Source organism: Gemmatimonadaceae bacterium, from assembly GCA_036496605.1.
Classification (GTDB): Bacteria; Gemmatimonadota; Gemmatimonadetes; order Gemmatimonadales; family Gemmatimonadaceae; genus AG2.
The window spans coordinates 115,344-173,014 of the sequence record DASXKV010000038.1 but is presented as its reverse complement, the minus strand read 5'-3'; the positions used below and the strand labels follow the sequence as shown (position 1 = coordinate 173,014).

The following is a 57,671-nucleotide window of genomic DNA, read 5'->3' as shown; positions in this document are numbered from 1 at the left end:
GCCACCGTCTTCGCGTCGCCGTGCTGCATCACGACTTCCTCGAAGTAATCGCCTAACGCTTTGCTTGCGGTGAGGACGTCGGCATCGTATGCGTTGAGCGCGTAGGTCTGGCGATAACGCGTTCGGCGCGCGGCAGGCAGCTCTGGCAACTCACCGCGCACCTGCTCGATGCGTGCGAGCTCGATCACGAGTGGCGGAAGATCGGGATCGGGGAAATACCGATAATCGTGACTCTCCTCCTTCGACCGCGCCGGACGCACGACTCCGGAACCAGCGTCCCACAACATTGTTTGCTGAACGACTCGTTGCCCGGCCTGGAGGACGACGATCTGACGCGCGAACTCCGCCTCGAGCGCGTGCTCGACCGCGGAGAAGGAGTTCATGTTCTTGACTTCGGTCTTCGTGCCGAGGACGGTCGTGCCCGTCGGTCTCGCGCTGATATTCGCATCGACGCGAAGGCTTCCCTCCTCCATGTTCACGTCGCTCACCTCGAGAAACTCGAGGAGCTGTTTGAGGGAGCGGAGGTAGGCGCCGGCGGCTGCCGCCGAACGAATGTCTGGCTCGGTCACGATCTCGATCAGCGGTACGCCGGCGCGGTTGAGGTCGATGGCGCTGGCGCCCGGATACCGATCGTGGATCGACTTGCCGGCGTCTTCCTCGATGTGCACGCGCGTGATGCCGACGTCCGTCGAGGAGCCATCGGCGTTCTCGATCGTCAGGTGTCCTCCCGTCGCGATCGGGCGATCATACTGGGAGATCTGATAGCCCTTGGGAAGATCGGGGTAGAAGTAGTTCTTCCGCGCGAAGATCGAGATTGGATGAATCTCGCAGTCCAGTGCGAGCGCGGCGCGAAGGGCGAGATCGACGACGTGCTCGTTGAGTACCGGCAGAGCGCCCGGTAAGCCGAGACAGACAGGACACACGTTCGTATTCGGGGGCGAGCCGAACTCGGGCGAGCAGAGGCAGAATGCTTTCGTGCACGTCAGGAGCTGAACGTGCACCTCGAGACCGACGACCATCTCGTAGCCGGCGCGGGAAGCCGGCGCATCGAGCGTTTCCGGACCGGCGACGGATTCGCGAGTGCTCATCGATGCGCCGCGCTGCCTAACGCTCCCTCGAGCGCGCGAGCGACGCCAAACATCTTTCGCTCGGCGAAATGCGGCGCGAGGATCTGGCCGCCAACGGGTAAGCCGCCGACGCGGCCGATTGGGAGCGACATGGCAGGAATGCCAGCGAGGTTTGCCGTAACCGTGAAGATGTCGCTCAGGTACATGTCGTACGGATCCGTCCTCGACCCCGCGGGAAAGGCCGGCGTCGGCGTCGTCGGCGTAAAAAGGACATCGACGCCCGACTCGAACACGGCTGCAAAATCACGTGCGATGAGCGAACGCACGTGCATCGCCTTCGCATAGTATGCGTCGTAGTAGCCCGCGGACAGAACGTACGTGCCAAGCAGAATTCGACGCGTGACCTCGGGGCCGAAGCCGTTGGAGCGCGTCGCTTCGTACATCCCTCGCAAGCCGTCATCGGTGACGCGCAATCCATACCGAACCCCGTCGAATCGGGCCAGGTTCGACGAGGCTTCGGCGGGCGCGACGATGTAGTAAACTGGAATCGCGAGATTCGTACTCGGCAACGACACGTCGCGGACCTTGGCGCCAAGCGCGCGACAGTGCTCGAGTGCGCGCTCGCAGTGCTCGGCGATTTGATGATCGAGCTGCGGCGGGAAGTATTCGCGCGGCCGCCCGATCACCACGCCATCGAGCGAACCCGCGGGCATTCGATAATTCACAACTTCTCGATCGATGGTGGTCGCGTCGCGAGCGTCGCGGCCGGCAATGACCTCGAGCGCGAGCGCGGCATCGTCGACGCTGATGCCCAAGACGCCCACCTGATCGAGCGACGACGCAAACGCAACGAGACCGTACCGGCTCACGCGACCGTACGTCGGCTTCACGCCAACTATGCCGCAGAACGCGGCCGGCTGTCGCACCGATCCACCAGTCTCCGAGCCGAGCCCAATCGGCGTAATGCCTGCCGCGACCGCAGCCGCCGAACCGCCTGACGAGCCACCCGGCACGAGAGCGTGATTGAACGGATGCTTCGTTCGGCCGAACGAGCTGTACTCGGTGGACGAGCCCATCGCAAACTCGTCGAGGTTCGTTTTGGCAATCACGATCGCCCCGGCCTCGCGCAGGCGCCGAACGACTGTCGCCTCGAAAGGGCTGCGATAGTGCTCCAGAATCCGCGAGCCGCACGTCGTTGGCGAACCGAGTGTGGCGATGTTGTCTTTGATGACGACGGGCACGCCGGCAAGCGCGCCCGCTTTCCCTGCCGCGACGCTCGTCGTGACGCCGTCCGCCTCGTTATGCGCGGCCGCTTCGTCGCTCCAGAGGAAGGCATTGAGGCCGTCCGCGCCTGCCCGGACCTCTCCCGCGCGCTCGAATGCTGCGTCGACGATCTCGTGCGGCGACCGGACACCGTTTGCCACGGCATCGCGGATGGCAGCCGCGGCAAGCGCGGCGCCGTCGCCGAGGCCGTCAATCACGGAGACGGTTCCGGATCTTCGTGCGTCGCGAGTCGCGGAACGAGGAAGAACCCGTCGCGCAGGGACGGCGCGAAATCGGTGGGCGGCCGCATTAACGGAATGGGCGGACCCGCATCGGCTCGCAAGAGCATTGCGTCCTGCTCGATTCCATCGAGGTCGCCATCGCCGGTATCGACCTGCGACAGCACCTGCATGTGCTCGAGAATGGAGCTCAGCTCGACGGCAGCCGCACGCGCTTGCTCGCGGCTGACGCCAAGGCGAGCGAGGGCTGCGATGTGTCGGACGTCGTCGAGCGAGATGGTCACGAGCCGATCTCCCGCTCGAGATTCGCTTGCGCAACGACGAGCGTCTTCCGACCCACGGACTCGTCGTCGAAATCCACCTTCGCTTTGAGCTCGCGTCCCGAGCCAGCAAGCTCCGCGATGGTGCCGGCGCCAAACTTTCGGTGGCGCACACGCGCGCCAACGGCGATGATCGGCGCATCCTGCGACGCGTTTTCGTCGTCCGGAAAGTACCCTTCGCGGGTAACGGGCGTGCCGGGGCGCCGCGCCGCTGCCGAAGGAGGGAATGGCGCATCGAACCCATCGTCGAAGGAGAAGCGGCCGCTATCCCGGCCGGAGCGTCGACCACCGCCCCAACCTAACGACGGCCCACGCATCGCCGAGCGGCCGGTGCTTCGCACCTTGACGGTGCTCCGCTTGTCGAGCATCGCGTCGGGAATGGATTCGACGAAGCTGGACGGCTTGGACGCGAGCAGCTCGCCGTTGCGACGACGTTCCTCCGCGTAGGTGAGGTAGAGCTTCCGCTCGGCGCGAGTGATGCCCACGTAGAACAACCGCCGTTCCTCCTCGAGTTGCGCAGGCTCGTCATACGCCCGCGCGAGAGGAAAGAGTCCGTCTTCCAGGCCACTGATGAAGACGACGGGAAACTCGAGTCCTTTCGCGTTATGCAGCGTCATGAGCGTCACTGCGTCCGCATCGCCATCCAGAGAATCGACGTCGGCGACGAGCGTCGCGCGCTGAAGAAAGTGATCGAGCGGCCGCAAACCGACTTCGCCCAACTCGTCGGCCACCAGCTCCGCAGCACCCGTGATGAGCTCCTTCACGTTGTCGAGACGATCTGACGATTCGGGGCCTTCGGCCTTCAGATAGTCGCCGTAGCGGATGGCGTCCACGAGATCGCGCAACAACTCATCGACCGCTGCCTCCTCGGCCTGCGCGCGAAAGCGCTCGATCAACTCGATGAACTGTGCCAGCGCACCACGCGCGGCCGGACGCATCCCAGCGAGCAGATCGGAGCGCGATGCCGTTGCAAAGAGCGAGATGCGTTCACGTCGTGCCACGTCGGCGAGCATCTCGAGCGTCGTTTCACCGAGTCCGCGCTTCGGAACGGACACCGCGCGACGAAAGGCCTCGTCGTCAGCGGGGTTCGCGATGAGCTTGAGGTAGCTCATGAGATCCTTGATCTCCCGCCGATCGTAAAAGCGCACGGAGCCCACGAGTCGATAGCGGACCGCGTGACGATTCATGGCGTCTTCCAGTGCGCGGCTTTGCGCATTGGTACGATACAAGACGGCGAAGTCGCGGAGGTCGAGATGCTTCATGCCACGAAGGCTCGTGAGCTCCTCGATGATCCAGTCGGCTTCGTCACGCTCGTCGAGCGCACGCACCGATGTGACGGGCTCGCCGCCGCTTCGGGTCGCACGCAATGTCTTGCCCATGCGACCGGTGTTGACGGAGATCACCGCGTTCGCGACATCGAGAATCGGCGGCGCCGAACGATAGTTCTCTTCGAGCCGAACGATCGAGGCGGATGGAAAATCCTTCTTGAAGTCGAGAATGTTGCGGATGTCGGCACCACGCCAGCCATAGATCGACTGGTCGTCGTCGCCGACAACGCACACGTTGGCAATGTCGCCGGCGAGGAGACGCACGAACTCGTACTGCGCGCGATTCGTGTCCTGGTACTCGTCGACGAGCACGTAGCGGAAGCGATTGCGGTACGCTGCCAGTTGCTTGGGATTCTCACGCAGCAGCCTAACGGGCAGGACGAGGAGATCGTCGAAGTCGACGGCATTGGCGACGCGCAGCGCCTCGCCCAGATCGCGGTAGATTGGCGCTACCGTGCGGGAGAACGGATTCATCGCGAGCGACTCGTACTCGGGTGGCGAGACCAGCGCGTTCTTCGCGTCCGAGATGGCGCCCTGCACTGCACGCGGCGCGTATTGCTTCGGCGACACGCCGTGACGCTCCATCAATCGCTTCACGACGGCCAGCGAATCATCCTGATCGTAGATCGTGTACGCCGGTGTACGCTCGACGAGATGCGCGCCCGCGCGAAGCATTCGCGCACCGATCGCGTGAAAGGTGCCGATCCACATTCCCCTCGTGGGCCGGCCGAGCAAGCGCTCGATGCGCTCGCGCATCTCGCCGGCGGCTTTGTTCGTGAACGTGACAGCGAGTATCGCGCTCGGATCGACGCCGTGCACTTCGACGAGCCGAGCGATGCGCATCGTAAGCACGCGCGTTTTGCCGGATCCGGCGCCGGCGAGCACGAGCAGTGGACCATCGCGATGCAGCACGGCCTCGCGCTGCGCGGGATTGAGGCCGTCGAGAAGACAATCGTCCTGCAGAGTCGTTGTCGTCGGTGCTTCCATCATCGAAGTATAACGTCGAACGTAGCACCGGCGTCGGCCGCGGCGAGAACCAATTTCCCGCGATGATTCTCTTCGACAATGCGCCTTGCGAGCGAGAGTCCGATTCCCCAACCGCTCTGCTTCGTCGAGAATCCCGGCTCGAATACCGCGGCGCGGAGGCTTGCGGGAATGCCCGGGCCATCGTCCGCGACGCGAATGCGCACGCTGCCGTCGGATTGGCGCGCCGTCGACATGCGAATGCGTCCGCCGCGGCCCGCGAGCGCGTCGATCGCGTTTTTCGTCAGCACTTCTAGCGCCCACTCGAGCAGAACCGGATCGCCGCTGATCGCTGCGTTCGCGCCATCGTGCGTGACATCGATGGTGATGGTATTGGCGAGCGTCGGCACGCGCGCCCGAAAGTACGAGGCAACACGATCGACGAGAACGGCGACATCGACGGCCTCACATTTCGGATCGCGGCCTATTCGCTCGAAGCGATGCGCGACACGATCCAGTCGCTCGAGATCAGCGCGCATGTGGCCCGCGGCAGCCGCCGTCGACGGCTCCTCGACGCGCTCCTCCAACAATTCGATCCAGCCGGCCAGACTGGAGAGCGGCGTTCCAAGTTGATGCGCCGACTCGCGCGCCATTCCTGCCCAGATCCGCTCGCGCGCCACGTTCCCGCGAACGCGAATCACATAGAAACCGAGGATGAGGAGAATTGCCGCCGTCGCGACCTGCAGCACGGGAATGATTCGAAGTCCCTCGACCAGTGGCGTGTTACCGAAGTGAATTTGCCCGACCATCGGATCGACGATGGGCGCGTTCTCGCCATCGAGCCGGCGGACGTAGGCGCGGACGCGCGCGTCGCGCGTGACGTCGGTCGCCTCGAATGGGAGATTCGCCGCTGCGGTGGGATTACCCGCCGTGTCCGTGACGATGACGGGAACGCCCTGCTCGACGATGCTGCGCGAGAGCCCAAGCAGTGCCTGCGTTCCGGCGCCCTCGGTCGTGTCTCCGAGCGCGTGGTAAATACGTGCGTAGATACGGCTCGATCGGGCAGCCTCGAGCCGCAAATCGCCGACGACATGATGCGTGTACCACAGAATCGACCCGAGCAGCAGGGCGATCAGCGCGGCGAAGATCAGCTCGGGGCTGCCGCGGCGCATAACGATCAACCGATCCGATCAGTCCCTAGATACGGCCTCAATGCCTCCGGGACAGCAACGGTGCCGTCGGCGTTCTGATGATGCTCGAGGATGCAGGCGATCGTTCGTGGCAGCGCAAGCCCGGACCCATTCAGCGTGTGCACGAAGCGCGGCTTGTCGCCTTTGGCGGCGCGGAAACGAATATTGGCTCGCCGCGCCTGGAAGTCGGCGAAGTTGCTGCACGACGACACTTCGAGCCAGGCACCGACACCGGGCGCCCACGCCTCGAGGTCGTAGGTCATCGCGGACGCGAAACCAGTGTCGCCTGCCGCGAGCAGTTTACGGCGATGCGGAATGCCTAACCGCTCGAGCGCCGTTTCCGCGTGACGAGTCAGGATCTCGAGTTGATTCGCGGAGTCCTCCGGCAGTGCGTAGCGAACGAGCTCGACCTTGTCGAATTCGTGCGTGCGGAGAATCCCGCGGGTGTCCTTCCCCGCCGATCCCGCCTCACGTCGAAAACACGGCGTGTAGGCGACAAAGCCTTTCGGCAAGACATCGGCGTCGAGGATCTCGTCGCGATACAGATTCGTGACGGGAACCTCTGCGGTGGGAATGAGGAAGAGGTCGTCGCCTTTCACGGCATACGCATCGTCCTCGAACTTCGGGAGCTGTCCCGTGCCGGTCATCGTCGCGCGGTTGACGAGCACCGGCGGCCAGACTTCCTCGTAGCCATGCTCGCGTCCGTGCAGATCGATGAAGAAGTTGATCAAGGAGCGGACAAGACGAGCACCTAACGCGCGATAGCACACGAAGCCCGAGCCGCTGATCTTCGCGGCTCGCTCGAGGTCGATGAGGCCGAGGGCCGCACCGATCTCCCAGTGCGGACGTACGCCGGCGGAGTCTCGTGGAGTTCCCCATTCGCCGACGACGCGGTTGCACTCCTCGCCGCCAGCGGGAACCTCGGGCAGCGTGACGTTAGGCAACTCGAGGAGCACAGCGCGTAGATTCGCCTCGACGCCATCGAGCTCGCCTTCCAGTCGAGCAATCTCTTCACCGAGGTCACGACCAAGTGTAATGAGATCGTCTGCAGATTCCTTCGCCTTCTTCCGGCGCGCGACCTCCTGGGAATTGCTGTTGCGAGCCGCCTTCCGCTCCTCGACCGCCTGGATCAGCGTGCGCCGGTCGCGATCGAGGCCCTCGCCACGATCGATGAGCTCGAGCATGCCATCATCTGCGCCGCGCCGTCGCATTGCGTCGCGCAGCAGGTCGACCTGCTCGCGCAGGGCCCGCGTATCGTGCACGTGCGCTCCGGGTCAGTCCTTCGGGGTGCCCGAAGGAATCAGAGAGAAGAAGCCGCAGTTCGGGTCGACAGTGAAGCGCGTCCGCAGCGTTCGTGCAACCGGATCCACCGAGAGGATCTGAACCTTGCCGTAAATCACGTTGCTATACACCGAGAAACTGCACGCACTCGGATCCGAGCTCTGAATCGCAAAGACGTCGCCGACGTTCGCGGTGAACAGCGAGTCGGACACGTAACCAGTCGACGGTGCTTTGTCGAACGAGTCGTAACTGTTGCTGACCTTCTGCATGCCGACGCTGTGGGCCCCGGAGAGATCGCCGGCCACATAACGCACGGTGTACATGGTGATCTTACCCTGCGCGTCCAGGTCAAACGCGACGTCGAAGCTGAACGACGAGTTGATCACGACGGCTTGCTCGCCGAACAGCCACAGCCCGGACGGCGCGTCGGCGGGAGTGTTGTTGATCGCGTACATCGTGACGGTGTCGGTGACGTTATCGGTCTGCGCCTTCGGACGCGTCAGGCTACTGCACGCCGTGATTCCGCCGAGCGAGATCGCGCACGCCGTCGCGAGAAGGGTGAGGATTCGCGGCGTCCGCAATCTCGATGTCATGATGCCGAATGGAGTCGGTGAAGTGGTGCCGGAATGGAGCAGCAATGGCGTAGGATATTCGGAGGTGAGTAAGAGTTCAAGCGATTATCAGCGCTTGACTTCGACATTTTCGATCTCTAGCTTCGCCACCACTTTCGTGAGGGAATACGGTGGCCAGCATCCGGGATCTCGTGGCTGCAATTCGACAACGTGAAGGGGTCGAAGCGGCTGTGGTACTTGGCCGCGACGGCCTCCTCATCGACGGGCAGGCGGTGCCCGGGATTGATCCGGAACGCGTCGCGGCGCTCATTCCACCGATTATCGGACCGGCAGACGAATTGGGCGCCACGCTTCGTCGTGCGGAACTGCTCACCGCCGTCTTGGAGTACCGCGGAGGCATGGCGATTGTTTCCGCGATGTCGTCGGAGGCAATCCTTCTCGTGCTTCTCACGCCTCAAGCAAACATCGGCCAGCTGCTCTTCGAGCTCCGGCGCAATCGAGATCACATCGCTGCCCTCGTTTGAGATGGTCCCGGACAGCAGGCCGTCCGAATCGACGTTCCACGTCCTGGTGGCCGACGACGAGCCACACATCGGGCGCATCATCAAGATGAAGCTCGAGCAGGGACCGTTTCGTGTGACGCTCGCATACGACGGACGTGAAGCGCTCGACCTGCTTCGTCGGGATCCCGACGTCGATCTCGTGCTGCTCGATTTGATGATGCCCCATCTGAGCGGCTTGGATGTCCTCGCCGCAATGAAGGCCGACAAGCGCCTGCATGACCTGCCATCGATCATTCTCACCGCCGCGGGTCAGGAGCAGCAGCACCATCGCGCGATCGAGCTCGGCGCGAGCGAGTTTCTCACGAAGCCGTTCAGCCCGAAGAAGCTCTACGCGCGAGCGGCGGAGCTCGTCGGTATCGGCGGCGAGGAGCCCGGCGCCGACGGCTCGTGAGCGCTTCGACCACTTGGGTGGTTGTCTTGGCTGGAGGCGTTGGTTCGCGCTTCTGGCCACTGAGCACGCCGAGCCGGCCGAAGCAACTCCTCCCGCTCGTCAGCGGCGAGCCGCTCCTCGTAGAGGCCGTCGCTCGTTTGCGTCCCATCGCGCCTGCGTCGAAAACGCTCATTCTCACCAATGCGTCGCTCGTTCCCGCAATCGGCGAGATGCTACCCGACGTGCCGCGAGAAAATCTCATCGCCGAGCCCCGGCCAAGTGGAACGGCAGCGGCGCTGACCTGGGCAGCGCTGCAAATTCGCGATCGCGCCGGCGGTGGCGAGAATGCGATCATGCTCTCGGTGCACGCCGATTGGGCGGTTGGCGATGCCGAGGGCTTTCGGGACACGCTGCGCCGCGCGGCAGCCGCGGCCGCACGTCATGAGAGTTTGGTCACCGTCGGCGTCGTCCCGTCTCGCCCCGATCCGGGGTTCGGTTATATCCAGCCTAACGGCGAGATCGAGCCAGGCGTACGTCGGGTCGAGCGATTCATCGAGAAGCCCGATCGCGAGCGCGCGGAGCAGATGTGCCGCGAAGGATACCTCTGGAACTCGGGAATCTTCGTGTGGCGCGTTGGCGACTTCCTGAACGAAGTGCGACGGCACACGCCCGAGATCGCGGCCGCGCTCGCGGCGCACGGCAACGATGCGGCTGCCTTCTTCCGAGCGGTCACGCCGATCTCGGTCGACGTGGGCGTGCTCGAGCGCAGTGCGCGAGTGATGGTGATGCCAGGCGATTTCGGGTGGGACGACGTCGGAACGTGGGGCGCGCTTCGGCGTGTGCGCACGCACGACCACGACGACAATGCGACGAGCGGAGACGTCATCGCCGTCGCGTCGCGCGGTAACGTGGTGCACGCCGAGGACGGTCAGGTCGTACTCTACGGCGTGTCCGACCTCGTCGTCGTCGTCCGCGACGGCCTCGTGCTCGTGACGACGGTGGATCGCTCGAGTGATCTGAAAACGCTCATCGACGCGCTGCCGGCACCGGTCCGCGAGCTCGCATGAGCGGCCTCTATCTCTACGACGATCGCCGCGCGCGCGAATTCGAGCCTTTCGCGCTCACGCGTCCGCTCGCTGACATGGTGGCCGGGACGGCCGTCCAGCGCGAGCGATGGCACACGGCGCTCCAGTTGCCCGTCGTCGGCGTCGTCACCGCGAGTCATCTCGCGGATTTCGACGAAGGCGCCTCGGCGGCGGCGGTGCGCGCTGGAATCCCCGCCGGTTCGGTTGTCGCCAATGCGCGCTTCGTCCCGAAGCTGAGTGCGCTTCACCTGCCCGAGGTGGGCCAGACGCCTAACGATGGCGGCACGGTCGATCTGTGGCTGTCTGGTGGCCGCGTCGCGGCGGCGCGAACCTCGCGTGAACTACCAGTCGAATACTTCTCCGAAGGACGTCTCACGCTCGACGAGGTGGGACGGTCCGGCGCCGAGACGACGACGCTCGACGGCTGGTGGATCGACAACGTGTGGGATTTCGTTCGACTCCTCCCGGAGCATCTGGCTGACGATCTCGCGTTCTACCAGAAGCCGTCGTTTGGCGGCGTCGTCGCCGGATCGGCCTTCGTTCCGCCACCGGCACACGCGATCGTGATCGGCAAGCATCCGGTGTTCGTCGCCGCGGACCGTTCAATAGCCGGAGAGGTGTTCATGAAGGGCGCGTCGATCGAGCCGCAGGTAGTGTTCGATGCGTCGGCTGGTCCGATCTATGTCGGCGCGGGCACTACTGTCCATGCTTTCACGCGGCTCGTCGGTCCGTGCTATATCGGCCGGCACTCGACCGTGCTTGGTGACCGCATCGCGAGCTCGTCGATCGGCGATCACTGCAAGGTGCGCGGCGAGATGAGCAACACGATCATGATCGGCTATGCGAACAAGGGGCACGATGGCTTTGTCGGTCACTCTTATATGGGCCGGTGGGTGAACCTTGGCGCAGGCACGATCACGAGCAATCTCAAGAACACATATGGGCCGGTGACGTTGTGGACGCCAGGCGGAATGCGCGACACCGGGATGCAGTTCCTCGGGACATTGTTCGGGGATCATGCGAAGACCGGCATCGGCACGTGCTTGACGACAGGCACCGTTCTCGGCGCGGCCGCGAACGTGTACGGTGCACAGACACCACCGAAAGCGGTGCCTCCATTTGCGTGGGGGAGTGCGCCACCGTATTCCGTCTATCGACTGGATAAATTCCTCGAGGTGGCCGAGCGCGTGATGGCGCGACGGCAGGTGAAGCTCACCGACCGCGGGCGACAGCAGCTCTCCGCCGCTCACGATGCTCGTTGGATGGTTGGAGACAGCGAGTGAAGGTCTGGATTCTCGGTACTGGCAGCAACGGGAATGCGGTTCTCGTCGAGGGCGACGGAACTCGCATCTTGATCGATGCGGGGTTCGGCGTTCGCGCCCTGGGCAAACGACTCGAGGCGACCGGCGTCGATCCGGCATCGATCGATGCATGTTTGCTCACACACGATCACAGCGATCACGTAGGCGGCGTTGCACGCTGTGTGCGACGCTGGGGCTGGGCGGTCTTCGCGACCGCAGGCACGGCGCAATCGCCCGCGCTCGCCGATGTATCGCTGACGCCGTTGCCGGTGAGCACGCCGATGCGCATCGACGGTCTGGAGATACTGGCCCTGCCTGTCCCGCATGACGCTCTCGAGACGGTTGGTTTTCTCGCGACGACCTTATCGACTGGTGCACGCGCGGCGATTTGTTACGACGTCGGTCATGCCAATGAGCATGTTCGAACGTTGTGCCGTGAAGTCGATATCCTCGTCCTCGAGTCCAACCATGACGAGGGAATGCTGTGGGCTGGGCCGTATCCACCGTGGCTTTGCCAGCGAATTGCGGGTCGGTCGGGACACCTCAGCAACCGTGACGCGGGCGCACTCGCGCGCGAGAGCGTCACCGCACGAACGGCTCATGTCGTGCTCGCGCATTTGAGTGAACAGAACAACACGCCAGAAATGGCGCACCACGCGGTGCGATCTGCGCTTCGCGGAACGTCATTCAAGGGAAAGCTGTCGACCGCGGCGCAGGACAGCGTTGCCGGTCCGTTCCTGCCGCGTGGAAGGAAATTCGACGATCCGCGGCAGTATTCGCTGTTCTAGGTGGTTGGTGATTGGTGATGGTTCGCTCGAAAAAACGATTGGCCAGCGAGCAGAGCTCGCCGGCCAATCCGAAACCACCACCAACCAATTACGAGCGACCAGCAACCAACGCTAGTACATCCCGCCCATGCCGCCACCGCCCGGGGCTGCCGGCGCCGGCTTGTCTTCCTTCTTCTCGACGACGATTGCTTCCGTCGTGAGCAGAAGTCCCGCGATCGACGCCGCGTTTTGCAGGGCCGTACGCGTGACCTTCGTTGGATCGATGACGCCCGCCTGCACCAGATTCTCGTAGGTGTCGGTGAGCGCGTTGTAACCGAACGCATCGTCCTTCGAGCTACGAACCTTCTCGACCACGAGCGAGCCTTCCGCACCAGCGTTCTGCACGATCATGCGGATCGGCTCCTCGAGGGCACGGCGAACGATCTCGACGCCGATCTGCTCGTCAGCCTCATCGAGCTTGAGGCTCTTGAGCGCGCGCTGTGAGCGAAGCAGAGCCACACCACCGCCGGGAACGATGCCCTCGTCGGCCGCCGCCTTCGTCGCGTGGAGCGCATCCTCGACACGAGCCTTTTTCTCTTTCATTTCAGCTTCTGTGGCAGCGCCGACATTGATGACGGCTACGCCACCGGCGAGCTTCGCGAGACGCTCCTGGAGCTTCTCCTTGTCGTAATCCGACGTGCTCTTGTCGATCGCGTTCTTGATCTCAGCGACGCGACCCTGGATCTTCGCGTCTTCGCCAGCACCATCGATGATGGTGGTGTTGTCCTTATCGACGACCAGGCGCTTCGCGCGACCGAGATCGCTCGTGACCGCGTTCTCGAGCTTGAAGCCGACTTCCTCGCTGATGACCTGACCGTTGGTCAAGACCGCAATGTCCTGCAGCATCGCCTTACGACGATCGCCGAAGCCCGGAGCCTTCACCGCGGCGACGCGGAGCGTGCCACGGAGCTTGTTGACGACGAGCGTCGCGAGCGCCTCGCCCTCGATGTCCTCGGCGATGATGAGCAACGGACGCCCCTGCTGCGCAACCTTCTCGAGCACGGGGAGGAGATCCTTCATCGACGAAATTTTCTTATCGTGGATGAGAATGAAGGCGTCCTCGAGGACTGCTTCCATCTTCTCCGGATCCGTGACGAAGTACGGAGAGACGTAGCCGCGGTCGAACTGCATGCCGTCGACCGTCTCGAGCGTCGTGTCCAGACCCTTCGCTTCCTCGACCGTGATGACGCCGTCCTTGCCGACTTTCTCCATCGCCTCGGCAATCAGATCGCCGATCTCCGGATCGTTATTCGCCGAGATCGAGCCAACTTGTGCGATTTCCTTCTTACCGCCCGTCGGGACGCTGATCTTCTTCAGCTCCTCGACGACCGTGGCGACGGCGCGATCGATGCCGCGCTTGAGCGCCATCGGGTTCGCCCCCGCGGTGACGTTCTTCAGGCCCTCGCGGAAAATCGCCTGAGCGAGAACAGTCGCAGTGGTGGTGCCGTCGCCGGCGTTGTCGCTCGTCTTGGTCGCGACTTCCTTCACCATCTGCGCGCCCATGTTCTCGAGCGGATCGCTGAGCTCGATCTCCTTCGCGACGGTGACGCCGTCCTGGGTGACGGTCGGGGCGCCGAACTTCTTATCGATGACGACGTTCCGACCCTTGGGGCCGAGGGTGACCTTCACCGCCTCGGCGAGCTGGTCGACGCCGCGCTTGAGTGCCGCGCGCGCATCGACGTTGAAATGGAGTTCCTTAGCAGCCATGGAGCAATGACTCCTTCTAGCGAAAGTTTGTCGAAAAGGGGCTGGAGTCTGGGCTAGGGGTTAGGGTTTACTAACCGATATCCCGTAACCAACCACCGGTGTCAGCTGATGACGGCGAGGACGTCCGACTCGCGCAGGATGAGCAGTTGCTCACCATCGATCGTGACTTCGGTGCCGCTGTACTTGCCGTAGAGGACCTTATCACCAACCTTCACGTCCATCGGCACGCGCTTGTCCTTCTCGAAGCGCCCAGGTCCAACGGCGATGATCTCGCCTTGCTGCGGCTTTTCTTTCGCGGTATCGGGTATGTACAACCCACCGCGCATCTGCTCCGCCTCTTCCAGCGCCTTGACGACGACGCGATCAGCCAGCGGTGCGACCTTCACACTCGTGGCACTCTTCGTGGCCATACGGTCTTCCCCTCCGTGTTGCGTGGCTATGTGACTTAGCACTCACCTCAGCAGAGTGCTAACGCGCGAGCAGTCTAATCTCTTTTGGAGTGCCCGTCAAGACCAATGGATGCCACACGAACTAAGCCTAAAGCCTTCTCTTAGCGAGCTTTGCGGGTCTTTTCGAGACACTTCGAACGGGCGCGGCCGTCAGGTGAGCGAAGGCCATCTGCAGGCCCGCGAGGGTCAGGTGGGGCTCCACGCGATCAAACTCGCTGCACAGCGTTCGGAAGACCTCGGCGAGACCGCCGGTCGCGATCACGATCGGTTCCTGCTTTCGAGGCCAACTCTTCTTGATGCGACGGACGATCCCATCGATCGCCTCCGCCTGCCCGAACATGACGCCAGCGCGAATGCAGTCTTCCGTCCGGCGGCCGATGACATTCGGGGGCACTACGAGCTCCGTCGCCGGAAGCTTGGACGTCCGCCGAACCAGCGTGTCGAGCGCCGTCTGCACGCCCGGTGCGATCACGCCGCCGATGAACACGCCTTCTGCCGTTATGCAATCGAATGTCGTCGCCGTTCCCATGTCGACGACGATCGCGTCGCGCTGGAAGAGCCGGCTTGCCGCCAGGGTATTGATCAGTCGATCGGCGCCCACCGTGAGCGGCTCGTCGACATCGACCCGAATCGGAAGAGCTGCGCGGGCGTCGACGACGATCACCGGACCGGTGGTGAGCGCCTTACATGACGCAGCCAAGGGATCCGTCACTCTGGGCACGACGGACCCAATAGCGGCGCCTTCGATGCCGTCTGCGCCGAACCCGTCGAGAGCGAGAAGGCCGCGCAGCAGGACGCCGAATTCATCCGCCGTGCGCTCGACGCCGGAAATGATTCGCCAGTGCCCCCGGAGCAAATCGGCCTCGAACAAGCCAATGGTCGTCTCGGTATTTCCAACGTCAAAAACGAGGATCATGCCGAGCCTCCTGACGAGTGGGCGTCCGAGTCGAGAACGAGCGAACCGGCATAGATTGCCGAGCGACCCACGTCCGCGTCGACGAGGAGTGCGCCGTCGGCGCCGACGCCGGCGACGACTCCTTCGAGCGGTGCGAGACATCGGCGGCCGACGGCCAGGTCACGCGCCTCGAACTGCCGTATCTCGTTTTTGTCGAGGTGTCCCGCTTTGGCGGCCGCGGCACGCAACGCGGGCACGATGGCGGCTAGCACGGCGAGCCGATCGCAGCCGGGACGCAACGCGGCAACGTCGAGGTCCTCGGGAGCGCGCACGTTGATACCGACGCCGATCGCCAACCAGTCGACTCGTGCTCCGCGCCAGCGTGCTTCGACGAGGACGCCAGCGAGCTTCTTTCCGTCAAGGTAGACGTCATTAGGCCACTTGAGCTGCGCCCGGCCCGTGGTGAAGGCCTCGAGCGATGGCGCGAGTGCCAGCGCGATGCGCAACGCCAGCACGCCTAACGCGTCATCGCTCGACGGACGTTCGAGCAGGGTGAGCCAGATGCCGGCGCCAGAATCCGATCGCCAGGATCGCCGCATTCGGCCCCGGCCAGCCGTTTGCTCTTCGGCCAGGACAAGGGTGCCAGCCGGCGCGCCCTGATCGCCCAACTCGTGCACGACATCGAGCGTCGACGTCACCCTATCGAACACGACGACGCGCGCGAGGCTGAGTATGGCAGCCAGTTCCACCGCCGAGCGGCCCTCATAACGCGCCGTCGACGTCATCGTGGTGGTCCGCACGGGCGACGCGCCGTCACACGCCTCGAGCGACGGCAATGAGAACGGCGGCGCCGAGTACAATCCGATACGCGGCGAATACGGCATAGCTGTGCCTTACGACCAAACGGAGCAGAACGCTGATCGCGAGCCAGCCGCTAACCGCCGAAGCGAGTACGCCGACGATCATTGGCGCAGACAGACCTTGCTCGCGGATGGCCTGGGGCATCTTGAGCACGGCAGCGGCGGCGATGATCGGCATGCTCATGAGAAAACTGAAAACTGCCGCATCTTCGCGCGTGAAGCGGAGCGCGCGGCCGGCGGTGATTGTGGACCCCGATCGCGAGACGCCGGGAATGATGGCGAACATTTGTGCGATGCCCGTGAGCAGTGCGTCGGTCCACCGCATCGTCCCAATGGTTCGATCGCGGGCCGCGTAACGGTCGATGAACCAGAGCAGGAAGCCCAGGATGATGAGCGCCACGGCCACGAGGCGTGGATCTCGAAACGTACTCTCTGCCTGCTTCTCGAAAGCCAAACCGGCGATCGCGCCGGGAATCGTGGCGACGATCAGAAACAGCACGCGCCGCTCTGTTTCCGTCTCGACACGCCGCTTCACGATGATGTCCTTTGCGGCAATCAACAACTGGATCCATTCGGCCCAGAAATACCAGAGCACCGCGACAAGGGTCCCGAAGTGCAGCGCCACGTCGAAGGCGAGGCCGGGGTCGCGCCAATGGAGGATCCACGGTGCGAGCGCCAGATGAGCGGAGCTGCTGATGGGCAGGAATTCCGAGAGACCCTGGATGATGCCAAGGATCAGTGCCTGAAAGACGGTCACGTAAGTGAGGGCGAGGGCTACGAGCGGGTGGTGAGTGCGAGATCGTAAAATGACTCGTACTGCTCGACGACGTCATCGATCGCGAATCGATCGCGGGCATCGTGCGCCGCCCGGGTGCTCATGGCCTGCCAGCGATCGCGATCGCGAAGGATATCGATGGCCGCGGCGGCCATCCCGTCCACGTCGCCAACGGCGCACAACGCGCCGGTCTCGCCGTCGCGGACGACTTCGGGAAGGCCGCCGGCGTTCGTTCCGATAACCGGTACGCCGGAGGCGAGCGCCTCGAGGGCGCTGAGGCCGAACGACTCGCTCTGCGTAGGCAGCAGGAAGAGGTCCGCAGCCGATAGCAGTGGGGCGACCGCTTCGATCTTGCCGAGGAAAAACACGCGATCATCGACGCGCAGCTCTCTCGCCTCGGCTTCAGCGTCGACGCGATCGGGGCCGTCGCCAACCATGACGAGCACGCTCGGAATCTCCCTGTGTACGCGAGCGAAGATGCGCACCACATCGCGAACGTGTTTCACGGGCCTGAAGTTCGAGATGTGCATGAGCACCCGGTCCGCGGAGTCGAACTGGTCGCGCAGCGCCGCCTTGTACTTCCTGCGATCATAGACGTCCGGATCGATGAAGTTCGGAATCACCTCGATCTGGCACCCGGTGCAGCCGAAGGCGCGCATCGTTTCGCGCTGCAGGAAGCGCGAGACCGCTGTCAGTCCGTCCGATTGTTCGATTGAGAACTTCGTAATCGCATGGAAGGACGGGTCCTGGCCAACGATCGTGATGTCCGTCCCGTGAAGTGTCGTGAGGACGCGAATGTCCGGCCGCGTCGAGGCGAGCATCTCGCGGGCGATCCACGCACTCGTGGCGTGGGGGATCGCGTAGTGGACGTGGAGCAGGTCGAGCTTATGCGCCAATACCACCTCGTGCATCCGCACCGCGAGCGCGAGGTCGTACGGCGGATACTCGAAGAGCGGGTAGCGGCCGACATCGACTTCGTGGAAATAGATGCGCGGAAGAAACGACGGCAGGCGAAACGGCTGCTGATAAGTGATGAAGTGGATCTCGTGGCCGCGTCGCGCGAGCGCCATCCCCAATTCCGTCGCGACGGCGCCCGAGCCGCCGTACGTCGGGTAGCAGGTGATGCCGATTCTCACGCCGGCCGTCGCACGGTTTCGTTCAACCAGCGCTCGGCGATCGGTTTCCACGACGCATCGCGCGGGTCGAGTAGTGTCACATCGTCCGCATCGAGCTGGTGGCGCAGCCAGGTGCGCTGGCGCTTCGCGTATTGCCGAGTCTCGATGAGTATTGTCGCACGAGCGGCGGCGAGATCCACAGTGCCGCGCACGTGCTCACGGATCGCCCGATAGCCGGAGGCGTTCCATGCCGGTGCACTCTCGGGAATTTCGGTCATCAGTCGTCTCACCTCGTCCACCCAACCTCCGGCAAGCATCCCGTCGAGTCGCGCCGCGATTTGGTCGGCAAGCATCGGCCCTGGGTCGACCACAAGATAGCGAGCGGCGCATCTCGCAGGGCGGCCGCGCTCACGATGAAGCGCGCTCATACGTTGACCGCTCAACAACGCAACCTCGATCGCGCGGAGCAGCTGCGATCGTCCCAGATGAGCGCGATCGGGGTCGAGAACGCCGGTCCAGCGCCGCAATTCGGGGAGCGAGATGGGAGCGAGCACTTGCTCGAGTCGGCGGCGGCGCTGCGGATCGAGCATGGGCTCGTCGAACAGCGGCTCGAAGAGCGCGCGAAGATAGAACCCCGTTCCACCGACGACGAGCGGCAGCCGTCCTTCACGTTGGGCTTCATCGATCCACACGTCGGCGTTCGCTGCCCAGGCGGCAGCCGAAAACCGCTCCGTGGGGTCGACGATGTCGATGCCGCGGTGAGCAACGGCCGCGCGCTCACTCGCATTCGGCTTGGCGGTACCGATATCGAAGCCGTGATAGATCTGCCGCGAATCGGCGACGATGATCGTCGTCGGCTGTTGCTGCGCCAGCCACAGTGCGAGCGCACTCTTGCCCGCGCCGGTCGGCCCACAGACTACCGGGATGAGAAGATGCTCATCGGCGGCCAAAGCGGCGCTCGAGCTCGTCCCACGATAAATGCACGATTGTCGACCGGCCGTGGACGTCGTGCGCGGGAAGCTGCGTCGTGGCGAGCGCGACGAACAGCGCGCGCATCTCCGCAGGCGACATCAGATCGCCGGCCTTGATCGCCGCCTTGCACGCGACAGTCGCAGCAAGGCGCTGGTGTTTCGGCGCCGCGGAGGCGTCACGATCGCCCGTGAGCGCCGCAATCGTCTCGCGCAAGCAACGCTCGGCGTCGAATCGAGGATGCGGCATGGGAACCGATCGCACGAGAAGCGTGTGACCGCCAAAGCCCTCGACCTCGAAGCCGAGTCGCTCGAATGAATCCCGATGGGCGTCGAAGGCATCAGCCTCGGCGGGCGCGAGATGGAGCGTGAGTGGGAAGAGCAACCGTTGCGCAGGCGCTTCACCGCATTCGAGCGTGCGCATGAATCGCTCGAAGAGCACGCGCTCGTGCGCCGAGTGCTGATCGATGAGGACAACGCCATCGTCGCGCTCAAACATCATGTATGTCCGTCGCAGTTGAAGCAGCGGCGGCACGTCGATCTCGGCCGCTGCGCCATCGGGAGTAAGCGTCTCCGCTGGCGGCTGCTCACCGAGCTCCTGCACCGCGAAGATGCCATCGTCGAGGTCCGGACGTTGCCGCAGCACTTCGACGTCGACGGTCGGAGGGACAAAGGACGCGGGCGACTGCCAGAAGACGCGACCGATCGTTGCACCAGTCTCCATCGTGCCGAGGGCGCGGCGGACAGCCATCTCGACGACGCGTTCGACGTGCCAGCGGTCGCGGAAGCGTACTTCGGCTTTCGCGGGATGCACGTTCACGTCGACGTCGGCTCCCGAGATGGTGAGCTCGAGATAGAGCGTCGGCCGCACGCCGGCAGGGATGGTGGAGCGATACGCCGCCTCGGCAGCGCGCACGATTCCGTGGTCGCGGACTGACCTCCCATTGATTGCGAGATGGACGCGGCGGCCCGCCGTACCGACTTCGGACGGCCGCTCTACGAGCCCGGACACGTGAATCGTCCCGGCGACGTCGTCGACGTCGACGAGCCGCGCGGCGGCGGCGGTGCCATGCAGGGCAGCGATGCGCTCCCGAAGCGAGACTGCCCCCGGGAGGGTGAGTACCGACTTCCCATCGTGGCTGAGAGAGAAGCGGACGTCTCGCCTAACGAGCGCGAGGCTCGTTACGCTGTCGAGGATGCCCCGCCATTCCGAACGCGCCCCGCGCAGGAATTTTCGGCGCGCTGGTGCATTGTAGAAGAGCCGTCCGACGCCAACGGTCGTGCCGCGTCGTCGTGCCGTGTCGGCCACGTCGGCGACGGAGCCGCCCGCGGCGCGGACGATCGTGCCGGCGCCATCGCCAAGCGCGGTCTCGATCTCGAGCTGAGACACCGAGCAGATCGCCGGCAGCGCTTCTCCCCGGAATCCAAAACTCCGCACGCCAACGAGATCGCCGGCGGAACGAATCTTCGAGGTCGCGTGGCGCGCGAGCGCGAGCACGGCGTCGTCTCGCGACATGCCCGAGCCGTCGTCGCTGACACGAACGAGCTGGCGGCCGCCATCCTCGATGGAGATGTCGATCGACGTGGCACCGGCATCGAGCGCGTTCTCGACCAGCTCTTTCGCGACGGACGCGGGGCGCTCGACAACCTCGCCGGCGGCGATTTGATCGGCGACGGCGCTGGGGAGTATCGCGATGCGAGATATCATCTCGCTTAATGATTAATCGACAGGGGCGCCCCGTTCGAGCGAAGCGAGGGTCGAGGACTCGACCCACCCTTCGCGCTCCCCGTCGAGTGAGACGAAAGTCCACGGACCCTGGCGTCGCACAGCGCGCGCGACCTCGCCTATGATCGCGGTGCCTTTCGTCTCGCCCCCGAGTGCCGGATCGCTGCTCAGCCGTGTGCTCGAGCGAAGAACGGTGTAATTCCGCGCGGCGAGGCGCTGATCGAGATCGAGTCCAGCGAGCAGTAGAAGGACACCGACGATGCCAGCGGTGTAGGTCCAGCGCCTAACGCCGACGCGCCATTTGACCGATTTGCGGAACGCGAGCACAGCCGCTAGTAGCCAGCAGACGATCCAGGCGGACATTGCGGCCCATAGCGTCACCGTCGAGGAAATCGGTGGCACGAAACCATTGGTACCGAAAGCCTGGCCGTCAGACAACTGCAAGCGATCTCGAACGTCCGAGGCCGTCGGTTCGAGACGCAACGCGCGCTGCCAACCGACGACGGCGCTCGCTGTGTCCCCCGCCGACCACCCGGCCGTCCCGAAGTTCGCCCACGCATCCGGCGCCCAGGGCGACGTCTTCGCCGAGCTCGCGAAGGCAGCGCGCGCAACGCCGAACTGGTGTTCGGCATACGCGCGGACGCCACGGTCGAAGTCGCGCTGCGCCGGATCGGTCTGTAGCGCACGCATGCGGCCGGCGGCGAGTGGAATCGAGACGGCCAGGAGCAGTGCCAGCGTTCGCGGGAGATCGAGTTCGTAGCGCGGCAGCGCCTCGACGTTAGTCTGTCGAACGATCGCGAGCGCGCGTTCGACGGCGTCGCGTTCGAGGAAGGTCGCGGGGCCGTACGCGGCGGTGTCGAGCTGTCGTAGAAGCACCTCGGCTTCAGCAGCGACGGCGCTCGATACGCCGGCACGCCTGAGCGCGCGCGAGAGGGTTCCGGGTCGCGTGAATTGTTCGGCGCCGATGCCTAACCGTTCGCCCAGCGCATTGGCGTAGACGCGACGGATCTCACAGGAGTCGTGCGCGGCTGAGCTTCGTGCGAGCGAGCGGAGTCTTGCCGAAGCCGTCTGCGGTGCGACGCGACGTGGCGCACGGCGCATCCGTCCGAAGACGGCCGGGAGCGGCGCCAGCGACAGCAGGAGCCAGAAAGAGCCGCGATCCTGCGGCGGGCGGCTCAACGGCCCGCGATAGTTGGGCCGAATCGACAGCAGCGGCTCCGAACGCAAGGTGTCGCCGACGGCGAGAAAGCCTGGCGCGATCGTGACGTGCTCGGCGGCCGCGGCGGCGACCGCATAACGACGCGTGTCCGGATTGAAATACCCGTAGCGAATCGGCGGCACGTCCAGCTCACCGGCGACTTTGGGCGTCAGCACCCAATCGAATTCCTTGGCACCGCGGATTTTTCGCGCCGCCGAGTCGACCTGTACGCGCTCGTCGGCACGGACAAGGTTCGCCCACGGAATATCGAGACGCGGCGGCGGAAAGAGCTTGACGTTCCCGGCGCCGGAGAGCCTGACCGTGAGCAGCATCGGATCACCGACGCGGCCGTGCCGACTGTCGAGCCGGGAGGCAATCGACAGATTACCGACGGCGCCCATGTACTCGCTCGGTCGCCCGGCGCTCGGTGGATCGACCGCGACGAGAATCGTACTGTCGGTCACTAATTCGTGAGACTCCTCCCGACTGAAGAAGCTCGACGAGAGCGGCAGCGCGTAGACTAGTTGCGCCGGTGCGATGACGAATCGGCCCGGTACGAGAGGAAAAAGCGCGCGTTGATACACGAGCGCGTCGAAGCATCGCGTACCAACCTTTCGCTTCGGAGGCTCGCCCGTGACTGGAGGCAGGTCGTACGCGAGCATCGCCTGCATGTCGGGAGGATAGAACGTCGGATTGCGACGCAGGCGATCGCGTACCGTTTCGTTGAGGAAGACGGCGACTTCGTAGTTCGCCTGCTGCCCGACGTACACCGTCTCGGGTTCGGTGAGCGCGCGAAAGTTGACGTCGAGGCTGGTGTCGACGCGGGCGCGCGCAACAACCGTCGGCACACCATCGCCGGCGCGAGTGCCGCGGACGGTAATCCGTACCGGTTTGGAGCGTATCGTCGCATCGCGAAGACGCGCCTCGAAGGGCGGAAGCGTGAACGTCCCCGACTGATCCGTCGTAAGAACGTAGCGGTACTCCGCGATGATCGATCCGCCATTTCGTGGATCGAGCTGTACGTGCGGTGTCACCGACGAACGCAATACATCAAAGGGAGAAAAGGCAGGGGCAATGACCTGCGGCGCGGTGCTACCGGGAGCGCTGACGGCAACGGTGACCTCGACGGCATCGCACGCCGCGACCACGTCCGGTGCGTGAGCAACGATCGCAAGCTGTGCGAATACGAGGAGTGAGATCACCAGTCTTTTCCGCCTGGGGGCGGTTCAACGCGAGTTTGCTTTTGCTTCTTCGCCTGTACGTCGCGCTCTTCGCGCGCCGCGCTGCCGAGCAACTGGTCGGCTTGCTGCTGCCCGAGCCCGCCGGTCGGCTGCGGTTGTTGCTGCTGCGGCGACGTATTGGATTGTCCGCCACCAGCGCCACCGCCGCCGCCACCACCCTTCTCTCTCTTTCTCAGTGCCAACTCATAGTTCCACTTGGCATCGAGATCGTTCGGTCGCATCAGTAGAACTTTCTTATAGGCGGCAAGAGCCGCGTCGAGTGGCTCGGCGGCAGCGTCCTTTGGCGCCGCGAGCCCCGCCTTGAGCTGCGCGAGGCCGAGATTGAAGAGTGCGCGATAACGCAGCTCCGGATCCTGGACGTCGCTCAGCCGATCCAGCACTTCGGAAGCGCCCTGGAGGGAATCCCCCGCAAGGAGCGCCGTGCCGTAGTTGTACAAAGTCTCCGGCCGTTTATCGCCGCCGTCAATTGCACTCCGGTACCATACCGCGGCCTGCTGATAGTTCTGTCCGTGATACGCACGAGCAGCCTTATCCGACGGCGAAGAGGATGGCAGGAATCCCGCGCACGCCGAAAGCGTCGGCAGGAGCATGAGGACGATCGCAGCCGCGGCGTTCACCGTCGTCTGAGCGGCGGCAGAACGACTCCGACTACGGCCACGTCGTTCGCCAAGCAGGGTATCGAGGAGTAGCAATAGTACGGCGGGGAAAAGAAAGAGCTGATAGCGTGGCGTTCTCGATTCGCCGCCAATGGTCGAGCGTGCCTTGCTGCGCAAGCGCGCCAATGCGCTTTTCACCAGAGACGCTTTGTCCGTGCGCGCCGCGTCGATGAAGGTTCCACGAGCAGCATCGGCGGCAGCCTTCAAGAAATCCGGGGTGTAGTGCGTCACCACAATCTGACCACCTTCGTCGCGCTTGAGCGTTGTGGTTCTGTCCGGATTCGTCACGGGAATTGTGGATCCTTGTGTGGTCCCGAAGCCGACGGTGACGAGGCTGATGCCCTGATCGCCGGTCCGCTTCGCTTCGGCGACCACGTCGTTGATGTCTTCGAATGCCTCGCCGTCGCTCATCACGACGAGCGCTTTGTCGGCGCCGGTGTTGGAGAGCATGAGCAAATCCGTACCCTGGCGTATGGCCCGGGCGAGCGAACTCCCGGCCTGGCCAACGACGGAGGGATCGAGATTGTCGAGGAAGAGTGAAAGGGCTCCTCCATCGACGGTCATTGGCGTGAGGATGTAGCTGCGCCCGGCGAACGCAATGAGTCCAATCCGGTCGCCACGTGACTGATCCAGCAGCCGACGCACCTCCTGTTTCATGCGCTCGAGGCGGTTCGGGCGGTCGTCGGTCGCCATCATGGACAGCGAGGCATCCAGGGCGAGCACCATGTCGATCCCGCTCGTCCGCACGACGTTGCGCTCGGCGCCCCAGCGTGGGCCGGCGAGCGCGATGCCGACGCCGAGCGCCGCGGTGGCGAGTCGCGCGACATGCCATCCCGGCCGGCGGATCGCGTTAGGCGGGACGAGTCGCGAGACGACGTCAGCCGTGCCGAGCCGAGCGAGTCGAGCGAAGCGACGCCGGTAGTTGTACCGCACGAGCACGATGACCAGCACGGGAAGCACGACCGCGAGCGACAGCAGCCATGGATAGTCGAAGTAGACGCCGAAGAGAATCACGGCAGCGGACCTCGCCAGGCCGCGAGGACCAGCTCAATCGTCAGAGCCAGAAGCGCGACCGCGAGCGGCCAGCGGAAGAGCTCCGTGAAGCGCACGTACGTTTTCGTCTGCACCGGCTCCCGCTCGAGCTGATCGATCTGCTCGTAAATGCGCTGCAACGCAGCCGCGTCACGGGCGCGGAAATACCTGCCGCCGGACTCGTTGGCGATATCAGTGAGAAGTTGCTCATCGATGCGCACGGGCCGATTCTCATAGCGCAATCCGAACAAGCCGCGGCCGACGGGCACGGGTGCCATGCCCTCGGTGCCGACGCCGATCGTGTAGATCTTGATGCCGAACGCCGCGGCCGCCTTTCCAGCGGTGCGCGGATCGATCGCGCCGCGGTTGTTCTCACCGTCCGTGAGCAGAATGATCACCTTCGAGCGCCCCGGCGCCGTCCGTAGACGATTGGCCGCAGTGGCGAGCGCGGTTCCGATGGCGGTACCGTCCTCCAGTTGACCCGGAGCGAGATTGTCGACGGCTGCGTTGACGACAGGGTAATCCGTCGTCAGGGGGACCTGCGTCAGCGCTTCGGCAGCGAAAGCGACGACACCGATGCGATCGCTCGACCGTGCGGCGATGAACTTCTTGACGACATCCTTCGCGACCTCGATGCGGTTCTGCGGCTGAAAGTCCTGAGCGAGCATCGAGCTCGAGAGATCGATGGCGAGAACGATGTTGATGCCCTGACTCGTGACGTTCTCGGCGCGCGCACCGGATCGCGGGCGCGCCAACGCGATGACAGCACCGGCGAGGAGGAGATTGCGGAGGAGGAACAGCAGAAATGCGATCGCCCGTCCCGCGCGCGGGCCCAGCTCGAGAACGGGTACGCGTGAAAACACAATGGCGGGAGGCCGATGGCGGCGCCGCCAGATCCACCAGATCGGCAGGACGAGCAGGAGCAGAAGCGTCCATGGCGAGACGAACTGAAGACCGCTCAGGAGGCTCATGCGGCCCTCTCCGTGGCAGTCGCTGGTGCGGGTCGCGTCGCCGCGTGCTCCTGGGACACGATGGCTCGCGCTTCGCGACCGAGCTCGCGTGCTCGCTCATTGGTGACAGCGCGTCGCGCGAACTTGATCAGATCGGCCTCGTTGAGCACGCGCGTGAGACGGTCGTTAGGCACGGCGCGGTCGCCGCGCATGACGGCGGAGAGCTCCGTGCTCGTCAGCGACAGCTGGGCCTTCTTATAGCGCGCGGCCAGGTAGTCGCGCAGCACCTCGACGGCCAATGCGACGTATCGGCCACGCTCGCCCGCGTCGATGAGACCGAGGCGCTCCAGACGGGCGAACTCGCGCTCGGCGCGCACGAAGGGATCGGGCACCGCGATCGGTCGCTCGCGTTTGCGGCGGCGCCACCACCACCACAGCAAGAGCAGGAGCAACGCGACTGCGGCGACTGCGGCCCACAGCCACCAGACTGGCGCGGCAAACTCGTAGAGCGGACGCGCGGGCTTGGGCACGCGGAGCGCCGTGTCTGCCGGCAACACGCTGGCGACGAAGACCTTGTGGCCCGCGAGCGAGATGCGTCGCGTTCGCCCGCCAAGGGAGACGATGACGTCGCCTAACGATATCGACTGCTCGCCGATGTCCCATGCCGCAACGCGATAGTAGCCCCACTGAACGAGCGACGCCGAATCGGGACGTGTCTCGACGCGCACCGGATCCAAGCCTTGCACGGCGCTCGTCGAATCCGGAGCCTGCGGGAATGTGATCGTCGATCCGTGCGGCGCACGGATGCCGATCTGCACGAGGAAGGGGTCGCCGATGCGAACGGTGTCCGGTTCGATGCCCACGGCGGCTTGCACCACGATCGGCGCACCGGTCGCCTGCGACATGGCGGAGGCGACCGGCGCCATCAAGGCCGCCATGGCGACAAGCCGCGCGAACCGAGTCGTCATCGCCGATGTACCCGCGTCTCGCGCGAACGGAAGAAACGAAGCAGCGGCTCGATGATACCGGCATCGGTGCTGATCGGGATCTCGTCGATCGCGAGCCGGCGGAGCAGATGCCGCCGCTTCTCGAGCTCGTCGGTCGTGCCCTGATCGAATTGCGCGCGTACTGCCGGATCGCTCGTGTCGACGCTGATCGTGTGGCCGGTTTCCGGGTCGACGAGCCTAACGACACCGAGATCCGGAAGCTGCTGCTCGCTCGGGTCCTCGACGCTGACCGCGATGAGATCATGGCGCTGCGCGAGTAGCTTCAGCGGCCGCTCGATATCTTCGCTCAGAAAATCAGAGACGAGAAAGATGATCGACTTGTGCGGCAGCATCTTGGCGAGATAGTCGGTCGTTCCGGCAATGTCGGTGCCCGAGCCCGTGGGCTCGAAGACGAGCAGATCGCGAATGAGCCGCAGCGCGTGCTTTCTCCCTTTGCGGGGCCGCAACACATGTTCGACGTGGTCAGTGAACAGCAGCGCGCCGACGCGATCGTTGTTGCGGATTGCCGACATCGCGAGCACCGCGGCGAGCTCCGACGCAATCTCACTCTTGAAGCGTCGCCGAGTGCCGAAGCGCTCCGAGCCCGACAGATCGACCGCGAGCATCACGGTAAGCTCGCGCTCTTCGATGTAGCGCTTGACGTACGGACGTCGCATGCGCGCGGTGACGTTCCAGTCGATGCTACGCACCTCGTCGCCCGCCTGATACTCGCGCACTTCGGCGAACTCCATTCCCTGCCCCTTGAACACCGAGCGGTATTCGCCGGTGAAGAGCGAGTTCACGAGGCCGCGCGTCCGCAGCTCGATGAGCCTCACCTGTCGCAGAATCTCCGGGGGCACACCGCGAGTTGGGGGAGCGGTGTCTGGACGATGCGCAGCAAGGGCAGAGGGCTGAGCACGGAGGGCAGAGGGTTGAGCAAGGGCAGAGGGCTGAGCGCGGAGGGCAGAGGGCGCAATGCCCTTCGCCCTCTTCGCCTTGGCTCGCCGCCAGAACATCAATGGAGTCATTGCCCCTTACCCTCTGCTCTCCACCCTCTACCCTCTGCTCTATGGGCTTTCTATCTTCGCCAATACCTTCGTCACGATGTCGTCGCTCGTGACTTCCTCGGCCTCGGCTTCATAGGTCGTGAGCACGCGGTGACGAAGTACGTCGGGCCCGATGGCTTTTACATCGTCGGGCGTGACAAACGCACGACCTCGAAGAAAAGCGTGCGCGCGTGACGCCTGCGCTAACGCAATGGTAGCGCGTGGGCTCGCGCCGAACTCGATCAGCGGAGTCAGATCGTCGAGGCCTGCGGCACCCGGCTCGCGCGTCGCGTGCACGATGTCGACGATATAATCCATGATCCGCTCGTCCATGTAGAGATCCGCGATCCGCGCTCGCGCGGCCATCACGGCCTCCGGCGACGCGACGTGATCGATCGGAATCGGCTCACCGCTCGCCATGCGGCGCATGATCTCCTTCTCTTCGTCGCGCGTTGGGTAGCCGACGCGCAGCTTGAGCATGAAGCGATCGACTTGCGCTTCGGGCAGTGGGTAGGTGCCCTCCTGCTCGATTGGATTCTGCGTCGCCAAAACGAGGAACGGCTCCTCGAGCTTATAGGTCGCTCCGCCGATCGTGACCTGCTTCTCCTGCATCGCCTCGAGCAGCGCCGCCTGCACTTTCGCGGGCGCGCGATTGATCTCGTCGGCGAGAATGATGTTCGCGAAGATCGGCCCTTGCTTGACGAGGAATTTCCCGGTGGACTGATCGTACACCTGTGTGCCAACGACATCCGCGGGGAGAAGATCAGGAGTGAATTGAATGCGACTGAAAGTCGTGTCGATCGTCTCGGCGAGCGTTCTCACCGTCAGCGTCTTCGCAAGACCAGGCACTCCCTCGAGCAGCACGTGACCGCCAGTGAGGAGGCTGATGAGCAGCCGGTCGATCATGTAGTCCTGGCCGACGACACGTCGAGCGACTTGCCGCGAAACGTCCTGAATGAGGCGGGAATCTGCCCCGGACTGCACCGTTGTTGCCACGCGCGAGCTCCGTGTGCGTTGGTATGCGAGATCGTGCGCGTGCATGAGCCCGCGCCGTGCGACCGTCGTTACAAGTTTAGTACCGCCTGGCCTGACCGTGCTGACCGCTCCTACCCCAGCGCACGAGTCAGGTGCCTGTACGTCACTTTGCAGTGCCCGTCATCGGGTCATCTCGCGAATAGCGCGCAGTTCGTGCGGCGTGAGCTGCCGAGTTGCGCCGCTGCGAAGTGTGCCGAGTGAAACGGGACCGAAACGCACGCGCACCAGACGATCGACCTCGAGGTCGAGAGCCTCGCACAGGCGTCTGATCTCGCGCGATCGACCCTCGGCGATCGTGAGCTCCAATTCCCATTTTCCCCTCCCGACGGGACGGCTCTCGACCGCTCGCGGCAACACCAATCCGTCCTCGAGCTCGACGCCCTCTCGCGCGCGCATGGTCGCCCCGCGTCCATCCCCGCGCACCGTGGCAATGTAGACGCGTTCGATCTCGCGACTCGGATGAGTTAGCCGGTGCGCGCCATCGCCATCGGTGGTGAGCAGGAGCACACCTTCGGTGAGGTAATCGAGGCGACCGACGTAGGTGAGGCCAGGCGTATCCGGAACCAGATCGAACACCGTGCGACGTCCTTGCGGATCGGAGCGCGTGGTCATGACGCCTTGAGGCTTATTGAGCACGAGCCAGGTCGCGTGCTCGGTACTCGCAACGGCACCAATGCGATGGCCGTCGACAGCAATGCGATCGCGATCGGGATGAACGGTCTCGCCAATCTGTGCGACGTGATCGTTGACGGTGACTCGACCCGCCGCGACGAGCTCCTCTGCGTGCCGCCGCGAGGCGACGCCGGCGCGCGCGAGCGCACGCTGGATGCGCATCGGCTCGGGCACGAGCGCTACTCGGAGACTGACGCCGGCGCCGGAACGCGCAACGCGATCGCCAACTCGTCCGCGCGCGGCAGTTCTTCGAGGTGGCGCAGAGCGAAGTGCTCGAGAAATACGGGCGTCGTTCCGTACATGAGTGGCCGACCCAACCCCTCGCCGCGACCGACGACGTCAATCAGACCACGCTCGTGAAGCGATTTTAGAACTCCGCCGATTGCTACGCCACGAATCTCCTCGATCTCGGCGCGGCTGATCGGCTGGCGATAGGCGATGATCGCGAGCGTCTCCAGCGCGGCGGCGGACAGACGTTGCGGACGCGCCGCCAGTTGCGCGCGCTCGATTGCCTCGGTGTACTCTGCACGCGTAAGGATCTGCCAACCGCCGGCAATCTCCTGCAGCTCGACGCCGTGTCCATCGACGTCATAGTGCTCACGCAGCTCGTCAATAGCCGCAGCCAGCGCCGCGCGCGATTCGTCGGGCGACAGCGCCGCCAGTTCTTCAGTGGTAATCGGGCGCGCGCTCGCGAAGAGCGCGGCTTCAAGCAGCTTCGCTAGCGGCGTCACGGGCAGCAGCAGAGGGTGGTGCGGCGGAAGTGATTTCGACGTTGCCGAATGCGCGCGGCTGCTGAACGCGAAGCTCACCAACCTTTGCCAGCTCCAGCAAACCAAGCAGCATCGAGAGAACCTGCCAGGGCTCACGCGTGCTCGCGATGATGTCGCTCAGGAGCGCGCGCGCACGAAGCGCAAGGATGGCACGAATGACTTCGATTGCGCCAGGCACGTCCAGGGCACGAGGAACGACGTCGTGCATGTCGGGACGCGAGGCCGCGCGCAGCACGCGATCCACGGCGGCGAGCAGTTCCACGAGCGAGAGCGCGAGCGGAGCCTGTGGCGGCGCGGGTTGCGCGGGTAGATAGGCGCGCGCGAAGTGGCTTCGTCGTTCCTCGCCACGCCGCTCCAGCAGGTCGACGACCTCTCGCATCTGCTGGTACTCGAGCAGCCTGCGTACGAGCTCGGCCCGGGGATCCTCCCATTGTTCTTGATCCCTCGTGGGGAGCAAGAGCTGGGCTTTTATGCGAAGCAATCTCGCCGCCATCTCCAGGTACTCGGCGGCATCATTGAGCGCCAAAGTGCGAATGCGCTCGACGAATTGCTGCGCGATCCGCGCGATGGGAATGTCGTAGATGTCGACCTGCTCCTCGCGAATGAGCGAGAGCAACAGATCGAGAGGGCCGGAGAACTGCGGCAGCTCGACGGCGAATGCTGCCGGCGCAGCGCCGTCTGCCGAAGGGAGAATCGCCTTCACTGCAGCCACCGCGAAGCGGAGGGAAGTACCGATGAACGTACCGCGTCGAGCAGCGCTCGGGCGGTCACGTTTGCCGGCTGTAGCCAGTAGGTCAGCAGTTGTGGCGCGAGATAGAGGATGAGAATCAGAATCGCGATGCCGTACAGACCAACGCGCTGGTAATGCACCGCCCACGACGCGGGCAGGAAGTGCTTGAGCACCTGCGAGCCGTCGAGTGGCGGAATCGGCAACAGATTGAAGGCGAGCAGCAGCATGTTGAGTTGCACGCCGACGACCATCATGGCCTGAAGAATTCCCGCTGTCGGTTGGATGGCGTCGGCACGTCCAATGATGCCGAGCAACGCAATGAGCGCCGTACAGGCGAGCGCAATGAGCAAGTTCGTAACAACACCGGCAAGCGAGACTATGATGTCGCCCCGCCGATAGTTGCGATAGTTGCGTGGATCGACCGGTACTGGTTTGGCGCCGCCGAGGACGACTGTGCCGTGCGAGGTATACCACAAGAGCGCTGGCAGCAAGATCGTCATCCAGAGATCGATGTGCCTGATCGGATTCCAGGTGAGCCGCCCAGCCGCCAGGGCCGTCGTGTCGCCCTGTTTCAGCGCCGCGTAGCCATGCGCGTATTCGTGCGCGATCACCGAGAACAACAGCATCGGCACGAAGAGGAGTAAGGCCTGGAAACCCAACGTCAGCGTCTGGCGGTCGAGTTGGTCGCGATCGAGCGGGCGGAGAGAGGCGGTGGGACGGCGGGAAAGCTAGCGCCGCGACCCGAGCGCTGTCAAAGCACTCAACGTGATGTCACGCCTTGACATCCGTCATGTTGTCCCTAAATTCCGGGCTCCGCATCCCGTTTACTTTCCTCAGTGGGTCGTCCGACCCCTTTGAGGATTCAGGGGAGCGCGCTGCTGAATTTCCGATCCGAGGCTCTCGTGCCGAATATTGCTTCCGCGAAAAAGAACATGCGTAAAACGCGCGCCGCGACGGTGCGCAACCGCGCACAGCGCGCGGCGCTGCGAACGGCGCTCAAGAAAGCCAACGCGCCTGGCGCGACGCCCGAGGTCAAGCTGCAAGCGGTGAAGCTGCTCGACCGTGCGGCGCGGAAGGGTATCATCCACCGGAATGCCGCAGGTCGGCGCAAGAGCAGATTGGCGAAAGCGAGCTAAGCCTAACGGCGACGCATGGGAGCCCTGCACGGAGCAGGGCTTTTTGCTTTCCAACCACTGCGAAAAGCGTGGCGTTCTTTAAACTGCAGCCAACTCGGCTCCGCAACGCTCGCAGTACCATTCCGTCGGATAGTTCATCGTTCCGCACTCCTGGCACTTCAGCGTCTTGTGCCGCTCAGCCCCGCCCTGCGGCTTGAGGACGATGGGGTTGCTCTCGGTGACGTTTGCGGCCAAGGGGTTCTGCGTGTTCCCGGGTTTGGGAGTGCCGACTCCCTTGAGCAACGAGTCCGCGTCTCCGTCCTCGCGAAGATTGGGATTCGTCCGCTGATTTACGCGATTGAGGAGTGACTCGGCCAGATCCGGAGCGCCCTCGCTCTCCAGTTCGAGAGAACCTGGAGCGGGAGGCTGAGTCAACGGCTGCGGCGGCGGCACGCCGGGCGGCGAATTGCCGACCACCGAGTTGAGAAACGCGAGCTCGTCCATTCCGGGACCGCCGCTCGACGGCGTGGGCTTCGGCAGCGCGCCATTGCCAGCGATCTGATCGAGATTCATCGGCCGCGAGACTCGAGGCGACGACGTCGAGCTGCTCGTCGATGGCATGGGCGCACCCGCTTGCCCGGACACCATCGTGAGAACCTCGCGCGCCTGAGCCAGCAGCGCGCGCGCCTGAGCCTGTGCCTCGGTTAGTCGAGCGATACCCTCGTCGCACTCGCGCGCTTTGGTGTTCCAGTCGGGTACACTGAGTTCGCCCACTTGCATACGAAGCTCGGACTCCGCGCGCACATCCTTGAGCCGTTTTGCTTCGTTAGCGAACTGGGTGAGGCGGGCGTTGATCTGATCGACGTGTCCCTTGAGCGCCGTACTCCTCGCAAGGAGCTGATCGGTGATCGCCTTGAGCCGATTGGCGTAATCACCACGCACTCGCTGATAGACGTGATCGGGAGTGCTCGCCCGCCGCGCGTCCAGCGTGGCAAGCCAGTTCTCGATGCGCTGTCGCTCGAGTATCAGAGCCGCAACGTTCTCCAGTCCGGGCTGTTCCTTCATTCCGAGTCCGAGAAGCGCTTCGTCGCGCCGCTCTCGTTGAAGCCACTTACGATCCGCCGTGCCTCGAGCAGTCGCTCACGCTCGGCGCTGGTCAGCGTCGAGGTGTGCCCGAGTGCTCGAGCATGAAACAGAATCTCCGCCGCATGCTCGAGACTCTCCATCCGCTGGTGCGCGATGGAGAGCGTCGATCCGTAGGACGTGGCGCCGTGGTTCGCCATCAAGAATGCGTCGTGAAGCGAGAGAAATGGTTCGATCGCGTCGGCGAGCGCTGGGCTGCCTGGGGTCGCGTAAGGAACCAGCGGCACGCCACCGATTTGTATGACTATTTCGGGCAGCACCGGCGTCATGAGGTCCTCCCCCGCGACAGCAAATGCCGTCGCAAAAGGAGGATGCGCATGAACCACAGCTCCGACGTCATGCCGCAGCTGATAGATGCGCAGATGCATCCCTAACTCGGACGATGGCGATCCAGACCCCGCAACTCGTTTTCCGGTACGATCTACGACCACCAAATCATCCTCGACGACATCGATCTTTTGCACGCCCGATGGGGTCACAAGGATGGAGCCGTCGTCGAGGCGAGCGGACACATTGCCCTCCCCTCCGGCGATGAGCCCGCGCTCGTAGAGGCGACGGCACACGCGGACCATCGCATGGCGCAACCCGAGGTCTGCCGGTCCTCCGAACGTCATTCCTCGAGTCGATAAATGACGCGTCCGTCGACGGCGGTCAGATGGACGCGACCATTTAGACGTTGCCCGGCGTACGGCGTATTCCGCCCCTTCGAGCGAAATCGCGCCGGATCAACCGTCCAGTCGGCGTCAGGATCGAACACGGTTACGTCAGCGACAGTGCCGCGGCGCAGGGTGCCGCCCGGGAGACGAAAGATTCGGGCGGGCGCACAGGACATCTTCTCGACGAGCATCGCCACGTCGATGACGCCCCGCGCGACAAGCCAGGTCACGTTCACCGCGAACGCCGTCTCGAGACCGACGATCCCGTTAGGCGCGTCAGCGAACTCCCGTTCCTTCTCGTCGTAGTGATGCGGCGCGTGATCGGTTGCGATCACGTCGATTGTTCCGTCGCGAACAGACTGTTGCAGCGCTTCGACGTCCGCGGCGCTGCGCAGCGGCGGATTCATCTTGGCATTCGTGTCATACCCCTCGACCGATTCCTCTGTAAGGGACAGGTGATGGGGACACACCTCTGCAGTTACGTTGACGCCGCGCTCCTTTCCCCAGCGAATGAGCTCGACGGAGCCACGCGTGCTCATGTGGCAGAGATGCACGTGGCCGCCCGTGCGGCGCGCAAGGAGGATGTCACGAATCGCCATGATCTCCTCGGCCTCGTTAGGAACACCTTTCAAGCCGAGGCGCGCCGAGACGATGCCCTCGTTCATCGCGCCACCGACCGCGAGTGTGGGCTCCTCGCAATGATCGGCGACGGGAATTCCGAACGTGCGTGCGTACTCGAGCGCCGTGCGCATCAGGTGCGCGCTCGCCACCGGCTTCCCGTCGTCGCTCACGGCAACGGCGCCGGCGCCGACCATCTCTCCGAATTCGGCGAGCGACTCGCCGCGCTGGCCGAGTGAGATCGCGCCGATCGGATACACTCGTGAGGCACCGGCCCTTGCCGCCTGGCGGATTATAAAACCGACGGCAGCCTGATTGTCGGTAACGGGATCCGTATTCGGCATCGCGCAGACGGCCGTGAATCCTCCAGCTGCCGCGGCGCGCGCACCCGTCGCGATGGTCTCTACATCTTCGCGACCGGGCTCGCGCAAATGACAATGCACGTCGATGAAGCCAGGGGAGACGACCCGGCCAGCGCAGTCGATGACATCGACGTCGTCGCGCGAGCCGACATCGACCGCTTCGCCTAACGACTCAATCTTCTCGTTCGCGATGTACACATCGCCAATCACATCGAGGCGCTGGGACGGATCGACGATTCGTCCGCCACGGAGCAGAAGCGCGCGGCTCATCGGCTGCCTCCGCCCTTGGCGGCCTCCGCCAGCTCCGGCTTGCCGCCCGACAGCAAATACAGCACGGCCATGCGCACGGCAACGCCGTTCGTCACCTGATCGAGGATGACGCTGAAAGGTCCGTCGGCGACGTCGGAATCGATTTCGACACCGCGATTCATCGGTCCGGGATGAAGGATGAGAACGTCGCGCGATGCCCGCTCGAGCCGTTCGCGTGACACCCCGAACACCCGGTTGTACTCGCGGAGTGATGGGATGTAGCCCGCTTGCATGCGCTCGAGCTGTAGCCGAAGAATGTTCAGCGCGTCGGCCCAATCGATCGCGTCCTCGATGCGTTCGAAGACTTCGACGTCGAGCTCGTCGATGGCGTTCGGCAGGAGCGAGCGCGGCCCGCACACCGCGACGTGCGCGCCGAGCTTCTTCAAGCCCCAGATGTTGGAGCGCGCGACACGCGAATGCAGAACGTCGCCGACAATACAGACCTTGATTCCGGCGATACGCTTGAAATGGTCGCGCAGCGTCAACAGGTCGAGAAGGCCTTGCGTCGGATGCTCGTGCATACCATCGCCGGCATTGATGACGTTCGACTCGATTCGGTCGGCGAGAAACTGCGCCGCGCCCGAAGCGCCGTGGCGAATCACGACCATATCGATCCGCATCGCCTCGAGATTGCGCGCCGTGTCGACGAGCGTCTCGCCCTTCTGCACACTCGAGCCCGTCGACGCGACGTTCACCGTGTCCGCAGAGAGACGCTTCTCGGCGAATTCGAACGAGATCCGTGTGCGCGTGGACGCCTCGAAGAAGAGATTGACGATCGTCGCGCCGCGGAGCGTCGGGACTTTCTTGATCACGCGCTCGCTGATTTCCTTGAATGGCTCCGCCGTGTCGAGGATGAGCGTGATTTGCTCACTCGTCAGCGGCTCGAGGCCGAGCAGGTCTTTGCCTAACGGGGCGGCGGCATGGCCGCTCACGCCGGCTCCTCCCGGTCGCTGAGGATCACGGCGTCGCGTTGATCGAGCTCCTGGACGAGAACGTCGACCCGCTGTCCCGGCGCGCACTCGACGCGCTTGCCGACGATGTCCGGTTGAATCGGAAGTTCCCTTCCCCCACGGTCGATGAGGACGGCCAAGGCGATGCGCTTTGGCCGGCCAAAGTCCGCGAGCTCATCGAGCGCGGCGCGAACGGTGCGCCCCGTGTAGAGGACGTCGTCGACGATGACGACCGCCCGGCCGTCGACGTCGGCAGGGATATTCGTGGGACCGACCACCGGCCGTGGTCCTACCGTCTGGAGGTCGTCGCGATAGAGCGTGATGTCGAGCGCGCCGAGCGGGACCTTCGCCTTTTCGCGATCGCTGATGCTCGATACGAGTCGCGCCGCGAGCTGAACTCCGCGGCGCTGAATTCCAACGATGATGAGGTCGTCCGTACCTGCATTCAGCTCGACGATTTCATCCGCCATGCGACGCAGCGCTCGATCGACCGCTCGCGCGTCGAGGACCGTTGATTGTTTGGCCGGCATGACGGCTGAATATGCCAAGGCCGGGCGGGTTATGAAAGCTCACTCTCGATCCTTGCCCGTGACTACGTCGGCGGTCTACACACCGGCGTCTCGAGTGCATGCGCCTGCGGGACGAGCGAGATGTCTGGCTTCCACATCCACTCGTGGTCGCCGACATAGAACTCGGATCCGTAGTACATGCTGACGAGAAATCCGATCTGCACGGCGAAGCCGGCAATGAGCCACCACTTGCCCAGGCCGACACCGCGGCGGCGCGCGGCGATCCAGCCGGCGACGAGCAAGGCGCCTTCCAGAAGGAGATCGCTTATCGGATGACGATACGAGATGAGTCCAATCCACGGCCCCGTGAAGGTCGTCGGTTTGCACCCTGTGAAGACGTCGGCGGGCCAGTGGAGCAGGCACGCGACGGCGAGAATGCCCGCCGCGCCGAGTTGTCCGCCGCGTACGAGCCAGATCACGGCAACCGCGAGCGCGAGCGCCGATACGATGGGCAGCGAATGCGAGAGCACCTCGTGATGCGTGGTTAGCGGCGTGAGCGGCACGCGGAGCAGGTCTGGCAAGTACGCCGCGACGACAAGCCACGCCAGGGGGATTTCTCGTCGCGCGGCCCTACCGAGCTGCGCGATGCCGAAGTGTCCGACGAGCATCAGGGACTATGCATCTCGTCGAAGAAGACGCGAATGGCCGTCCATTCCGTGCGTGACACGCCGTACGGCATCGAGGTTGCGACTTGGGTCACGAATTCAACGGGATGTCCGATGGCGGATGGTCGGCTCGAGGCATTACGGCGTGATTTGGAAGCGAGAATTCGGCCGTTGGTTCCTGATTTGTCCGACGACGAATTTCAGGCGCTGATCAAGCGCATGGCGCAACTGCAGTATAAATACGAAGCGCGACGCGCCGAAGACTTCTTCGATCGCGAGAATCTCAACGACGAGCGCGGAGTGTAGGTGCGGGGATGCCGGTGCTGGATGCGGGAGGCAGACCATGAATGATTGGCTGCCCGTTCTGACCTAACGCTTGGCGCGTTCAGCCGACGCGAAGCACCAATGCACCGTCGTCGATGCCGACCTCACCGCCCTGCGCCGAGATCAATCGGGATGCGAGGATGAGTGTCGAGCGCTCTGCACCATCGGGAAGCGATCCGTTCGATTGCACGTCGACCGGCGCCGCAGCGCGCGCGGCAGAGCTCACTGGCGCGATGCGAATGAGGGCGCTCGATCCGACACGCGCCGTCGAGATGCGCAACGACGTTGCGCCACTCGATTCGCCAGCGGAGTCGGCGAGAAACAGTGACAGCGCTTCGGCGAGGCGCGCGCGGTCGGCGACGACACGCGGAAGGCCGGGCTCGAGCGCTGTCTCGGTTCGCGCACCGCGTCGCTCGGCAACAGCGCGCGCCACGGGAAGCACCGAGCGCACGACGTCGTTGATCTGCACGAGCTCGCGTTGAATCGGCAGCGCGTCGCGATCGACATCGGCAACCTGCGCCAGTCGCCGTAGCGCAAGATCGATCGCGTCGGCTGCGATGCGCGCGTCGCGCAACAACTCTTCCTGGTTTTCGTTCAACTCCCCGAATGGGCTTTCGAGGAGGATCTGCAGGGGTAGCCGCACCTGATCGAGTTGCGCGAGCGTGTCGCTCACGACCCCGGCGAGCATGGTTGCCTGCTCCTGGAGTCGCGCGGCAGCCAATGCGTCACTGCGCGCGCGATCGACTTCGGCCGCGGTGAGGGCCGAATCGAGTTTGCCGACTGCTCGTTCGATGCGGTCGAACTCGTCGGTGCGCTCGCTCCCGCCGGACACCTTGCTCGTCGAATGCGCGAGGCGGGCGAGCCGCTCGGCGAAGTAGGTCGCGTTGGCCCAGGCAACGACAATCGACGCAACGGTGAGCGCCGCTGCGGCACCGAGAAATGCTCGCGGAGCCTCGCGGCCGTATTCGCCATAATAGAACAAGCCGACGACGAGGCCGATGGCGAGAATGGACGGCAAAACGCCGGCACCGAGACGCCATGCGATGGCGCGCGATACACGCCGCTTGGCCAAACCGGGGCTCACTCGTCGCTCCCGATGTCGACGCGGTGGTCGCGCGTCGCTGATTTGAGCTCGGCTTCGTCAGCGCCGGAGACGACGAGGACGTCGAGACCGGTGTGTCCGGCCAGGAGTCGATCGACGATCGAGCCGCGACGCAATCGATACCAGCGCGACCGCCGCGTTTCCCCGACGATCGCGAGTGTCACGCCGCGTTCGGATGCGAATCGGACGAGCGTGCCGGCGACGTCATTTCCTTCGAGCTTGACGACTTCTGCACCTAACGACTGTGCAAGTTGGATATTCTCGACAAGATGGCGCTGGACGGTGCTGTCGATCCGGTCGGCGCGCTCCTCGGGCAGCTGGACGTAGACGCAGAACCAGTCGGTATTGAGACGGCCCGCGATGCGGCTCGCCTTGCGCAACAAAACGCGCGAGAGCGGCGGGTCACTCGACAGGCATGCCATGACGCGGTCGACCGTTCGACGGGCCACCGTCGCGCCATTTTCCTGACGGCGCACGATCTCCTCACGCGAGCGATCGACGGAGCTCGCGACCTCGCGCAACGCGAGCTCCCGGAGCGTCGTTAGGTTCTCGTCGGTGAAGAAGTTCGTGAGCGCGGTCTGGATCTTGTCGGGATGATAGATTTTCCCTTCTCGCAGCCGCTGCCGGAGGTCTTCCGCCGAGATGTCGAGGTTGACGACCTGGTCGGCCTGGCCGACGACCCAGTCGGGTACGGTTTCCCGAACGGTAACGCCTAGCTCGCGCTCGAGTACGTCGTTCAACGACTCGAGGTGTTGCACGTTGACGGCGGTAATGACGTTGATGCCTTCGTCGAGGAGGTGAAGGACGTCCTGCCATCGCTTGCCGTTGCGCGCTCCGGGGACGTTGGTGTGCGCGAGCTCGTCGACGATCGCGACTTGCGGGCGACGCGCGACGACTGCGTCGACGTCCATTTCTTCGAGCGTCACGCCGCGATATGCGATTTTCCGGCGCGGCACGACCTCGAGATCCTGAATCTGCGCGGCGGTCTCGGCGCGATTGTGCGTCTCGACGTAGCCGACGACGACGTCGACCCCGCGACGCCGGAGATCCTGCGCCTCTTGCAGCATGCGATACGTCTTGCCCGTGCCGGCAGCGGAGCCGATGTAGACTTTGAGTCGTCCCCGCTCACGCTGCCGCATGAGCGCGAGGAAGTCGGAGCTGCCCGGCGTGCGCGATTGCGTGAACCGTCGCTCCGTCGCACGCGATGTGTCGTCGGGCATCGATACGACCTCGTCAAGTCTCAGAACGCGAGCGACAGCGAGCTCACGAGAAAGCCGTCGGTCTTTCGGGGAATCGACCCGGCGGCATCCGGGAATACGGCGCTCGCGGCGAAGAAGCCCCTCAGCTCCGAGCGCCACATCAAGCCTGGTTGCGGCGACACATCGACGCCAAGCGAGGCACCGTTGCCCTGAAAGGGATTCGCAAGCCCCGTCACGATGTTCACCTGCCGAGGATCGTTGTAGCGCTCGACGCGCGCAACGATGGCTGCGCCGAGCACCAGTTGCTCGCGCGCGATTGCGGTATAACCCCACCAGTTCGATGCGTTCACGCCCGTCGACGATGGACGAAGCGTGCCATAGTCGAGCTCACCGAGTAGCGTCGTTCGCCCGGATGTCAGCTTCGCGCCGGCGCCGTTGAAGATACGCAGCCGAGTGCCGACCTGGCCACCGCTGCCGACTTCGTCGTTGAACAAGTTGTAATAGCTGACCGCGACATTCCCGTTAGGCGTGTAGTCGAGGCGTAACCCAACGCCCTTTTCGCTGTTCGTCTCCGAGATGTTCTGCCAGCCGTTGATCACGTCCAGGCGAGCGACGAGCTTCGACGTGGCTTGCCAAACGGCGCGGACGCCGCTCGAGTAGTAGGGCGAGTAATCCGCGACGAGCGAACGGGTGTACGTCGGATTGTCTTTGGAAGCCCAACCCTCCAATCCGGCGTTCGAATAGAAGATGCCCGCATCGATCCAGACCGTCGGCCGGAGTTGATAGCCGGCGTACGCTTCCTGAATCATGCGCGACAGCGATGGCCCGCTCACGATGCCGGTCGTCGGCTCGCTATTGTAGTTCGATTGGACCGACGTTCCGGCCTGCAACGCAAAGCGTCCGTGCAACCGTTTGCCCGAGATGTTGGTCTCGAGATACGCCAGGTTGACGTTGAACTCGTCGTGCCGGGCCGGCTGCGTGGTGAACAATGCGCCGCCAAAGAACGAACGATCGATCGTTGGCGGCCGGTCGATGTCGTAGGCGTAGTACGCATCGATGAAGCCGCCAAAGGTGAACTTGATCGTCGTGTCAGCCGCCGCCTGGGCGTGGCCAACGATGGGCGCGAGGAGAAGGGATCCGAGCATCACTCGGTTCGCAATGGACATGGGAGGCGATTATTTCGACGACAATGGCTTGCGCAGGCCAAACGCTGAGTCGACCGCGATGTTGAGCAGCAAGACGTTGACACGCGGCTCACCGAAAAAGCCGAATTGACGTCCCTGAACGTGACGAGCCACGAGTGCCCCAACGGCAGCCTCGGATACGCCGCGAGCCCGAGCGACACGGGGCACTTGCAGGCGCGCGTTCGCGGGCGAGATGTCGGGATCGAGGCCCGACGCCGATGCCGTCACCATGTCCGACGGAATCCCGCCTTTTATCACGCCGTCGGTGTTGACGGCGGTTTCGATTGCTTGCGAAATAAGCGTATCGGCGAGCTTCGCGTCGGTCGGTCCTTTGTTCGTACCACCGGACGCCGTCGCGTCGTAGCCGTTCCCCGCGGCGGACGGCCGCGGATGAAAGTATTCGGCCTTCGTGAATGCTTGTCCGATCAACTCGCTGCCGACGACGCGGCCGTTTGCCATCACGAGCGAGCCGTTGGCCTGCCGTGGGAAAATCACCTGGGCGAGCCCCGTCACGGCGGCGGGATAGAGCAATCCGGTGACGACACACAGAACGAGCGTCATCATTACCGCCGGTTGAAGCTGTTTGCGAATCATGAGTCTTCCCTCTCAGATCGTCAGGATGCCAGGCGCAAGACGACCAGTAGCATGTCGATGATCTTGATGCCGACGAACGGCGCGACGAGCCCACCGATCCCATACACGAACAAGTTGCGCCGCAGAATCACCGCCGCGGCGGCCGGGCGATACGTCACTCCGCGCAACGCGAGGGGGATCAGCACGATGATGATGAGCGCGTTGAAGATCACGCTCGCCAGAATCGCCGATTGCGGCGAGTGCAGCCGCATGATGTTGAGCGTCTGCAAAACAGGATAGGTCGCCACGAACATCGCGGGAATGATCGCAAAATATTTTGCGACGTCGTTGGCAATGGAGAATGTCGTCAGCGAACCGCGCGTCATGAGCAATTGCTTACCGATCTCGACGACCTCGATCAGCTTGGTCGGATTGGAGTCCAGATCGATCATGTTTCCCGCTTCCTTCGCCGCCTGCGTACCGGTGTTCATTGCGACGCCAACATCTGCCTGCGCGAGCGCCGGCGCGTCATTCGTTCCGTCGCCCGTCATCGCGACGAGCCGGCCACCGGCCTGCTCGCGTTTGATGAGCGCCATCTTGTCTTCGGGTTTTGCTTCAGCGAGGAAATCGTCGACGCCCGCCTCTTTCGCAATGGCGGCCGCGGTGAGTGGGTTGTCGCCGGTGATCATCACCGTGCGAATGCCCATCGCGCGCAGACGATCGAACCGTTCGCGAATACCACCCTTCACGATGTCCTTGAGGTAGACGACGCCGAGGATGCGCGCGCCCTCGCCGGTGCGACTGCCATTGGCCTTCTCGGCGACGACGAGCGGCGTGCCACCCGCGAGCGCGACCTGTTGAACGGTCGTTTCCAGGTCGGCCGGCGTATGACCAGCGTGATCGCGCACCCACGTGAGAACGGCATCACCGGCGCCCTTGCGTACCTGGTAACCGTCGGTGTCCACGCCGCTCATGCGCGTGCTCGCGCTGAATGGAATGAATGTGACGTCGCGATGTCCGTCGTGCTCGCCACCGATCGCGCGCGCCCGAATGCCGAACTTCGTCTTCGCCAGCACGACGATGCTGCGGCCTTCCGGCGTTTCGTCCGCGAGCGACGCGAGCTGCGCCCGGTCGGCGAGGAGCTCCGGCGCGACGCCCGTGACAGGAAGAAAGTCCGACGCCTGTCGATTGCCGAGTGTGATGGTCCCGGTCTTGTCGAGAAGTAGTGTGTTGACGTCGCCTGCCGCCTCGACCGCGCGGCCACTCATCGCGATCACGTTTTGCTGGATCATCCGGTCCATGCCGGCGATGCCGATCGCCGACAGCAATCCGCCGATCGTCGTCGGTATCAGACAGACGAGCAGCGCAATGAGAATCGGAATCGTCGTCGCCGCGCCGCTATAGACTGCGAAGGGCTGGAGGGTCGCGACCGCGAACAAGAACACGATCGTCAGCCCGGACAACAGGATCGTGAGAGCGATCTCGTTAGGCGTCTTCTGACGCGACGCTCCCTCGACGAGCGCGATCATGCGGTCGAGGAAGGTCTCGCCGGGGTTCGCGGTCATGCGGACGACGATGTAATCGGACAGCACCTTCGTGCCGCCCGTGACGGCGGAGCGGTCGCCCCCCGACTCGCGGATTACCGGCGCGCTTTCGCCGGTGATCGCGCTTTCATCGACCGACGCAACACCGTCGATCACCTCGCCGTCGCCTGGAATGACGTCGCCCGGCAAACACACGACGCGATCGCCCTTGCGCAGTCGCTCGGCATTGACCTCCTCATAACGCGACCGATCGATCCGGCCATTGTTCGCCGACAGGAGCCGCTTCGCGCTTGTCTGCGTGCGCGACTTGCGCAACGTGTCTGCCTGCGCCTTCCCCCGTCCTTCCGCCATTGCCTCGGCGAAGTTCGCGAACACGACCGTGAACCAGAGCCACAGGGCGAGCTGCAGCGTAAAGCCCCAATCGGATCGCCCATGGGCGAGTTCGCGCACGAAGACCACCGTCGTGTACGTCGCGCCGACGAGCACGACGAACATGACCGGATTCCGCACCATGCGGCGCGGGTCGAGCTTGACGAAGGCGTCCCTGATCGCGCGACGGACGATGGGAGGGTCGAACAGCGGACGCTTGCGGTTCGACTGTTGTCGCTGAGCCGCGCCGTGCGCGGAGGTGCGCGCCTCACCGGATGGCGATAATGGCAAAGTAGGAATCGTCGTCATGGTCAGAACAGCTTTCCCGAGCCCATGAGCAAGTGCTCAACGATGGGACCGAGCGAGAGGGCCGGGAAGAACGTGAGGGCGCTCACGATCACGACGACGGAGACGAGCAGAATTACGAAGAGCGGCGTCGTCACCGGAAAGGTTCCGACCGATTCGGGCGCAACCTTCTTCTCCGCCAGGAAGCCGGCGAGCGCGAGCATTGGCACGATCATCGCAAACCGTCCGATGAGTGTGTTCATGCCGAGCATGGTGTTGTAGTAGTAGGTCGTCCCCGTTAGGCCGGCGAAGGCGCTGCCATTGTTGCCCGCGGTGGACGTGAACGCGTACAGGATTTCCGACAACCCGTGCGGGCCGGCATTGTTCAGGCCCTTGAGGCCAGCCGGCAATAGTGCCGACACCGCCGTCATCGTCAGAATCGCGGCGGGAAAGATCAGTATGTACAACATCGCCATCTGGACTTCGCGCGCCTGAATCTTCTTTCCGAGATACTCCGGCGTGCGGCCGACCATCAGGCCTGCGATGAATACGGTCAACACGACCATGACAAGCATACCGTACAACCCGGCCCCCACCCCGCCGAACACCACTTCACCGAGTTGGATGTTCACGAGCGGCACGAGGCCGCCGAGCGGCGTGAACGAGTCGTGCATCGCGTTCACCGCGCCACACGAGGCGTCGGTCGTTACCGTAGCATAGAGAACGGAATTCGCGATGCCGAAGCGGACCTCCTTCCCTTCCATGTTACCGCCAGGCTGCGCGTGGCTCGTCGTTGGGTCGATGCCAAGCTTGATGTGAATCGGATTTCCGCGCGCTTCGGCCCAGTATGCGGTCGTCACGCCGCCGAAGAAGAGCACGAACATTGCCGCCCACACTGCCCACCCGTGCTTCTGGCTCTTCACCATTCGGCCGAGCAGATATGTCAGCCCGGAGGGAATCATGAAGATCGTAAACATCGACCAGAAGTTGCTCCACGGCGTCGGATTCTCGAATGGATGCGCGGCGTTCGCGTTGAAGAAGCCACCGCCATTCGTACCGAGCTGCTTGATGATTTCCTGACTCGCGACGGGTCCCATCGCGATCGTCTGCTTTCCGCCCTCGAGCGTGGCCAGCGTGAGGTAGGGTTTGAAGTTCTGAATCGTTCCCTGCTGGACGAGCAGGAGTGACAGCATCAGACACGCAGGCAGCAGCACGTACAGTGTGCCCCGCGTTAGGTCGACCCAGAAATTCCCGATGCGACCGGCCGAGCGCCGCGCGATTCCACGGACGAAGGCCACGGCAACGGCGATTCCCGCCGCCGCTGATACGAAGTTGTGAAATGCCAGCTGCGACATCTGCGAGAGATAGGACATCGTCGTCTCGCCGACATACGATTGCCAGTTCGTGTTCGTCGTGAACGATGCCGACGTCTCGAACGCCTGCCGGTCGACGACGGCCGGCAGGTGCTGCGGGTTCAGGGGCAGGACGCCCTGCAGCCGCAACACGACGTAGGTGAGCAACATCGACACCGCGCTGAAGAGCAGCATCCCCGCCGCATAACGAGTCCAGTGCTGGTCCTCGGCCGGATCGACGCCGCAGACTCCATAGATCGCGCGTTCGATCGGCGCGAGCCATTTATACGTGCCATCGTACACGCGCACGAGATACAGCCCGATCGGCTTCGCGACGAGCAGCACGCACGCGCTGTAGAAAAGGATTTGAAGCCAGCCGTTCAGCGTCATGGCCTAGAACCGCTCTGGCCGCAACAACGTGTAGATCAGATAGACGAGAATCGCGACGGCCAAAATGCCGGTGACCAGACTTTCGAGAGTCATCATCGCTCCGTTCCGCCGCGCTCCACGTCCGCGGCACGGCCTAACCGGTCGCAGGCGGCGACGTACGCGATCATAAGCGCGAAAAACACGATGGTGGTGACAACGTAGATGATGTCGATCACAGGCGTTGACTCCTCTTTCGCAGAGCGCTCGACGAGCGTCGTCGAACCGACAGGAATGACGACAAAGGTTACGCGTGCATCCATAAAGAGCGCGTAAAGAACCGCGTTGATCAGATAAAAAACCTGCAAATCTTCCGAGTGCGCTCACACAGGTGGTCACGCTGCCGCCAATCGAGCCGATGGGCAGTCAGCGCAACATCTCAGTGTTGTAAGGCAAGGTCGGACGCCGCAACATTGCCCATTCGGGCAAGGCGCTCAGAGGCTCGGCAGATCCGCGTCGACCGCCATCGCTGCCGCGGCCGGTAGATCGAGCGTGAACACCGACCCGCCGCCGACACGCGGTGCAAAACGCAGTGACGCGCCTTCGGCTTCAGCTAGTCCGCGAGCGATCGACAAGCCGAGTCCGTGGCCACGAATGTCGGGCGGCACACCGGGCGGGCGGTAGAACGCCTCGAAGACGCGATCGCGCTCCCCAGAGGGAATACCCGGGCCGCGATCCATGACGTCGATCGTTAGGCGCTCGCCTTGCCGACATGCACGAATATCGATCGCGCCGCCGCGCGGGGAGTACTTCGCGGCGTTGTCGAGCAGGTTCACCACGACGCGAAGTGTTTGGGTGAAGTCGAACAGGCCAGCCAGGAGCTCGCCGTCTGGTACATCGATGCGGACTCGACGCGTGCCTAACGCGCCAGCGGCGCCTTGCAGGGCGGCGCCAAGCAGATCATCGACCGTGTTGACGGCGAGCGCGGGCCGAACGGCGCCGGCGTGGATACGCGACAAGTCCAGCAGATCGCTGACCAGCGCATTCAGCCGGTCTGCCTCGCTCTCGATGATCGCGGCGCGACGCGGGTCGCCACCGCGCAATAGCTCGTTCGCGATGCCCTTGATCGTCGTGAGCGGAGTGCGTAGGTCGTGCGAGACAGCCGTCAACAACGCGCTCCGCAGACTGTCGACGCGCCGTTCCGCCTCGGCACGCTCCGCCGTCGCGACGAGGCGCGCACGCTCGGCGCCGAGTGCGGCGTAGTAGGCCAGCGCCACCAAGAGACGCGCCTGCTCGGGCGAGAGTGAGAGCCCGTCGACGGACATGAGCCGCAGCACGCCCACCGCGTGACTGCGAGCTTGGAGCGGCAACGCAATCGCACGCACCGCTGGGCCGTCGGCGGTGGAGCGGCCACCAGCGTCAGCGGTACGAAGGCTCTCACTCAAGCGTCGAAGCGTGGACGCGCTCTCGACACGTGTCACGGCGCGAACAGCAGCCGCGGTTTCAGCCTGAGCCTCCCAGCGTTGTCCACCGGGAGACCGCCGGGGGGGCGGAAGCTCGTGCGCGACGCGCACCGTGCCGTCGGTGAGCTCGACCGCGCTCGCCGCATGGTCGATGATCCATTCGATGAGGCTGCCGCGCGGCGCGGTTCGAGACGCCCGCTCCGCATTGCCGAGACTCGGCGCGAGCGGATGCTCGAGCGCCCCCCCTTCGTCATTCGGCGCTGCCCGTGCGACGCGCGTGATGCGCGCGTCGATACCATGAAGGTAGATCTCACACCTGTCGGCGTCGGTCGAATGGCGAATGACGTCGGCGATCGCGCGGAGCGCTTCGTTGGCGTCCGCCGCATTGAGCGTCTCCTCGCCCAACGCGGCGAGTCGGTCGACCTCGATCGCGCGCTGCATCGCCTCGTCTGCCGTCGCGTTGGCGCGATACAGCAGCTGCGCGGCCACGACGCTGGTGATCAGGAAAGCCACGAGGACGAGCCAGTCCAGCGGGTTCGATATCGTGAGCGTCAGGTACGGGACGAGGAAGAAGAAGTCGAAGCAGAGAAATGCCAGGCCCGCGACGGTGAGGCCCAGCGCGCGGCCCCCCGCCGCGCTCGCCGCCAGCACGATGAGGAGGTAGACGAGCGTTACGTGCGCCTTGTCGAGCGACCGACGCACGACGTACATCGCGATCGTCGCGAGAACAAGAATCGCCAGCATCAGCGCCCAGCGACCGAGCATCCTCCGCCGCGTCGAGGAGTCGCGGAAGGATGATTCGGGATGACTCGTCTCGAACAAAAGCGTCATCACGCCACTTCGTCTTCGGGTTCGAATCGATACCCGACGCCGGATTCGGTATGGATGAACCTTGGCCGAACGGGATCTGCTTCGATCTTTCGTCGCAGATGGCCGACATAGACGCGGAGATATTGCTGCGCATCTCCGACAGCATTCCCCCAGACTTGATGAAAGAGCTGCTGATGCGTGAGCGTCTGCCGGGGATGATGGACCAGGGTCCGCAACAATGCCCACTCGGTGGGAGTGAGGTGCACGGGCGCGCCATTGCGCTCCACGCGGCGCCGTTGTTGATCGATGACGATGTCTCCGAACGAGACCACGTCCGCCGTGCCATTCTGCCTAACGTGTGAGGCGCGCCGGCGCATCTGCGCGCGCACGCGCGCCATGAATTCGACGCTGCTGAACGGCTTGGTGACGTAATCGTCGGCGCCGGCATCGAGCAGGGCGGCCTTTTCCGTATCCGCATGTCGTGCCGACAGCACGATGAGCGGAGCCGCCGACCAACGTCGGATCTCGCGGCACACGGCCAGGCCCTCCATGTCCGGCAGTCCGAGATCGAGAACGATGAGCGCCGGTGCCTGAGTGACGGTCAGGTCGATCCCTTGCTCGCCGGCCGCCGCTTCGATGACCCGCAGCTCCGGGGTGTGCTCCTCGTCGGTAAGACCGAGTCGCAGGAACGTCGGATCGGCGTGCAAGGCGTTCCGGACAAGCCGCCGGATCTGCGGCTCGTCTTCGATGATGAGAACCGTAACGTTGTCGTCATGCACAATCGAATGATGAGTGTCGAGATCACGCTTATCAGCGGCAGGCCTCTGGGTTTTACGAGTTTTTTATGAGCGCGCCTCAGCTTTTTGTGCGACGTTTACGCGTCGAGACCTACCTTGAACGCTGACTCTCTCGGGCGTTCACATCGTGACATTGGCGTCCATCCTCTCACTCTCGGCATCTTCGACAGGCCGCGCGGCAACGCTCGCGCGCCGTTTGCGCGCCGCGCAGCACCCACCACCGGAGGTCGGGCAACCGGCGACATCGCTCGGATGCCTCGACGGTTTTCTCGATCGGCTCGTCGACCTTCCGTTGGCCGAGTGGTTGGCGATCGGCGAATCCGTTGTCGCCGACCGCGATCGTCTTCCCGTTAGGCAGCGCGCGTGGGATGAACTGGAGGCAAAGCTGCTCAGCGACCGTTTCGGGCTCGCGGTCTGGAGGGTGCGCGACGCCGTCGACACGGCGGCCCACATCGCGAGTCGCGAGTTACACGATTGGTCGCGCGCCGAGCGCGGCACGTTCGCGGCGGCGCACGGCGCCGCCGAAGCTGCGGCGCTAGCGCTGCTCGCGCGCGATGCTCTCTCGACGGAGACCTACCACGCGCTCACAGCGCCGTTCGCGTCATGCCTCGTCGTCGCGGGGTCGACTTAGCGCGATTGATGATCCCGGTCGCGACCGGCGCCGACGGTGGTGTTCTTATGCCCGTCGCGAGCTGTCACTGAGTGACGGCGCTCCCGCCGCGGCCGCCCCGGGCGCCTTTGCGAGCGAGCAACGTGGCGTCGGTGCCAAGACCGAAATACAATCCCGTCACAGTATTGTCCGCGCTGATTTCAAACTTGATGAACGCGGGCCCCGTCGGTGCGCTCAGCGGAAGCAGCCAGCGGAAGTTGTTCGCGTTCCAGTACTCGAGCGGACCGCGGATGTCGCCGCGCACCAGTTCGAGATGCCCGTCCTTGAGGCCGACGGTCATCTCACCGTAGAGGCTATCCGCATAGGTGCCCGCGAACGCACTCAGCGGGATCGCAGACTGTGCATTCGCGACATGTCCCGCGAGCTGCACCGTCTGCACGGAATCGGCGCGTTTCCGCTGCTGCTGGAAGCGGGCATAGGCTTCGCCACTCCAGTCTCTCAGCGGCGCGCCGAGCGCGCGATCGAACACGTACTGCTCGAGCAACTCGGGGAGCTGCGCACCCTGCATGTTGCTCAGGACCACGACGCCAACTTTTTTCTCGGGTAGCATGCCAACGGCTGCGGTCATACCAAGCGTGTTGCCGCCGTGCTGCCAGGAGAGCTGATTTCGATAATCCTCGACCATCCACCCCATTCCGTACGACGTGAAGCGCTTCACGGGCGCGGTGTCCGGAACTCCGCCACGGCCACCCGAGCTCGGAATCAGAATCTGCGGCGTGTGCGTTTCGCGAAGCGCGGCGCTGGCGACGAGCCGCTTGCCGTTCACCATGCCGTCGTTCAACTGAAAGCGGAGCCACTGCGCCATGTCGACGGCACTCGACATGATCGCGCCGGCTGGCGCAATGTTGTCGGCGTCGAATGGCGGTTTCGTGAACGCGGTGTCATGGTCCATGCCGTGCGGCGTCGCCACATTCGTGTTTGCTAATCCACGGTACGTCGTGGCGGTCGACGTCATGCCGAGCGGTGTGAAGATGCGCTGGCGAACGAGATCGTCCCAGCTGCTGCCGCCGGCTTTCCCCGCGGCCTGGCCCGCAGCAAGGAACATCATGTTCTGGTAGGAATAGTGCGAGCGGAATGGCGCATCCGGCTTCAGGAATCGCACGCGATGGAGCACCTCGTCGCGCGACACGCCGGAGCCGAGCCATGCCAACTCGCCGCGCGCGATACCGGTGCGGTGCGTGAGCGCATCGCGCAGGGTGACGGCCTCGTTCGCAACGGGATCGTACATGCGGAAATCGGGAAGGTACGTCGTGAGACGGTCGTCCCAATGCATCTTGCCTTCGCCGACGAGCATCGCGATGAGCGTCGCCGTGAACGCCTTCGAGCTCGAACCGATCTCGAAGAGAGTTTTCTCATTGACGGGCGTTTTGGCCGCGACGCTCTGCACGCCGAATCCCTTGGCGTAGATCACGGAGTCGTTGCGAACGATCGCGATGCTCAGGCCGGGGATCTTCCAGGTGTCGATTGCCTTGGTGACGTACGCGTCGAGTCCGGGATATGGTTCCCTGGTCTGTGCGGACGCGCTCTGTGCAGCGAGGAGAAAAGATGTGGCGAGCGCCGCGGGCAGTGCGGCACGCGCAGACAGCATGGACATGAAGGGAGTTTCCTCTGCGAGAGTAATGACCGCTCGTGCTAGGGTATCGTGAATTCGCCGCGAACGCCCGTAATGATCTGCGAGGCCACGACGTTCGGGTTGTTGTCTCGTTCGATGTCGGGCAGCGGAAGACACACGGTGGCTCCATAGACGCCGCCCTGCAGATAGGGGGAGCCGGCAGCGGGTGCGAGAGCGAGGCCGAGGCGCTCGATATCGAATGCGCGGAAGCCCTCGAGAAACAACACGCGTTGACGCTCACTCGCAATGAGGCTCGTGATCGACGCGTCGTCGGTCGGTCCGGTGTATGGGTTCAAACTCACCGTGGCGCGCATCGCATTGATGACGTTGACCGCATTGGCCCCCCCTTGGGCCTCGGCGAGCACGAGCTGCGCTTCTGCATAACGAGCGATCGGCATCGGCAGCGCTTCGCCGGCCGTCAGCGTCGCGGCGTTGTACTTGACCGGAATGTAGATCTGCGCGAGGCCGTCCGCCGGCGCGGTCTTGAGCAACACCATGGCCGACCGCGGATCGACCTGTCCATTCTCCGTCGTGAGCGACCGTGCCGCCGTCTCGACCGTTGCCGATCCGGCGGTGGATATGGCCTGGAATACGTGATTGAATCGGCGCGAATTCGTTGCATCCATGGCTGCGTTGAACACGAAGCCCGACGGAACGAGCTGCGCGTCGGCGATCGCACCGCTGTTGTTGTGGAGATACAGTCGCACACGCGCGCGTCCCGCGTACGCGGCGTTGAGCACGTTCGTCAATCCCGCGGTTTGGGCGGCACCAATGGCGGCCGTGAAGCGCGCCTCCGCGAGCGTGAACATTCCCTTCTGATCGACGAGCGGTCCCATGTCGAATGCGGCCTGGCACATCGACTGCCCGAGCGCGGCATAGCTGAACCCCGCGTACAGATTCGCCTGCGCCTGCAACGAGACGAGGTTGGGCACTTGCGCCGCCGTCCAGCCGCCGAGGCTCCTGAGCGCCGCGTCGGCTTCACCGCGCGCGGTCGACAACGGCGTGTAGATGCCCGTCTGCGTCGTGCACGAATTCACGCCGTAAAAGCCGGATGTGAATCCGTTGTCGCGCCGATCGAGATTCCAGTTGCCGTTGTTGAGCGAGGCATCGTGCAACTCGTCCGTCGCGATGCCGTCGGCGACGACGAATGCGCCAAACGCGCACTCGAAGTCACCGATGACGCTGTTCACCATCAGCGTCGCGTAGGCCGGGTTCGAGTAAATGTCGGACGGCACGGAGTTGGGTGCCTGCACCTTCAACAGGTCCGAGGTGCTGCATGCAGTGAGGAGCACGACGATGCCGATCGCCGTCGCTCGCCCCATTCGCACGCTTCTGTATGGCATCGGAGTCATGGTTGTCGTTGTTAGGCGACGCGCGGCCTTCGTCGCGCCATCGCGAGTACTAGTAACCAAGGCGGACACCAATCACGACCGACGTGAGCTGTGGGAATTCGGTTTGGTCCGTGCCGATATTGCCGCTCATGCCGCTCGGCGCGATGAGACTGTTCTCGGGATCGAGACCCGTGTACTTGGTCCACATCCCGAGGTTGCGGGCGCTGACGGTGATCGCGAGCGATTTCGCGCCGACGTAGTGAACGGCGTGCAGCGGTGCATCGAACGTCAGCGCCACTTCGCGCATCTTCACGAAATTTGCCGATCGGATCCAGTAGTTCTGGAGCTGTCCGCCATTCTGCGCCTGGGCAACAACGGCTGGGCTGTATCGCTCGGGATAGATGTTCTCGAGGCAATCATTGAAGACCTGACATGTTTGCTCGTAGTTCGTGTCCGTCTTCTTGAAGCCCCGCTGGAAATCCATCATCACGTAGAGGCGGAACGCGCTGAATCGAAACGTGTTGATCCACGATCCCGTCGTCGTCGGAATCGAGTGTCCAACGAAGACGAGTGGCGCCGCGACGGTCGACGTGCCCGGCACGAAGCACGGCGTCGTACCGCCGCGACCGTCGTCGCATATCGCGTTGATTGCCTTACGAGTCACCGGATCGAACGTCGCGCTCACAACGCGGTAGGTGAACAGGTCGAAGGGCGAATATCCGATGCGCTGGAACACGTCGCCGACCGTGCCGACCTGCGTGTTGCCGCCAGTCACGTTGATCAACGTGTCGCCGCCGGAGCCGAGCTTGATGATCTTCGACGACACGCCGGCGAGGTTGAATTGCATATCCCAGCCATATCTGGGCCGGTTGAGCAGCTGGCCCTTCAGGGCGAGCTCGTATCCCTTCTTGTTGATCTGCCCCGCGTTGATGTACTGCGTGCTCGCGCCGAACGCGGTCGACGGCGCGACGGTGCTCGCGAGAATCGCGTCGTGCGACACGTCGCGATACAGCGTGAGATCGACGCCGAAGCGATCGTCGAGCAGACCCGTCTCGAATCCAGCCTCGGTGCCGAGGACGCGCTCGGGCTTGAGCTCGGGATTGCCGATCGTGTTGTTCGTTAGAGTCGTTAGGCCGTTTGGTCCGGCGACTGGCGCCAGCGTTCGCAGCGCCGAGTTGGTGAGCGGTTGTTGACCGGAGCCGCCATACGCGCCGCGGAACCGCAGCTCACTCACCCACGAGGGCAGGAATCGTCGCGCGGCGGGATCGTCGCTCGCGACCCACGATGCACTGACCTTCGGGTACGTCGTGAACTTGGCGTCGCTGCCGAACGCGCTGTTGTTGTCGACGCGCGCCGCGCCGGTGAGGAACAGCCGATTGTTCAGCGCGAACTCTTGCTGGAAGTACCCGCCGAGCGTGTTGTTGGCGACGAGCGACGACGTCGGCGCGCCCTTGGTTCCAGTCGCCGAGATCGTCGAGAGACCGGGCGTTGGAAAGTGCGTGCCCGACGCCGTCAACGCCGTTTGCTTGTTGGTGTAGTACTGGAAGCCGACGGTGCTCTTCGCGATGAGCTCGGGCCGCACGTTGAAGTGAACGCCACCGGCGTAGTCGTACGTGTTGTAGGTCGTCTGCTGCGTCGTCTCCGAGCGCGATCCGTCGAACCGCGAGCCGAGGAAGAAGGTGATGACCGAATCGGTCTGATACGGCAAAAACGAATTGACGTCCTCGAGCGTGTAGTCGGTGCCGATGAGAAAGCGATGCGACATCCACGAGAACGGCTCATACCGAATCGACGCGCTGCCCGTGAAACGCCTGACATCCTGCCAGTTTTGTGTCTGCGCATACACCTCGGGTGGCGACACGATGCTGCCACGCGCCCATCCACAACCTCGCGGCACGGGATTGAACAGAATCGGACAGGCCGCGAGAGTACGCTGAGGAATCGCGAGCTCACCCCAGATCGCGCTGGCCGAGCCGCCTTCACCCGTTGTCGACGTCCAACTCGTTAGGTAACCGGTGCTCGTCTCGATGCTGAGCTTGCTGCTCGGCACGATCGAGAGATTGGCGCGCACATTCTTCTGCGTTCGCGCATTCGACGACACGATGCCCTCGGCATCGCTGAACTCGCCGGAGATGAAGTGCCGATAGATTCCCGATCCGCCGCTCGCGCTCGCGCTGTAGTTGGTAATGCCGCCCGTCCTGAAGAGCGGTGTGCCGTTCGCCGCTTCGCTCTTCACCATGTTGATCGACCACAGACTGCTGTCCTGCGGATTTTGCCAGTAGTTCGTCCTCATGCGCCCCGCGGCGTCCTGGAACCACTGACTACCGCTCTGCGCAGCGAAGGTGTACTTGGTCGCGCCCGGGTCGCCGCGCTTCGTGATGATGTTGATCACGCCGCGCGCGGCTTCGGTGCCATAGAGCGTCGCCGCCGCTGGCCCCTTCAGCACCTCGATGCTCGCGATCTCTTCCGGATCGATGTCATTGAAGCGCGACACAACGCCGGTCGAGCCGTTGTTCGCACGCACACCGTCGACGTACACGAGCGGCGTGCTCGAAAGCGAGAATGAGCCGACGCCGCGGATCCGGATCTGAGAGCCGGCACCCACCTGTCCCGTGGTTTGGATCACGTCGACGCCTGGTGTCCGCCCGTTGATCAATCCCTGAACGCTCGGGATTGCCGCCTGCTGCTGGACGTCCGCAACGTTGACGACGGCGACCGACGTGCCCAGCTCTCGCGCCTGCGCGCCACCGGCCGTTCCGGTAACGACCACCGAATTCAGCTCGAGCGCACGCTCGACGAGCTCGAGACGCACGTCGGTCGTGCCGACCGCCACCGTGTCGATCACGGGCCGATACCCGAGAAAACGGACGTTCAGAATGACCGACGCACCGGTGAGATCAGTAAGTTTGAATCGGCCGGAGCCGTCGGTGATGGCGCCCTTCCCACCCACGCCGCCGACGCCGACTTCGACACCCGCCAGCGGTCGCTGGCTGCCCTGCGCGACGATCGTTCCACCGACGGTGCCGCCGCCTTGCGCGAACAGCACGCCGGGCAGCGCGACCAGCAAGACACCCAACGGCCTGACCCACCGCTTCGAATCGAGGAGCTGTATCGCAGTCATCTGAGTAGCCTCTTCACTTGGGGCAAACGGTCAGCGAACGAAGACTCCTACTGCGGCATCACGAGAAGCTCGAGGTGCGACGGCTGCGCAGTCGTGTGATACACGCGCTGCGTCGCCGATTTGTAGTCCGACGGCTTGGCGCTGTAGATGTCCATGAACTGGTGCGGGTTGCGATCGATGAGCGGGAACCAGGTGCTCTGCACCTGCACCATGATCCGATGCCCTTTCTGGAAGGTGTGGTTCTTGTCGCGGAGGTCCCACTCGACCGGCGTGACCTGATTCGGGACCATCGGCTCCGGCTTCGAGTAGCTCTTCCGATACTTCGCGCGGAAGACCTCGGCGCCGACGAGCATCTGGTAGTTTCGCATCCGCTGATCACCGCGCCCGCCGAAGCGGCCGCCCTGCTGTTGCACGGCGCCGTCGGCGGTGAGCGTCGCCGGCAGGTTGTCGGGAAAGACGTCGACGAGCTTGACGATGAAGTCCGCATCCGTCCCCGACGTCGACACGCGCATCTTGGCGATGATCGGGCCGGCGATCGTCAGGTCGCGATCGAGCGGCTCGGACTGGTAGACGAGGACGTCGGGCCGTGTCGACGCGAACCACTGATCCTCGACCATCCAGAGAAAGCCCTGCGTCGGTCGCTTCTCGGTCGTGAATGGCACCGGGTGCGCCGGGTCGTCGACATAGCTGTCGTATGGCGCGGCATCGTTCGCCGGCGGCGAGAACGAGAGCATGCCGCCCGGCTGGAGATACAGGTTCTGCTTTACCGCCTGCTTCGGCGGCCAGCTGTCGTAGGTCTTCCAGACGTTGGTGCCGGACTCGAAGACGACTGCTTCGGGCGGCACACCTGGCTTGTCCTTGAGATAGTGCTCGAAGAACGGAAGCTGTACCTCGCGTCGGAAGTACTCGCCGGTCGCAGAGCCGAACTTCACGGGACCTAGCGAGTCGCCGCCGCCCGCACCCCAGCCGCCATGGTTCCACGGACCGACGACGAGTGTGCTCTTGTTCCCTGGATTGTTCTTCTCGATCGCGTAGTAGATGCTCATCGGACCGTAGAAGTCTTCCTGATCGAACCACCCGGTGACGTTGAGCACCGCCGGCGTGATGTTCTTGAGGTCCTTCACGAGGGCCTGATCCTGCCAGTACGAGTCGTAGTTCGGATGCTGCAGGAAGTCGTTCCACGTCGGCACCTGATCGTGGAAGTACAGGTCGTTCACGCGCGCGACCGTGCCGACGTTGAGGAAGAAGTGGTACGCGTCCGTCGTCCCGTAATCGAAGGGCCGCTGGCGCTCCGTAGTTTGCGCGCCGCGGGGACGTGCATTGCCGGACAGCCAACTGAACGTGTACATGAAACGGAAGGCGCCGTTATGGTGGAAGTCGTCGCCGATGAACATGTCCGAGGGCGACGATTGCGGCGATGCCGCCTTGAGCGCCGGGTGCGCGGCAATCATTCCCATCACTGTTTGCCAGCCGGGATACGAAATTCCCCACTGCCCGACGCGGCCGTTGTTATGCGGAATATTCTTGAGCAGCCAATCGATCGTGTCGTAGTTGTCGCTGCTCTCGTCGACGTCCTTCGGTCCGTGCTTCACCGGTATGTACGGATCCTGCACGTGGAACGTGCCCTCGGAGCGGAATTTTCCGCGCGCGTCCTGATACACGAAAATGAACCCGTCACGATCGAACTCCGGTGACGGCCCGAGCACGCGCTTGAACTCGGTGAGCGGGTACGGTGGAATACCGTACGGCGTGCGCAGGAGCATGAACGGCACCGCCGGTGACGTGTCCTTCGGCGTGTAGACGATCGTGTACAGCTTCACGCCGTCGCGCATCGGGACCATGTACTCGGCCTTGTCGTAATGCTCGCGCGTGTAGAGCGAGTCGGGCTGGCCACCGTCCCGTTGCGCTCGTGCGGGCGAGCTCGCGAGCAGGAGAGCGACGGCGATCCGTGCCACCGCGCGTATGGAAGGGATTCTGCCCATGAGGTGTCCTCTGGAACGTGATGAGATGCGTCACGGACGCGGGACGGTGGGAGCCCACGCCCGGAGGCGAGCCAAGCGAT

The 57,671-nt window shown here is 64.1% G+C and carries 53 protein-coding genes (1 of these 53 only partly in view); 8 read left to right on the top strand and 45 right to left on the bottom strand.

What is annotated here, in order from left to right; all coding sequences use genetic code 11:
- The 7 genes in view from gatB to VGH98_15750 are tightly spaced (at most 12 nt apart) and all read right to left on the bottom strand, a layout consistent with a single transcriptional unit that may run on beyond the window.
- On the bottom strand, window positions 1-1,088 hold the 5' portion of the coding sequence (gene gatB / locus VGH98_15780) for an Asp-tRNA(Asn)/Glu-tRNA(Gln) amidotransferase subunit GatB (GenBank protein HEY2377438.1). It extends 403 nt beyond the left edge of the window; 1,088 of the gene's 1,491 nt are visible here — the first part of the coding sequence; the start codon lies at window positions 1,086-1,088; the stop codon falls past the left edge of the window.
- Window positions 1,085-2,548 (bottom strand): Asp-tRNA(Asn)/Glu-tRNA(Gln) amidotransferase subunit GatA, encoded by a 1,464-nt coding sequence (gatA, locus tag VGH98_15775; GenBank protein HEY2377437.1) that lies wholly within the window; start codon window positions 2,546-2,548, stop codon window positions 1,085-1,087. Before gatA ends, gatB begins: the two co-directional genes overlap by 4 nt.
- The gene (locus VGH98_15770) at window positions 2,545-2,853 is read right to left on the bottom strand and encodes an Asp-tRNA(Asn)/Glu-tRNA(Gln) amidotransferase subunit GatC (protein HEY2377436.1); all 309 of its coding nucleotides are present in this window, start codon (window positions 2,851-2,853) and stop codon (window positions 2,545-2,547) included. Before VGH98_15770 ends, gatA begins: the two co-directional genes overlap by 4 nt.
- The gene (locus tag VGH98_15765; protein HEY2377435.1) at window positions 2,850-5,207 is read right to left on the bottom strand and encodes a UvrD-helicase domain-containing protein; all 2,358 of its coding nucleotides are present in this window, start codon (window positions 5,205-5,207) and stop codon (window positions 2,850-2,852) included. Before VGH98_15765 ends, VGH98_15770 begins: the two co-directional genes overlap by 4 nt.
- Window positions 5,204-6,352, bottom strand: a complete 1,149-nt coding sequence (locus tag VGH98_15760) for an ATP-binding protein (protein ID HEY2377434.1) — start codon at window positions 6,350-6,352, stop codon at window positions 5,204-5,206. The genes VGH98_15765 and VGH98_15760 overlap by 4 nt, the downstream gene beginning before the upstream one ends.
- A gap of 5 nt (window positions 6,353-6,357) precedes the next feature.
- On the bottom strand, window positions 6,358-7,632 hold the full coding sequence (serS, locus tag VGH98_15755; GenBank protein HEY2377433.1) for a serine--tRNA ligase: 1,275 nt from the start codon (window positions 7,630-7,632) through the stop codon (window positions 6,358-6,360).
- A 12-nt stretch (window positions 7,633-7,644) separates the two neighbouring features.
- On the bottom strand, window positions 7,645-8,244 hold the full coding sequence (locus VGH98_15750; protein ID HEY2377432.1) for a hypothetical protein: 600 nt from the start codon (window positions 8,242-8,244) through the stop codon (window positions 7,645-7,647).
- A 149-nt stretch (window positions 8,245-8,393) separates the two neighbouring features.
- Here VGH98_15750 and VGH98_15745 point away from each other — a divergent pair, with 149 nt between their 5' ends.
- Genes VGH98_15745 through VGH98_15725 form a run of 5 tightly spaced genes read left to right on the top strand, consistent with a single transcriptional unit; the run spans window position 8,394 to window position 12,330 of the window.
- Window positions 8,394-8,747 (top strand): roadblock/LC7 domain-containing protein, encoded by a 354-nt coding sequence (locus VGH98_15745; GenBank protein HEY2377431.1) that lies wholly within the window; start codon window positions 8,394-8,396, stop codon window positions 8,745-8,747.
- A 46-nt stretch (window positions 8,748-8,793) separates the two neighbouring features.
- A complete protein-coding gene (locus VGH98_15740) occupies window positions 8,794-9,177 on the top strand; it encodes a response regulator (GenBank protein ID HEY2377430.1) in 384 nt (127 codons plus the stop codon).
- A 26-nt stretch (window positions 9,178-9,203) separates the two neighbouring features.
- On the top strand, window positions 9,204-10,223 hold the full coding sequence (locus VGH98_15735) for a sugar phosphate nucleotidyltransferase (protein HEY2377429.1): 1,020 nt from the start codon (window positions 9,204-9,206) through the stop codon (window positions 10,221-10,223).
- Window positions 10,220-11,524 carry a putative sugar nucleotidyl transferase gene (locus tag VGH98_15730; GenBank protein HEY2377428.1) on the top strand — a complete coding sequence of 435 codons (1,305 nt, stop codon included), beginning with the start codon at window positions 10,220-10,222 and terminating at the stop codon, window positions 11,522-11,524. The genes VGH98_15735 and VGH98_15730 overlap by 4 nt, the downstream gene beginning before the upstream one ends.
- Window positions 11,521-12,330, top strand: coding sequence for an MBL fold metallo-hydrolase (locus VGH98_15725; GenBank protein HEY2377427.1), 810 nt, complete (start codon window positions 11,521-11,523; stop codon window positions 12,328-12,330). Before VGH98_15730 ends, VGH98_15725 begins: the two co-directional genes overlap by 4 nt.
- Before the next feature lie 111 nt (window positions 12,331-12,441).
- On the opposite strand, the gene groL is transcribed toward VGH98_15725, so the two are convergent.
- The 18 genes from groL to VGH98_15635 all read right to left on the bottom strand — a co-directional run bounded on the left by groL (window position 12,442) and on the right by VGH98_15635 (window position 31,806).
- Window positions 12,442-14,076 (bottom strand): chaperonin GroEL, encoded by a 1,635-nt coding sequence (gene groL / locus VGH98_15720; GenBank protein ID HEY2377426.1) that lies wholly within the window; start codon window positions 14,074-14,076, stop codon window positions 12,442-12,444.
- Between the two features lie 101 nt (window positions 14,077-14,177).
- Complete coding sequence (locus VGH98_15715; GenBank protein HEY2377425.1) at window positions 14,178-14,462, bottom strand: co-chaperone GroES; 285 nt, start codon at window positions 14,460-14,462, stop codon at window positions 14,178-14,180.
- Window positions 14,463-14,613: 151 nt separating this feature from the next.
- Entirely contained in the window at window positions 14,614-15,441 is an 828-nt protein-coding gene (locus VGH98_15710) for a type III pantothenate kinase (GenBank protein HEY2377424.1), read from the bottom strand.
- Entirely contained in the window at window positions 15,438-16,304 is an 867-nt protein-coding gene (locus VGH98_15705) for a biotin--[acetyl-CoA-carboxylase] ligase (GenBank protein ID HEY2377423.1), read from the bottom strand. Before VGH98_15705 ends, VGH98_15710 begins: the two co-directional genes overlap by 4 nt.
- Window positions 16,234-17,037, bottom strand: coding sequence for an undecaprenyl-diphosphatase UppP (gene uppP / locus VGH98_15700; protein ID HEY2377422.1), 804 nt, complete (start codon window positions 17,035-17,037; stop codon window positions 16,234-16,236). The genes VGH98_15705 and uppP overlap by 71 nt, the downstream gene beginning before the upstream one ends.
- A 17-nt stretch (window positions 17,038-17,054) precedes the next feature.
- Complete coding sequence (gene bshA / locus VGH98_15695; protein ID HEY2377421.1) at window positions 17,055-18,191, bottom strand: N-acetyl-alpha-D-glucosaminyl L-malate synthase BshA; 1,137 nt, start codon at window positions 18,189-18,191, stop codon at window positions 17,055-17,057.
- Window positions 18,188-19,120, bottom strand: a complete 933-nt coding sequence (miaA, locus tag VGH98_15690; protein HEY2377420.1) for a tRNA (adenosine(37)-N6)-dimethylallyltransferase MiaA — start codon at window positions 19,118-19,120, stop codon at window positions 18,188-18,190. The genes bshA and miaA overlap by 4 nt, the downstream gene beginning before the upstream one ends.
- Window positions 19,107-20,846 carry a DNA mismatch repair endonuclease MutL gene (mutL, locus tag VGH98_15685; protein ID HEY2377419.1) on the bottom strand — a complete coding sequence of 580 codons (1,740 nt, stop codon included), beginning with the start codon at window positions 20,844-20,846 and terminating at the stop codon, window positions 19,107-19,109. Before mutL ends, miaA begins: the two co-directional genes overlap by 14 nt.
- A gap of 12 nt (window positions 20,847-20,858) precedes the next feature.
- The gene (locus tag VGH98_15680; GenBank protein HEY2377418.1) at window positions 20,859-23,264 is read right to left on the bottom strand and encodes a BatD family protein; all 2,406 of its coding nucleotides are present in this window, start codon (window positions 23,262-23,264) and stop codon (window positions 20,859-20,861) included.
- Window positions 23,261-24,973 carry a VWA domain-containing protein gene (locus VGH98_15675; GenBank protein ID HEY2377417.1) on the bottom strand — a complete coding sequence of 571 codons (1,713 nt, stop codon included), beginning with the start codon at window positions 24,971-24,973 and terminating at the stop codon, window positions 23,261-23,263. The genes VGH98_15680 and VGH98_15675 overlap by 4 nt, the downstream gene beginning before the upstream one ends.
- A complete protein-coding gene (locus VGH98_15670; protein HEY2377416.1) occupies window positions 24,970-25,962 on the bottom strand; it encodes a VWA domain-containing protein in 993 nt (330 codons plus the stop codon). The genes VGH98_15675 and VGH98_15670 overlap by 4 nt, the downstream gene beginning before the upstream one ends.
- Window positions 25,959-26,909, bottom strand: coding sequence for a hypothetical protein (locus tag VGH98_15665; protein ID HEY2377415.1), 951 nt, complete (start codon window positions 26,907-26,909; stop codon window positions 25,959-25,961). Before VGH98_15665 ends, VGH98_15670 begins: the two co-directional genes overlap by 4 nt.
- The gene (locus VGH98_15660) at window positions 26,906-27,787 is read right to left on the bottom strand and encodes a DUF58 domain-containing protein (protein HEY2377414.1); all 882 of its coding nucleotides are present in this window, start codon (window positions 27,785-27,787) and stop codon (window positions 26,906-26,908) included. The genes VGH98_15665 and VGH98_15660 overlap by 4 nt, the downstream gene beginning before the upstream one ends.
- 207 nt (window positions 27,788-27,994) lie before the next feature.
- Window positions 27,995-28,969, bottom strand: a complete 975-nt coding sequence (locus tag VGH98_15655; protein HEY2377413.1) for an AAA family ATPase — start codon at window positions 28,967-28,969, stop codon at window positions 27,995-27,997.
- A gap of 159 nt (window positions 28,970-29,128) precedes the next feature.
- Window positions 29,129-29,854 carry a pseudouridine synthase gene (locus VGH98_15650; GenBank protein ID HEY2377412.1) on the bottom strand — a complete coding sequence of 242 codons (726 nt, stop codon included), beginning with the start codon at window positions 29,852-29,854 and terminating at the stop codon, window positions 29,129-29,131.
- A 5-nt stretch (window positions 29,855-29,859) separates the two neighbouring features.
- Window positions 29,860-30,411 (bottom strand): SMC-Scp complex subunit ScpB, encoded by a 552-nt coding sequence (scpB, locus tag VGH98_15645; protein HEY2377411.1) that lies wholly within the window; start codon window positions 30,409-30,411, stop codon window positions 29,860-29,862.
- On the bottom strand, window positions 30,386-31,162 hold the full coding sequence (locus VGH98_15640) for a segregation/condensation protein A (protein HEY2377410.1): 777 nt from the start codon (window positions 31,160-31,162) through the stop codon (window positions 30,386-30,388). Before VGH98_15640 ends, scpB begins: the two co-directional genes overlap by 26 nt.
- Window positions 31,150-31,806 (bottom strand): site-2 protease family protein, encoded by a 657-nt coding sequence (locus VGH98_15635; protein HEY2377409.1) that lies wholly within the window; start codon window positions 31,804-31,806, stop codon window positions 31,150-31,152. Before VGH98_15635 ends, VGH98_15640 begins: the two co-directional genes overlap by 13 nt.
- Before the next feature lie 276 nt (window positions 31,807-32,082).
- Between VGH98_15635 and rpsT the strand changes: the two genes are divergently transcribed.
- Entirely contained in the window at window positions 32,083-32,316 is a 234-nt protein-coding gene (rpsT, locus tag VGH98_15630; protein ID HEY2377408.1) for a 30S ribosomal protein S20, read from the top strand.
- A 78-nt stretch (window positions 32,317-32,394) separates the two neighbouring features.
- Here rpsT and VGH98_15625 read toward each other — a convergent pair whose 3' ends face one another.
- The 6 genes from VGH98_15625 to VGH98_15600 all read right to left on the bottom strand — a co-directional run bounded on the left by VGH98_15625 (window position 32,395) and on the right by VGH98_15600 (window position 37,510).
- Entirely contained in the window at window positions 32,395-33,360 is a 966-nt protein-coding gene (locus VGH98_15625; GenBank protein ID HEY2377407.1) for a Ran-binding zinc finger domain-containing protein, read from the bottom strand.
- Window positions 33,357-34,052, bottom strand: coding sequence for a class II aldolase/adducin family protein (locus tag VGH98_15620; protein HEY2377406.1), 696 nt, complete (start codon window positions 34,050-34,052; stop codon window positions 33,357-33,359). Before VGH98_15620 ends, VGH98_15625 begins: the two co-directional genes overlap by 4 nt.
- Window positions 34,049-35,344, bottom strand: coding sequence for a dihydroorotase (locus VGH98_15615; GenBank protein HEY2377405.1), 1,296 nt, complete (start codon window positions 35,342-35,344; stop codon window positions 34,049-34,051). The genes VGH98_15620 and VGH98_15615 overlap by 4 nt, the downstream gene beginning before the upstream one ends.
- Window positions 35,341-36,315, bottom strand: coding sequence for an aspartate carbamoyltransferase catalytic subunit (locus VGH98_15610; protein HEY2377404.1), 975 nt, complete (start codon window positions 36,313-36,315; stop codon window positions 35,341-35,343). The genes VGH98_15615 and VGH98_15610 overlap by 4 nt, the downstream gene beginning before the upstream one ends.
- Complete coding sequence (pyrR, locus tag VGH98_15605; protein HEY2377403.1) at window positions 36,312-36,863, bottom strand: bifunctional pyr operon transcriptional regulator/uracil phosphoribosyltransferase PyrR; 552 nt, start codon at window positions 36,861-36,863, stop codon at window positions 36,312-36,314. Before pyrR ends, VGH98_15610 begins: the two co-directional genes overlap by 4 nt.
- A 62-nt stretch (window positions 36,864-36,925) precedes the next feature.
- Complete coding sequence (locus tag VGH98_15600; GenBank protein HEY2377402.1) at window positions 36,926-37,510, bottom strand: metal-dependent hydrolase; 585 nt, start codon at window positions 37,508-37,510, stop codon at window positions 36,926-36,928.
- A gap of 33 nt (window positions 37,511-37,543) precedes the next feature.
- Here VGH98_15600 and VGH98_15595 point away from each other — a divergent pair, with 33 nt between their 5' ends.
- Window positions 37,544-37,813, top strand: a complete 270-nt coding sequence (locus VGH98_15595) for a hypothetical protein (GenBank protein ID HEY2377401.1) — start codon at window positions 37,544-37,546, stop codon at window positions 37,811-37,813.
- A 79-nt stretch (window positions 37,814-37,892) separates the two neighbouring features.
- Here VGH98_15595 and VGH98_15590 read toward each other — a convergent pair whose 3' ends face one another.
- The 10 genes from VGH98_15590 to VGH98_15545 form a co-directional block, all read right to left on the bottom strand.
- Entirely contained in the window at window positions 37,893-38,915 is a 1,023-nt protein-coding gene (locus VGH98_15590; GenBank protein ID HEY2377400.1) for a hypothetical protein, read from the bottom strand.
- Window positions 38,912-40,153 carry a universal stress protein gene (locus VGH98_15585; GenBank protein ID HEY2377399.1) on the bottom strand — a complete coding sequence of 414 codons (1,242 nt, stop codon included), beginning with the start codon at window positions 40,151-40,153 and terminating at the stop codon, window positions 38,912-38,914. Before VGH98_15585 ends, VGH98_15590 begins: the two co-directional genes overlap by 4 nt.
- Before the next feature lie 20 nt (window positions 40,154-40,173).
- Window positions 40,174-41,298, bottom strand: a complete 1,125-nt coding sequence (locus VGH98_15580; protein HEY2377398.1) for a porin — start codon at window positions 41,296-41,298, stop codon at window positions 40,174-40,176.
- 9 nt (window positions 41,299-41,307) lie between these two features.
- Window positions 41,308-41,910 carry a potassium-transporting ATPase subunit KdpC gene (gene kdpC / locus VGH98_15575; GenBank protein HEY2377397.1) on the bottom strand — a complete coding sequence of 201 codons (603 nt, stop codon included), beginning with the start codon at window positions 41,908-41,910 and terminating at the stop codon, window positions 41,308-41,310.
- Between the two features lie 20 nt (window positions 41,911-41,930).
- Entirely contained in the window at window positions 41,931-44,111 is a 2,181-nt protein-coding gene (kdpB, locus tag VGH98_15570) for a potassium-transporting ATPase subunit KdpB (GenBank protein HEY2377396.1), read from the bottom strand.
- Window positions 44,112-44,113: 2 nt separating this feature from the next.
- Window positions 44,114-45,829 (bottom strand): potassium-transporting ATPase subunit KdpA, encoded by a 1,716-nt coding sequence (kdpA, locus tag VGH98_15565; GenBank protein HEY2377395.1) that lies wholly within the window; start codon window positions 45,827-45,829, stop codon window positions 44,114-44,116.
- A 3-nt stretch (window positions 45,830-45,832) separates the two neighbouring features.
- On the bottom strand, window positions 45,833-45,925 hold the full coding sequence (gene kdpF / locus VGH98_15560; GenBank protein HEY2377394.1) for a K(+)-transporting ATPase subunit F: 93 nt from the start codon (window positions 45,923-45,925) through the stop codon (window positions 45,833-45,835).
- Complete coding sequence (locus VGH98_15555) at window positions 45,922-46,128, bottom strand: hypothetical protein (GenBank protein ID HEY2377393.1); 207 nt, start codon at window positions 46,126-46,128, stop codon at window positions 45,922-45,924. The genes kdpF and VGH98_15555 overlap by 4 nt, the downstream gene beginning before the upstream one ends.
- A gap of 171 nt (window positions 46,129-46,299) precedes the next feature.
- Window positions 46,300-48,099, bottom strand: a complete 1,800-nt coding sequence (locus VGH98_15550) for an ATP-binding protein (protein HEY2377392.1) — start codon at window positions 48,097-48,099, stop codon at window positions 46,300-46,302.
- Window positions 48,099-48,857 carry a winged helix-turn-helix domain-containing protein gene (locus tag VGH98_15545; GenBank protein ID HEY2377391.1) on the bottom strand — a complete coding sequence of 253 codons (759 nt, stop codon included), beginning with the start codon at window positions 48,855-48,857 and terminating at the stop codon, window positions 48,099-48,101. The genes VGH98_15550 and VGH98_15545 overlap by 1 nt, the downstream gene beginning before the upstream one ends.
- A 145-nt stretch (window positions 48,858-49,002) precedes the next feature.
- Here VGH98_15545 and VGH98_15540 point away from each other — a divergent pair, with 145 nt between their 5' ends.
- Entirely contained in the window at window positions 49,003-49,506 is a 504-nt protein-coding gene (locus VGH98_15540; GenBank protein ID HEY2377390.1) for a hypothetical protein, read from the top strand.
- Between the two features lie 64 nt (window positions 49,507-49,570).
- On the opposite strand, the gene VGH98_15535 is transcribed toward VGH98_15540, so the two are convergent.
- The 4 genes from VGH98_15535 to VGH98_15520 are packed head-to-tail and all read right to left on the bottom strand — an operon-like array spanning window position 49,571 to window position 57,591.
- A complete protein-coding gene (locus VGH98_15535; protein HEY2377389.1) occupies window positions 49,571-51,139 on the bottom strand; it encodes a serine hydrolase in 1,569 nt (522 codons plus the stop codon).
- Window positions 51,140-51,177: 38 nt separating this feature from the next.
- The gene (locus tag VGH98_15530; GenBank protein ID HEY2377388.1) at window positions 51,178-52,509 is read right to left on the bottom strand and encodes a RagB/SusD family nutrient uptake outer membrane protein; all 1,332 of its coding nucleotides are present in this window, start codon (window positions 52,507-52,509) and stop codon (window positions 51,178-51,180) included.
- A 49-nt stretch (window positions 52,510-52,558) separates the two neighbouring features.
- Window positions 52,559-55,609: a SusC/RagA family TonB-linked outer membrane protein gene (locus VGH98_15525; protein HEY2377387.1), complete on the bottom strand. Its 3,051-nt coding sequence runs from the start codon at window positions 55,607-55,609 to the stop codon at window positions 52,559-52,561.
- 47 nt (window positions 55,610-55,656) lie between these two features.
- Complete coding sequence (locus tag VGH98_15520; protein HEY2377386.1) at window positions 55,657-57,591, bottom strand: CocE/NonD family hydrolase; 1,935 nt, start codon at window positions 57,589-57,591, stop codon at window positions 55,657-55,659.
- Window positions 57,592-57,671 lie beyond the last annotated feature (80 nt).

Bases quoted from the DNA above. Each gene is read 5' to 3' on its own strand.
- VGH98_15765 (HEY2377435.1), bottom strand. From the start codon at position 5,207: ATGATGGAAGCACCGACGACAACGACTCTGCAGGACGATTGTCTTCTC.
- VGH98_15760 (HEY2377434.1), bottom strand. From the start codon at position 6,352: ATGCGCCGCGGCAGCCCCGAGCTGATCTTCGCCGCGCTGATCGCCCTG.
- VGH98_15750 (HEY2377432.1), bottom strand. From the start codon at position 8,244: ATGACATCGAGATTGCGGACGCCGCGAATCCTCACCCTTCTCGCGACG.
- VGH98_15730 (HEY2377428.1), top strand. From the start codon at position 10,220: ATGAGCGGCCTCTATCTCTACGACGATCGCCGCGCGCGCGAATTCGAG.
- groL (HEY2377426.1), bottom strand. From the start codon at position 14,076: ATGGCTGCTAAGGAACTCCATTTCAACGTCGATGCGCGCGCGGCACTC.
- VGH98_15710 (HEY2377424.1), bottom strand. From the start codon at position 15,441: ATGATCCTCGTTTTTGACGTTGGAAATACCGAGACGACCATTGGCTTG.
- VGH98_15705 (HEY2377423.1), bottom strand. From the start codon at position 16,304: ATGCCGTATTCGCCGCGTATCGGATTGTACTCGGCGCCGCCGTTCTCA.
- mutL (HEY2377419.1), bottom strand. From the start codon at position 20,846: ATGATATCTCGCATCGCGATACTCCCCAGCGCCGTCGCCGATCAAATC.
- VGH98_15670 (HEY2377416.1), bottom strand. From the start codon at position 25,962: ATGAGCCTCCTGAGCGGTCTTCAGTTCGTCTCGCCATGGACGCTTCTG.
- VGH98_15665 (HEY2377415.1), bottom strand. From the start codon at position 26,909: ATGACGACTCGGTTCGCGCGGCTTGTCGCCATGGCGGCCTTGATGGCG.
- VGH98_15635 (HEY2377409.1), bottom strand. From the start codon at position 31,806: ATGCTGTTGTTCTCGGTGATCGCGCACGAATACGCGCATGGCTACGCG.
- VGH98_15625 (HEY2377407.1), bottom strand. From the start codon at position 33,360: ATGAAGGAACAGCCCGGACTGGAGAACGTTGCGGCTCTGATACTCGAG.
- VGH98_15620 (HEY2377406.1), bottom strand. From the start codon at position 34,052: ATGACGTTCGGAGGACCGGCAGACCTCGGGTTGCGCCATGCGATGGTC.
- VGH98_15615 (HEY2377405.1), bottom strand. From the start codon at position 35,344: ATGAGCCGCGCGCTTCTGCTCCGTGGCGGACGAATCGTCGATCCGTCC.
- pyrR (HEY2377403.1), bottom strand. From the start codon at position 36,863: ATGCCGGCCAAACAATCAACGGTCCTCGACGCGCGAGCGGTCGATCGA.
- VGH98_15600 (HEY2377402.1), bottom strand. From the start codon at position 37,510: ATGCTCGTCGGACACTTCGGCATCGCGCAGCTCGGTAGGGCCGCGCGA.
- VGH98_15595 (HEY2377401.1), top strand. From the start codon at position 37,544: ATGGCCGTCCATTCCGTGCGTGACACGCCGTACGGCATCGAGGTTGCG.
- VGH98_15585 (HEY2377399.1), bottom strand. From the start codon at position 40,153: ATGCCCGACGACACATCGCGTGCGACGGAGCGACGGTTCACGCAATCG.
- VGH98_15580 (HEY2377398.1), bottom strand. From the start codon at position 41,298: ATGTCCATTGCGAACCGAGTGATGCTCGGATCCCTTCTCCTCGCGCCC.
- kdpC (HEY2377397.1), bottom strand. From the start codon at position 41,910: ATGATTCGCAAACAGCTTCAACCGGCGGTAATGATGACGCTCGTTCTG.
- kdpB (HEY2377396.1), bottom strand. From the start codon at position 44,111: ATGACGACGATTCCTACTTTGCCATTATCGCCATCCGGTGAGGCGCGC.
- kdpA (HEY2377395.1), bottom strand. From the start codon at position 45,829: ATGACGCTGAACGGCTGGCTTCAAATCCTTTTCTACAGCGCGTGCGTG.
- kdpF (HEY2377394.1), bottom strand. From the start codon at position 45,925: ATGATGACTCTCGAAAGTCTGGTCACCGGCATTTTGGCCGTCGCGATT.
- VGH98_15555 (HEY2377393.1), bottom strand. From the start codon at position 46,128: ATGGATGCACGCGTAACCTTTGTCGTCATTCCTGTCGGTTCGACGACG.
- VGH98_15550 (HEY2377392.1), bottom strand. From the start codon at position 48,099: ATGACGCTTTTGTTCGAGACGAGTCATCCCGAATCATCCTTCCGCGAC.
- VGH98_15535 (HEY2377389.1), bottom strand. From the start codon at position 51,139: ATGTCCATGCTGTCTGCGCGTGCCGCACTGCCCGCGGCGCTCGCCACA.
- VGH98_15530 (HEY2377388.1), bottom strand. From the start codon at position 52,509: ATGACTCCGATGCCATACAGAAGCGTGCGAATGGGGCGAGCGACGGCG.
- VGH98_15525 (HEY2377387.1), bottom strand. From the start codon at position 55,609: ATGACTGCGATACAGCTCCTCGATTCGAAGCGGTGGGTCAGGCCGTTG.
- VGH98_15520 (HEY2377386.1), bottom strand. From the start codon at position 57,591: ATGGGCAGAATCCCTTCCATACGCGCGGTGGCACGGATCGCCGTCGCT.